Annotated in this window: 51 protein-coding genes, 2 tRNA genes and 1 pseudogene (2 of these 54 running past the window's edge); 17 read left to right on the top strand and 37 right to left on the bottom strand. The window is 69.9% G+C overall.

The annotated features are described in order from the left end of the window. From ACFQWG_RS11410 to ACFQWG_RS11400, 3 genes are all read right to left on the bottom strand, one after another. A protein-coding gene (locus tag ACFQWG_RS11410; protein WP_380975414.1) for an alpha/beta hydrolase-fold protein crosses the window boundary here: on the bottom strand, window positions 1–1548 show its 5' portion. It extends 813 nt beyond the left edge of the window; 1548 of the gene's 2361 nt are visible here — the first part of the coding sequence; the start codon lies at window positions 1546–1548; its stop codon lies off the left edge, out of view. A gap of 129 nt (window positions 1549–1677) precedes the next feature. Further along, window positions 1678–2496 carry a hypothetical protein gene (locus tag ACFQWG_RS11405; protein ID WP_380975412.1) on the bottom strand — a complete coding sequence of 273 codons (819 nt, stop codon included), beginning with the start codon at window positions 2494–2496 and terminating at the stop codon, window positions 1678–1680. 105 nt (window positions 2497–2601) lie between these two features. After that, on the bottom strand, window positions 2602–2931 hold the full coding sequence (locus ACFQWG_RS11400; RefSeq protein WP_291500442.1) for a DUF3024 domain-containing protein: 330 nt from the start codon (window positions 2929–2931) through the stop codon (window positions 2602–2604). A gap of 110 nt (window positions 2932–3041) precedes the next feature. Between ACFQWG_RS11400 and pknB the strand changes: the two genes are divergently transcribed. Continuing rightward, the gene (gene pknB / locus ACFQWG_RS11395) at window positions 3042–4577 is read left to right on the top strand and encodes a Stk1 family PASTA domain-containing Ser/Thr kinase (RefSeq protein WP_380975409.1); all 1536 of its coding nucleotides are present in this window, start codon (window positions 3042–3044) and stop codon (window positions 4575–4577) included. A 23-nt stretch (window positions 4578–4600) separates the two neighbouring features. On the opposite strand, the gene ACFQWG_RS11390 is transcribed toward pknB, so the two are convergent. The 7 genes from ACFQWG_RS11390 to ACFQWG_RS11360 form a co-directional block, all read right to left on the bottom strand. Next, window positions 4601–5473 (bottom strand): aminotransferase class IV, encoded by an 873-nt coding sequence (locus ACFQWG_RS11390; RefSeq protein ID WP_380975407.1) that lies wholly within the window; start codon window positions 5471–5473, stop codon window positions 4601–4603. Between the two features lie 146 nt (window positions 5474–5619). Further along, window positions 5620–6564: a carbamate kinase gene (arcC, locus tag ACFQWG_RS11385; protein WP_380975405.1), complete on the bottom strand. Its 945-nt coding sequence runs from the start codon at window positions 6562–6564 to the stop codon at window positions 5620–5622. Between the two features lie 129 nt (window positions 6565–6693). Then, on the bottom strand, window positions 6694–7677 hold the full coding sequence (locus tag ACFQWG_RS11380) for an NAD(P)-dependent oxidoreductase (RefSeq protein ID WP_380975403.1): 984 nt from the start codon (window positions 7675–7677) through the stop codon (window positions 6694–6696). Window positions 7678–7689: 12 nt separating this feature from the next. Beyond that, the gene (locus ACFQWG_RS11375) at window positions 7690–8556 is read right to left on the bottom strand and encodes a dimethylarginine dimethylaminohydrolase family protein (protein ID WP_380975401.1); all 867 of its coding nucleotides are present in this window, start codon (window positions 8554–8556) and stop codon (window positions 7690–7692) included. 98 nt (window positions 8557–8654) lie between these two features. Then, window positions 8655–10184: a YfcC family protein gene (locus tag ACFQWG_RS11370; protein WP_380975399.1), complete on the bottom strand. Its 1530-nt coding sequence runs from the start codon at window positions 10182–10184 to the stop codon at window positions 8655–8657. 90 nt (window positions 10185–10274) lie between these two features. Continuing rightward, a complete protein-coding gene (gene argF, locus ACFQWG_RS11365; RefSeq protein ID WP_380975397.1) occupies window positions 10275–11294 on the bottom strand; it encodes an ornithine carbamoyltransferase in 1020 nt (339 codons plus the stop codon). Window positions 11295–11580: 286 nt separating this feature from the next. Beyond that, window positions 11581–13170, bottom strand: a complete 1590-nt coding sequence (locus ACFQWG_RS11360; protein WP_380975395.1) for a sodium:solute symporter family transporter — start codon at window positions 13168–13170, stop codon at window positions 11581–11583. Between the two features lie 304 nt (window positions 13171–13474). Here ACFQWG_RS11360 and ACFQWG_RS11355 point away from each other — a divergent pair, with 304 nt between their 5' ends. Continuing rightward, window positions 13475–14335 carry an aldo/keto reductase gene (locus ACFQWG_RS11355; protein ID WP_380975393.1) on the top strand — a complete coding sequence of 287 codons (861 nt, stop codon included), beginning with the start codon at window positions 13475–13477 and terminating at the stop codon, window positions 14333–14335. Between the two features lie 14 nt (window positions 14336–14349). Here the strand turns inward: ACFQWG_RS11355 and ACFQWG_RS11350 are convergent, their stop codons facing one another. Both ACFQWG_RS11350 and ACFQWG_RS11345 read right to left on the bottom strand, forming a co-directional pair. Beyond that, window positions 14350–14706: an AzlD domain-containing protein gene (locus tag ACFQWG_RS11350; RefSeq protein ID WP_380975391.1), complete on the bottom strand. Its 357-nt coding sequence runs from the start codon at window positions 14704–14706 to the stop codon at window positions 14350–14352. Further along, on the bottom strand, window positions 14703–15467 hold the full coding sequence (locus tag ACFQWG_RS11345) for an AzlC family ABC transporter permease (protein WP_380975389.1): 765 nt from the start codon (window positions 15465–15467) through the stop codon (window positions 14703–14705). Before ACFQWG_RS11345 ends, ACFQWG_RS11350 begins: the two co-directional genes overlap by 4 nt. 142 nt (window positions 15468–15609) lie before the next feature. Between ACFQWG_RS11345 and ACFQWG_RS11340 the strand changes: the two genes are divergently transcribed. Continuing rightward, the gene (locus ACFQWG_RS11340; protein WP_380975387.1) at window positions 15610–16971 is read left to right on the top strand and encodes a ClC family H(+)/Cl(-) exchange transporter; all 1362 of its coding nucleotides are present in this window, start codon (window positions 15610–15612) and stop codon (window positions 16969–16971) included. A 56-nt stretch (window positions 16972–17027) separates the two neighbouring features. Then, a complete protein-coding gene (locus ACFQWG_RS11335) occupies window positions 17028–17699 on the top strand; it encodes a pentapeptide repeat-containing protein (RefSeq protein ID WP_380975385.1) in 672 nt (223 codons plus the stop codon). Window positions 17700–17721: 22 nt separating this feature from the next. Here ACFQWG_RS11335 and ACFQWG_RS11330 read toward each other — a convergent pair whose 3' ends face one another. Continuing rightward, window positions 17722–18357 (bottom strand): GNAT family N-acetyltransferase, encoded by a 636-nt coding sequence (locus tag ACFQWG_RS11330; RefSeq protein ID WP_380975383.1) that lies wholly within the window; start codon window positions 18355–18357, stop codon window positions 17722–17724. Window positions 18358–18616: 259 nt separating this feature from the next. Beyond that, window positions 18617–19669, bottom strand: coding sequence for a zinc-binding dehydrogenase (locus ACFQWG_RS11325; RefSeq protein WP_380975381.1), 1053 nt, complete (start codon window positions 19667–19669; stop codon window positions 18617–18619). A gap of 258 nt (window positions 19670–19927) precedes the next feature. Between ACFQWG_RS11325 and ACFQWG_RS11320 the strand changes: the two genes are divergently transcribed. Continuing rightward, a complete protein-coding gene (locus ACFQWG_RS11320; protein ID WP_380975379.1) occupies window positions 19928–20749 on the top strand; it encodes a siderophore-interacting protein in 822 nt (273 codons plus the stop codon). 41 nt (window positions 20750–20790) lie between these two features. After that, on the top strand, window positions 20791–21537 hold the full coding sequence (locus ACFQWG_RS11315; RefSeq protein WP_380975377.1) for an endonuclease III domain-containing protein: 747 nt from the start codon (window positions 20791–20793) through the stop codon (window positions 21535–21537). A gap of 13 nt (window positions 21538–21550) precedes the next feature. On the opposite strand, the gene ACFQWG_RS11310 is transcribed toward ACFQWG_RS11315, so the two are convergent. From ACFQWG_RS11310 to ACFQWG_RS11300, 3 genes are read right to left on the bottom strand one after another with little or no spacing between them, the layout of a single operon-like run. Beyond that, entirely contained in the window at window positions 21551–22300 is a 750-nt protein-coding gene (locus tag ACFQWG_RS11310) for a succinate dehydrogenase/fumarate reductase iron-sulfur subunit (RefSeq protein ID WP_380975375.1), read from the bottom strand. Window positions 22301–22316: 16 nt separating this feature from the next. After that, window positions 22317–24389 carry a fumarate reductase/succinate dehydrogenase flavoprotein subunit gene (locus ACFQWG_RS11305; RefSeq protein WP_380975373.1) on the bottom strand — a complete coding sequence of 691 codons (2073 nt, stop codon included), beginning with the start codon at window positions 24387–24389 and terminating at the stop codon, window positions 22317–22319. Further along, on the bottom strand, window positions 24389–25099 hold the full coding sequence (locus ACFQWG_RS11300; RefSeq protein WP_380975371.1) for a succinate dehydrogenase cytochrome b subunit: 711 nt from the start codon (window positions 25097–25099) through the stop codon (window positions 24389–24391). Before ACFQWG_RS11300 ends, ACFQWG_RS11305 begins: the two co-directional genes overlap by 1 nt. 236 nt (window positions 25100–25335) lie before the next feature. On the opposite strand from ACFQWG_RS11300, the gene ACFQWG_RS11295 reads away from it, so the two are divergent. Continuing rightward, entirely contained in the window at window positions 25336–26274 is a 939-nt protein-coding gene (locus tag ACFQWG_RS11295; RefSeq protein ID WP_380975369.1) for an alpha/beta fold hydrolase, read from the top strand. A 21-nt stretch (window positions 26275–26295) separates the two neighbouring features. On the opposite strand, the gene ACFQWG_RS11290 is transcribed toward ACFQWG_RS11295, so the two are convergent. Continuing rightward, a complete protein-coding gene (locus ACFQWG_RS11290; protein ID WP_380975367.1) occupies window positions 26296–26865 on the bottom strand; it encodes a CDP-alcohol phosphatidyltransferase family protein in 570 nt (189 codons plus the stop codon). A 49-nt stretch (window positions 26866–26914) separates the two neighbouring features. Then, the gene (locus ACFQWG_RS11285; protein WP_380975365.1) at window positions 26915–27244 is read right to left on the bottom strand and encodes a hypothetical protein; all 330 of its coding nucleotides are present in this window, start codon (window positions 27242–27244) and stop codon (window positions 26915–26917) included. 92 nt (window positions 27245–27336) lie between these two features. On the opposite strand from ACFQWG_RS11285, the gene ACFQWG_RS11280 reads away from it, so the two are divergent. Continuing rightward, the gene (locus ACFQWG_RS11280; RefSeq protein WP_380975363.1) at window positions 27337–27636 is read left to right on the top strand and encodes a hypothetical protein; all 300 of its coding nucleotides are present in this window, start codon (window positions 27337–27339) and stop codon (window positions 27634–27636) included. A gap of 364 nt (window positions 27637–28000) precedes the next feature. On the opposite strand, the gene ACFQWG_RS11275 is transcribed toward ACFQWG_RS11280, so the two are convergent. From ACFQWG_RS11275 to dnaA, 10 genes are all read right to left on the bottom strand, one after another. Then, a tRNA-Ala gene (locus ACFQWG_RS11275) sits at window positions 28001–28073 on the bottom strand. Window positions 28074–28083: 10 nt separating this feature from the next. Then, entirely contained in the window at window positions 28084–28221 is a 138-nt protein-coding gene (locus ACFQWG_RS11270; RefSeq protein ID WP_380975361.1) for a DLW-39 family protein, read from the bottom strand. 50 nt (window positions 28222–28271) lie between these two features. Then, window positions 28272–28348, bottom strand: a tRNA-Ile gene (locus ACFQWG_RS11265). A 108-nt stretch (window positions 28349–28456) separates the two neighbouring features. Next, entirely contained in the window at window positions 28457–28858 is a 402-nt protein-coding gene (locus ACFQWG_RS11260; protein WP_380975359.1) for a DUF3566 domain-containing protein, read from the bottom strand. Further along, on the bottom strand, window positions 28855–31407 hold the full coding sequence (gene gyrA / locus ACFQWG_RS11255) for a DNA gyrase subunit A (protein ID WP_380976325.1): 2553 nt from the start codon (window positions 31405–31407) through the stop codon (window positions 28855–28857). Before gyrA ends, ACFQWG_RS11260 begins: the two co-directional genes overlap by 4 nt. A 109-nt stretch (window positions 31408–31516) precedes the next feature. Then, window positions 31517–33553: a DNA topoisomerase (ATP-hydrolyzing) subunit B gene (gene gyrB / locus ACFQWG_RS11250; RefSeq protein WP_380975357.1), complete on the bottom strand. Its 2037-nt coding sequence runs from the start codon at window positions 33551–33553 to the stop codon at window positions 31517–31519. 240 nt (window positions 33554–33793) lie between these two features. After that, complete coding sequence (locus ACFQWG_RS11245) at window positions 33794–34438, bottom strand: DUF721 domain-containing protein (protein ID WP_380975355.1); 645 nt, start codon at window positions 34436–34438, stop codon at window positions 33794–33796. Beyond that, window positions 34428–35690, bottom strand: a complete 1263-nt coding sequence (recF, locus tag ACFQWG_RS11240) for a DNA replication/repair protein RecF (RefSeq protein ID WP_380975353.1) — start codon at window positions 35688–35690, stop codon at window positions 34428–34430. The genes ACFQWG_RS11245 and recF overlap by 11 nt, the downstream gene beginning before the upstream one ends. A gap of 12 nt (window positions 35691–35702) precedes the next feature. Then, the gene (gene dnaN, locus ACFQWG_RS11235) at window positions 35703–36839 is read right to left on the bottom strand and encodes a DNA polymerase III subunit beta (RefSeq protein WP_380975351.1); all 1137 of its coding nucleotides are present in this window, start codon (window positions 36837–36839) and stop codon (window positions 35703–35705) included. A gap of 422 nt (window positions 36840–37261) precedes the next feature. Further along, window positions 37262–38671 carry a chromosomal replication initiator protein DnaA gene (gene dnaA, locus ACFQWG_RS11230; RefSeq protein WP_380975349.1) on the bottom strand — a complete coding sequence of 470 codons (1410 nt, stop codon included), beginning with the start codon at window positions 38669–38671 and terminating at the stop codon, window positions 37262–37264. Between the two features lie 473 nt (window positions 38672–39144). Here dnaA and rpmH point away from each other — a divergent pair, with 473 nt between their 5' ends. The 9 genes from rpmH (at window position 39145) to ACFQWG_RS11185 (ending at window position 45879) form a co-directional block, all read left to right on the top strand. Then, window positions 39145–39282, top strand: a complete 138-nt coding sequence (rpmH, locus tag ACFQWG_RS11225) for a 50S ribosomal protein L34 (RefSeq protein ID WP_380975347.1) — start codon at window positions 39145–39147, stop codon at window positions 39280–39282. Between the two features lie 27 nt (window positions 39283–39309). Further along, complete coding sequence (gene rnpA / locus ACFQWG_RS11220; protein WP_380975345.1) at window positions 39310–39660, top strand: ribonuclease P protein component; 351 nt, start codon at window positions 39310–39312, stop codon at window positions 39658–39660. Beyond that, window positions 39657–40049, top strand: coding sequence for a membrane protein insertion efficiency factor YidD (yidD, locus tag ACFQWG_RS11215; protein ID WP_380975343.1), 393 nt, complete (start codon window positions 39657–39659; stop codon window positions 40047–40049). Before rnpA ends, yidD begins: the two co-directional genes overlap by 4 nt. A gap of 11 nt (window positions 40050–40060) precedes the next feature. Then, the gene (gene yidC, locus ACFQWG_RS11210; RefSeq protein ID WP_380975341.1) at window positions 40061–41446 is read left to right on the top strand and encodes a membrane protein insertase YidC; all 1386 of its coding nucleotides are present in this window, start codon (window positions 40061–40063) and stop codon (window positions 41444–41446) included. 32 nt (window positions 41447–41478) lie between these two features. Next, window positions 41479–42045, top strand: a complete 567-nt coding sequence (locus ACFQWG_RS11205) for a Jag family protein (RefSeq protein ID WP_380975339.1) — start codon at window positions 41479–41481, stop codon at window positions 42043–42045. After that, window positions 42042–42707 (top strand): 16S rRNA (guanine(527)-N(7))-methyltransferase RsmG, encoded by a 666-nt coding sequence (rsmG, locus tag ACFQWG_RS11200; RefSeq protein WP_380975337.1) that lies wholly within the window; start codon window positions 42042–42044, stop codon window positions 42705–42707. Before ACFQWG_RS11205 ends, rsmG begins: the two co-directional genes overlap by 4 nt. Before the next feature lie 150 nt (window positions 42708–42857). Continuing rightward, on the top strand, window positions 42858–43691 hold the full coding sequence (locus ACFQWG_RS11195) for a ParA family protein (protein WP_380976323.1): 834 nt from the start codon (window positions 42858–42860) through the stop codon (window positions 43689–43691). A 245-nt stretch (window positions 43692–43936) separates the two neighbouring features. Next, a complete protein-coding gene (locus ACFQWG_RS11190) occupies window positions 43937–45121 on the top strand; it encodes a ParB/RepB/Spo0J family partition protein (RefSeq protein ID WP_380976321.1) in 1185 nt (394 codons plus the stop codon). 110 nt (window positions 45122–45231) lie between these two features. After that, the gene (locus tag ACFQWG_RS11185) at window positions 45232–45879 is read left to right on the top strand and encodes an HAD family hydrolase (RefSeq protein WP_380975335.1); all 648 of its coding nucleotides are present in this window, start codon (window positions 45232–45234) and stop codon (window positions 45877–45879) included. A 2-nt stretch (window positions 45880–45881) separates the two neighbouring features. Here the strand turns inward: ACFQWG_RS11185 and ACFQWG_RS11180 are convergent, their stop codons facing one another. From ACFQWG_RS11180 to ACFQWG_RS11145, 8 genes and pseudogenes are all read right to left on the bottom strand, one after another. After that, entirely contained in the window at window positions 45882–46829 is a 948-nt protein-coding gene (locus tag ACFQWG_RS11180) for a D-alanine--D-alanine ligase family protein (protein ID WP_380975333.1), read from the bottom strand. A gap of 34 nt (window positions 46830–46863) precedes the next feature. Then, entirely contained in the window at window positions 46864–48219 is a 1356-nt protein-coding gene (locus ACFQWG_RS11175; RefSeq protein WP_380975331.1) for an aminotransferase-like domain-containing protein, read from the bottom strand. 46 nt (window positions 48220–48265) lie between these two features. After that, on the bottom strand, window positions 48266–48925 hold the full coding sequence (locus ACFQWG_RS11170; RefSeq protein ID WP_380975329.1) for an HAD family hydrolase: 660 nt from the start codon (window positions 48923–48925) through the stop codon (window positions 48266–48268). A gap of 52 nt (window positions 48926–48977) precedes the next feature. Further along, window positions 48978–49921, bottom strand: a pseudogene (gene trxB / locus ACFQWG_RS11165) (thioredoxin-disulfide reductase). A gap of 24 nt (window positions 49922–49945) precedes the next feature. After that, on the bottom strand, window positions 49946–53035 hold the full coding sequence (locus tag ACFQWG_RS11160; RefSeq protein ID WP_380975327.1) for a murein biosynthesis integral membrane protein MurJ: 3090 nt from the start codon (window positions 53033–53035) through the stop codon (window positions 49946–49948). Continuing rightward, window positions 53032–55260: a DUF6049 family protein gene (locus tag ACFQWG_RS11155; protein WP_380975325.1), complete on the bottom strand. Its 2229-nt coding sequence runs from the start codon at window positions 55258–55260 to the stop codon at window positions 53032–53034. Before ACFQWG_RS11155 ends, ACFQWG_RS11160 begins: the two co-directional genes overlap by 4 nt. Further along, entirely contained in the window at window positions 55260–55796 is a 537-nt protein-coding gene (locus ACFQWG_RS11150; protein WP_380975323.1) for an NUDIX hydrolase, read from the bottom strand. The genes ACFQWG_RS11155 and ACFQWG_RS11150 overlap by 1 nt, the downstream gene beginning before the upstream one ends. A gap of 40 nt (window positions 55797–55836) precedes the next feature. Further along, window positions 55837–56464: the final stretch of an L-serine ammonia-lyase, iron-sulfur-dependent, subunit alpha gene (locus ACFQWG_RS11145; RefSeq protein ID WP_380975321.1), read on the bottom strand. The gene runs 968 nt beyond the window's last position; only the last 628 of its 1596 coding nucleotides appear in the window; the start codon falls outside the window, past its right edge; the stop codon is at window positions 55837–55839.

Raw genomic sequence — 56464 nt, 5'->3', positions numbered from 1 at the left:
GCCCCCCAATTCCTCGACGGCCTGTTTGAACAGATTCACACCGCCGTCGAGATAGTAGTTGTCGTGGGATCCCACTGAGACATGGATGCGGCCCTCGAGCGCCTCGCCGAGACCGGAGGCCGAGTCCCAGTTCGTCTTCACGTAGTCCGTGAGGTCCATCGGCGCCCACAGCGCGGCCGTGTCGGTGTCGATCGTGCCGTCCTCCTTCTCCCAGGGATCCAGCGGGTAGCCGTTGGCCCCCTGGACGCCGTAGACGGCGTTCCAGATGTCCCATTGGTCGAAGGAGCGGGAGTTGGTGCCCAGGGCGAGTTCGAAGCGGTTCTCCTCCGGCATGGTCACAGTGACCCGCTCGGTGTCGCCGTCGAAGTCGCGCCATGAGCCCAGAGGCGTTCCGTCCTCCGCGAAGTAGGCGTTGCCTCCTCCGTAGAGGTCGATCTGCTGGTGGGCGTGGAAGTCCAGGGAGTCCGGGTAGTACGACCACGTCGACCCGAAGACGTCGGGCCGGAAGACCAGAGACGCCAGCGACACCCACCCGCCGGTGGATCCGCCGTCCACGACGCGCGCATAGGGCTCGGCGACGGTGTTGAAGTCCTCGTCGATCGCGGGGATCAGCTCGTCGGCGATCGCGTCCCCCCATGGCCCCACATTCGCCGAGTTCACCCCGTAGGCGTCGTCGTAGAAGGGGGACTCCTGACGGATCGTCACGGTGATGAAGCCGTCGACCTGCTGGCCTCGGTAGGCGCCCCGGCCGCCCGGCCAGTGCCCCTGGTTGTAGATCACCGGGTAGCGGGTCTGCTCGTCGTCGGGATCGTAGCCGGCAGGCAGGGTGATGTTCGCGCCGATGTACATGTCACGGCCCCAGAAGTCGCTGAGCGCCTCGCTGCGGATCTTGACATGCTTGACGGTGTCCGTGTCGGCGTAGTTGCCCTGCTGGCATCCGCCGGTCTCGGCGGAGGTGTCCGGCATCGGAACCGTGTCGTCCAGCACCAGGTCGATGGTCTGATCGCCCCCGGTCACGACGATGTCGGTCGCCTGCCCCAGCAGGTTGCCCGGAGTGTCCCAGAACCAGCCGCCGTCGCCGCACGGGAAGTGGAGCTTGACCGTCGAGCCGTCGCCGCGCGTGACGGTCTCGTAGATGTTGAAGAACGGCCGGACCGTGTACGTGCCCGCGGGGAGATCGTCGAGGGACTCGTACGGCCAGCCGTACACGCCCGTGTCCGACTCGTCGGCTCCGCCCCCCGAAAGGGTGACCTCGCTCCCCGCGGTCGCACCGTCCAGGTTCTCGCCGAAGACCATCGTGTCTCCCGTGACGTCGCCCGCCGAATCCAGCGGGTCCTCGCCCACGGGAGCGACCAGGACGTAGACCCGGCCGTCGAGGCCATCGGCCGGGATCGCCCCGGAGTCCTCCCCGGGAAAGGCGACGGTGACGCCCAGGCCTCCTGTCCCGCCATCCGTTCCATCGGCGGACGAGGCCGCAGGGCCCCCCGCCATCGCGAGCGCGCACGCGATCGCCGCCGCGCACACCGACCTGCCTGCGCCGTAGCCCATGGGGAGTCCTCTCCGACCTGCTGTGTTGATGGGCCACAGACTATGTGTATACCTGCATTTGACATAGGGTGGCTCGAAGCGTGGACACGGCGTCCCACCCCGTGCCGCCCGACGCGAGGCGATTCCCGCTCACCCCTGCCCCTCGCCCGGCGACTCCCTCGCGCGGACGACGGGCGCCCCGTCCGGACCGACGACCTCGCGGTCCCCCACCGGCGAGCTCAGATCGATGCCGACCAGGGCGATCTGCCCGTCGTCGGCGTCGGCGCAGCGCGCGGGGACGGGCTCGCCGATCCCGTACCGGTCCAGGTGGACCCAGCGCCCGAAGCCGACGACGATGAGGTCGGCCTCCTCCCGAACGGCCAGTTCGACCGCGGGGCAGTCCGCACTCACCCGGCCCGGATAGCGCACGACCAGATCGACTCCTTCCGGCGGCGCCGAGCGCAGGGCGACGCCGTCCGGGTACCGCCCGCCCACCCCGTCCGCCAGGTGCCACATGTAGGCCGGGAGGCGCTCCTCGTCATCCACGGGCATCCACAGATCTGGCGCCGTGGTGACCGAGACGGCGTCCTCCTCCGGCGGGGGCTCCTCCTCGCCCGACTGCGCGGCCAGACCGAGCCCATCGGGCACCAACGACACCCGGTCGCTCCCGAGATATCCGACGGGCCTGTACCCCCAGGTCAGCCGCACGTCACGCCCGCGTTCATCCGCCTCCCGGCGCTGGACGGCCCCACGGGCGAGCACAGTCCCCGCCGCCAGGATCGCGATCAGCGCGAACGCGGCCCCCACGCGCCATCCCCGAAGCTGCGGCGCGCCTGGGACAGGGTCCGCCGGGCGGCGGAACCGCCACGCCATCGTGCGCCTCCACGCGGAACGCGGCGCGATCAGCACCCACAGCGCGTAAGCGCCGGTCACCGCCAGGATGATGACCACCCATGTCGTCACACTCACGTCGTCACCCCCGTTGGGACGAGTCGCACCGGATTCCGCCCAGCATAGAGGGGCGATGGACCCCTCGGCCGGGTTCGCGGATCGGGCAGCGCCCTCGGGGAGGGCCTATCCCCAGAAGACCGGATCCTTCGTCGTCGTCAGGAAGTCGAGCAGCGACCGGACGTCACGGGCCGGCAGCTTCTCGTAGTGGTGGAACCTCCCGGACCGGTCGACCCAGTGCAGGCGCCACAGCCCCGTCTTCTTCGAGTAGCGCAGGCGCGCGACCGGCTCCGCCGTCGCCTTCTGGCCCTCCCGCCAGGGGGCGTGCCGCTTGATGATGACGACATGCTTGTCGTCGACCTCCATGTCCAGCCGCACCCGCTCGGGCGATTCGTCGGACACCCACGCCTCGCACCATCGGCGGATATGGACGAGGTCTTCTTCGGGCACTGCCATAGCCCCATTGTGCCCACAAATCGCCGACCCGGCGCACACCACGGTGCCGGGCGGGCCCGATCCCGGCATCTCCCGTTCGCGCCGGCCTTGAGCGCTGGGACAATGGCTGTGTGGAGACGGATCATCTGCTGGCAGGACGCTACGAGGTGCGCGAACTCATCGGGCGAGGAGGAATGGCCCAGGTGCGCCGGGGCTTCGACACCCGGCTCAACCGCGATGTGGCGATCAAGGTGCTGCGCACCGAGCTGGCACGGGACTCCGTCTTCCAGGAGAGGTTTCGCCGCGAGGCCCACGCCGCGGCCTCGCTCAACCACCCGAACATCGTCGCGGTCTACGACACCGGCGCGGACCCGATGGGGGACGAGGGCGGAGCGGGCAGCCGGTCCGTGTCCCTCCCCTACATCGTCATGGAGTACGTCCGGGGCCGCACCGTCAAGCAGGCGCTGACCGAGGACGGCGCCCCGCGCCCCGCGGAGGCCGTGCGGATCATCGCCGGTGTGCTCGCCGCCCTGGAGTGCGCCCACGCCGCCGGGGTGATCCACCGCGACATCAAGCCGGGCAACATCATGGTGGGGGCGGACGGCTCCGTGAAGGTGATGGACTTCGGCATCGCGCGCGTCCTGGACACCACCGACGACGCGCTCACCCAGACGAACGCCGTGGTGGGAACCGCGCAGTACTTGTCCCCCGAGCAGGCGCGCGGGGAGCAGGTCGATGCCCGCTCCGACCTGTACGCGACCGGCGTGGTGCTCTTCGAGCTCCTCACGGGCCGTCCCCCCTTCACCGGGGAGTCCCCCCTGGACGTCGCCTACCAGCACGTGTCCGCCCAGCCGCCCGTCCCGTCCTCGATCGATCCGGGCATCCCTCCGGCGCTGGACCAGGTCGTCCTGCGGGCGCTGACCAAGGACCGCGAATCGCGCTACCAGACGGCTCGGGAGATGCGCGCGGACCTTCTGCGCGCCGCCAGCGGACAGCCGGTCAGCACCCGGACCGCCGAGATCGCGGCCGTGGCGGCGACGACCGCGGGCATGGCCGCGGCGACGTCCCCGCTCCCGGACCCCGGCGAGTCCGGGGGCACAGGCGTCATGACGGCGCCGGCCCGTCCGGACCGCCGACGCCTGGCGCTCATCATTCTCGCGGCGGTGCTGGCCGTGACGGTGGTCGGCGGGCTCATCGCGTGGGCCCTCAGCCGCTCCGACGCGGAACTGGTGGCCGTGCCCGATGTGATCGGACAGACGCAGTCGCAGGCCGAGGCCGCTCTGAAGGCGCAGGGCCTGACGGTGGGGGATGTCGCGACCGTCGACGGGTCCTCCCAGGAGGAGGGCCGCGTCGACTCGACCGATCCCTCCGCCGGGATCAGCGTCGAGAAGGGCACGCCGGTGGCTCTCAGGATCTCCTCGGGCGAGGAGCCGTCAGCCCCGTCCTCGTCCACGCCGGTCCCGACGAGGACGGGGACCCCCGAACCCGACGAGACGGCGACGCCGGGCTCCACCCCCACGCCGACGACCCGCCCGACCACCACCCCGACACCGACGCCCACGCCGACCACCACCCCGACGCCGACCGCCACCCCGACGCCGAACGACGGCGGTACCGGGGGAGACGGCGCCGGCGGCGGAGGCACGCAGAGCGGGGAGGGGGAATAGGCGCGGATCGCCGTCCCCTCGCCTCACTCGGTGCGGGCCAGCAGGGCCTCATTCATCGCGTCGGTCAGGCCGTGGTCGACGGAGAGCGCGCGGCCGTCCAGGGTACGGATCGGCGCGATCAGCCTGCTCGACGACGCCAGCCACAGGGCGTCGGCCTGTTCGAGGGCCTCCGCCCGCAGCAGCGCCTCGCCTGTGGCGAAACCGCGGCGGCCGAGGTATTCGAAGGCGGACCCCTGCGTCGTCCCGCGCAGGACGCCCTGCGCGGTCGCCGGCGTCCACATGCGGGTCCCGAACCTCGCCAGGAGCGAGGAGCTCGGCCCTTCCAGCACATAGCCGTCCGAGCTGGTGAACAGGACGTCGTCGGCGCCGCGGCGCGCCGCCTCACGCAGCGCGGCCTTGTTGACCGCATAGGACAGCGTCTTCGCGCCGGCCAGCAGCCATGGCGCCCGCGCGGCGATGTCATGGGGGAACCCGCGGTCCAGCGTCACCACGTCGATGCCCTCGCGGCGTTCGCGCGAGTGGTCGGGATTGGGGAAGGCGACCACCCAGCAGGTGCACGAGGGCGGCGCCGCGTCCTCGATGCCGCGCGTGACGACGACCTTGACCAGCAGCTCATGAGCCTGGCCCGCCCGGTACTCGGCGTCCGCGACCCGACGTGCGGCCTGTCCGATCAGCTCGAGGTCCACGGGCGGCAGGTCCATCATCGCGGCGGAATTCGCCAGCCGGCGCAGATGGGGGCCGACGGCCTGGGGGCGCCCGTCGACGACGGTGAGGACCTCGAACACGCCGTCGCCGCGCGTCACGCCCAGATCGAGCACGGAGACCTGAGGGATGTCCGCATCGACGGCCACCAGTTGGGGATCACGATCGGGATACACGCGCAGGCACACAGTCATACCGCCACGTTACCGGCCTGCGGCCACCGCGGCACCGGAGTCCATCCGCTCCCGCCGCCGATGGCAGCGGCCACGCGGAGCCGATGCCGGGAGCATGGCGGAGCCCCGTCGATCGGGACGGCCGCGACGGGCCCGGCATCGGCTCGTCAGCGGTGGATCCGCGTCCCGGACTCGCCGCGGAGCGCCGCGCCGGCCTTGTCCAGTGAGCCGATGATCGCCGTCTTGCCCTCTCCCGACTCCGCGAAGCGGATCGCGGCGAGGACCTTCGGGAGCATGCTGCCGGGAGCGAACTCCCCGGCGTCGCAGAGCTCACGCGCCTCGGCCACGCTGAGCTCGGCCAGGTCCTCCTGCTGCGGCGTCCCGAACCGGATGGCCACCCGGTCGACGGCCGTGAGCAGGCAGAGAGTCTCCGCACCGACGTCCTCCGCGAGGACCGCGGCCGCGAGATCCTTGTCGATGACCGCCGGGACGCCCTCGAGGATCCCCTCCTTGCGGACCACCGGGACGCCGCCACCTCCGGAGCAGATGACGATGAACTCCGAGTTCAGCAGGTTGAGGATCGAACGCTTCTCCGCGATGCGGATCGGAGTGGGTGAGGCGACGACCTGGCGGTAGCCTCGACCCGAGTCCTCGACGAAGGCGAGAGAAGGGTCCTCCCGGCGCGCCCGGAGCATCTGATCCTCGGAGAGGAACGCCCCGACCGGCTTCGTCGGATTCCCGAAAGCCGGGTCAGCCGGATCGACCTCGGTCTGGGTGATGATGGAGGCCACCTGCCAGCGCCGTCCGCACCGCTCGATCTCGTTCTGGATCGCCTGCTGCAGGTGGTACCCGATGTACCCCTGGCTCATCGCTCCGCACTCCGGAAGCGGCATGGCGGGAACACCCGCGTCGGCCTCCGAGGCGACGGAGAACGCCTTCTGGATCATGCCGACCTGGGGGCCGTTCCCGTGGGTCACGATGATCTCATTGTCATTGAGGATCATATCGATCAGCGCGTGCGCGGTCTTGCGGACACGTTCGCGCTGCTCCTGAGGGGTGTTGCCCAAGGCGTTGCCGCCCAGGGCGACGACGCTCCGTGGATCATGGGACATGACGTGCGCCCTTCTCCTCGCGCACGGGGCGCAAGACATACGAGATGAATATTATGAAACACATTTTTTCAGAACATGCCGGGGGCCCGTCCCGGTGCTCCAGCCGCCGGGGCGGGCCCCGTGCGGAGATCAGTTGACCAGCTTGAACACCCGGTCCTTCTCTCCTCTCAGGAAATGGACGATGTTCTCACACGAGATCCGTTCGAGCGACTCCATGGCCGTCGAGGAGTAGAACGCCGAATGCGGTGTGAGCAGCACGTCCTCACGGCCGATCAGGGGGTGCCGCGCGAGATCCGGTGTCTCGTCCGCCAGCACGTCTGCGGCGTAGCCGCGGATCCGGCCCGACTCGAGCGCACCGAGGAGCGCGTCCTCGTCCACGACCATTCCTCGCGACATGTTGACGAAGTCGGGACGTCGGGCCATGGCCGCGAAGGCCTCCTCATCGAAGTACCGCTGGGTGCCGGCGGTGAGCAGCATGCTGTTCACGATCACGTCGCTGGAGGCGAGCAGCTCATCCTTCTCGACGAGACGCGCCCCGCCCGCCGAGGCCGCCTCCGCACCCACGTAGGGATCGCAGACGATGACCTCACCGACCAGGCCCGACAGCTTCCGCGCGATGCACCTGCCGATCTTGCCGAATCCGAAGATGCCCAGGGTCTGGTCCTGGAGCCGGGGCCGGGCCTCAAGCGCCGCGAAATCCCAGACGTGGTCGTTGTCGATGCGTCTGCCGTACGCCTTGAGCCGCTTGTGGAGGGCGAAGACGAACGCCACGGCGGCCTCGGCCACATCCGACGTGCAGTATTCGCCCACCGGGCACACCCCGATGCCCCGCCGGGTCGCGGCCTCAAGGTCCACGCAGTCGTACCCAGTCGAGTTCAGCGAGATGACCTTGAGATCCGGAGCCTGCGCCATCACCGCGTCGTCGATCGTGACGAACGCCGTGAGCAGCGCGTCGGCGCCCCTCAGCGCCTTGAGGAACGCCTCGTGCTCATCCCCCCTGTAGGGGAGGACGTCGACCGCCGTGTCAGGCCCGAGGCCTGCGCGCAGGGTCTCGATCTCGAGGGCGTGGTCGGGCATCATCGAGTCGGGGTGGTCGCTGATGAGGATTCGCACAGTCGACACCCCTCACGGACGCTCGACGGGCTGGGTCAGGCAATGCGGGCCGCCGCCGGCGTGCAGGATCTGGTCGAACGGGACATCGATGACCTCCAGGCCGAGCGCCCGCATCTTGTCGTTGATGTGCTTGTTCTTCTCGATGGCGATGACGCGGCCGTCGCCGATCGCCTGCACGTTGCAACCGTGTTTGAACACGTCCTCGGCGGACACCGGGATGATCTCGAAGCGGCGCCGATCAAGCGCCTTGAGGAACTGGTAGGGGAGCTGCTCGGGAACCGCCAACGCGACCTGGGGGGCCACGATGTTGAAGCACATGTCGAGGTGCAGGTTGTCCGGGTTCACCGGGACGCCGATCACCGTGTATCCGTACTTCCACAGCTGTTCGCGCAGGTTGGCGACGCCGGCCTCGTCCGTGCGATCAACGAGGCCCCAGGCCAGGGTGTGCTCGTCGAGCATCCAGAAGTCGCCGCCCTCCATGCAGCCGGCGTTGACGCGCGCGACGATCGGCACGCCCAACTCCTTCAGCTTGGCCTCGTAGAACGTGGTCTCGACCTGGCGGGCGGGGTGGCGGAAATGGCCGATGACAGCCCCTTCCTTGACCATGCAGCCGAAGTCGCGCGCGAACGTCATGACCTCGCACTCGGCGTGCGGCTCCACCTGGACGACCTCGACGCCGTTCTCGGCATAGGCGTCGACCAGGGTCTGCCATTCGCGGACCATCACCTCGTTCTTCTCGGTGTCGCCCTTCTTCATCCATTCCGCGGTGATGACGTTGATCGCATTGAACCGGTAGTGGACCGGGGAGCACATCAGCACCTTCTTCAGCACGTTCGTGGCGTTGGTGACGTACGTCTTCTCTGCGGGGACATCAGCCATGATGACCAGGCCTTTCTCTATGTGTCTTGATGTGTCCGGGTGATCCCGGGCAGTGGATCGGATCGGTGGAGTCTGTGCGGGAGATGGATCGGGTCGCGTCACAACGCCGCGGCGACGACCAGCACCAGGCAGCAGGCGGCGAAGATGACGAGAACATAGGGCAGGATGAACCGGATCCACCGGGCGTAGGACACGTTCGTCGCCTGCAGGCAGGTCATCAGGACGATCGACGTCGGTGTCACCATCTTGGCGAGGCCCAACGCCATGCAGTAGATCGTCACCATCAGCGGGACAGGAACGCCGGCGAACCGGCTGAGCGACGCCATGATCGCCATGGTCGCCGCCGCCAGTCCCGTCGAGCTGGGAATGAGGCAGGCGATCAGGAAGTAGAACACCAGGGAGACGATCATGAACACGACCGGCGGGAGCGCGGCCAGCGAGCCCTCGCCGAGATGGAGGATCGTCGGGGTGATCGCGCCGTCGTCCATGACGACCTGGATGCCTCGGGCCATCGCGACGATCATCGCGGTGGACACCAGTCCGGCGGCACCCTTGATGATCACGTCGACGATCTTGTTCGTCTCGAACCCCATGATCTTGCCGATGACGAACGACATGACGAGCAGCAGCATCGACAGTTCAGCGAAGTACCAGGTGCCGAAGGGCGCGATGTCGGCTCCGAGGACCGACCGGAGCACCGGGGTGCGGGCGATCCAGGTGGTGAGGTCGCCGAAGAACGTCCAGTTCGGGTTGAGGTCCGTCCAGGGAACGAGCGAGACGACCATGAGGGCGAAGGTCGCGATGAAAGCCCACAGCGCTCCCTTCTGCTTGTCGGAGAGGGCGAGGTTCTCGTCCTGCGCGACGGGGAAGGCCTTGAGGTCCTGCTCGCGCCGGGTGTACTGCATCGATCGCGCGGGATCGGCTTGGACGCGTTTCGCGTACATGTAGATCATCGCCGTCACAAGCGCCGTGAACACGACGAGCATGACCACGCGCAGCCCGAGTCCGTCGCCGGCGGAGACTCCGCCGATGCCGGAGGCGATGCCCACGGCGAACGGGTTGATCGTCGAGGCGAGGCAGCCTGTCTGGGTGCCGAGGACGACGATCATCAAACCAGTGACCGTGTCCAGTCCGAGCGCGAGCAGCAGCGGCAGGAACATCATCAGGTAGACGATGCCCTCCTCGTAGGCGCCCTCGATGGTCCCCATGACGGACATCAGGCTGACGAGCACCGCGATGAGCAGAAGCAGGTTCTTCTGGCTCTTGATCGCGACCCTTCGCAGCCCGATCTTGAGGGCCCCGCTCTCCTCCATCATCTCCAGGAACGAGCCGAAGAACATGATGAACAGCGAGATCGGGATGGCCGCGGAGATCGTGTCGGACCCGAGCATACCGGTGATCGGGGCCATGAAGATGTCCCAGATGCCCTGCGGGGAGGAGTCCGTGAGGTGATAGGTGCCGGATACGGCGTGTCCGGCATCGTCCAGGTCATAGGCGCCGCCGGGCACGAACCACGTGAGCACGGCGATGAACGCAATGATGAGGAACAGGATGACGTAGGTGTTGGGCATTGATTTGCGGCGCTTCACCCTCTGTGTTTCGGGCGCGACCGCAGGAGTTGCCGACATGGGGGTCTCCATTGACTTGTCCGGGCATGACGGATGGAGCCGGACGGGACGGAAGGGGGAAGGAAGGAGAAGGAAGGAGGAGGGAAGGGCTCAGACGCCCGGAACGTAGAGGTCGCCCAACGTCGCCGCCATGATGGCCTTGATGCTGTGCATCCGGTTCTCAGCCTGTTGGAACTGCCGTCCATGCTCCGAGTAGAACACCTCGTCCGTGATCTCCATCTCGCCGACGCCGAAGCGATCGAGGATGTCCGCCGCGTATTCCGTCTCGGCATTGTGGAAGGCGGGGAGGCAGTGCAGCACGATGTAGTCCGGGTTGCGTACGTTTTTCAGCAGATCCGCGTTGACCTGGTACGGCGCCATGAGGCGGACGCGCTCGGCGAACTGGGACTCCTCCCCCATCGCCGCCCACACGTTCGTGTAGATCACATCAGCGCCGGCCACGGCCCCCGGGGCGTCGTCCGTCACGGTGATCGTGGAGCCGGACTCCGCTGCGAGGCTCTGGGCGACCTCGACGATGGCCGGATCGGGTGCGAGCTCGTCCGGAGTGGCGTTGATGTAGTCAACGCCCAGGATCGCGCTCGTGATCATCAGCGAGTTCTGGACGTTGTTCCTTCCCTGGCCGCAGTAGGTCAGCGTGCGCCCCTCCAGCTGCCCGAACTCCTCGACGACCGTCATGAAGTCGGCGATCATCTGGGTCGGGTGCTCCTGATCGGTCAGGCCGTTCCATACCGGGACGCCGGCGTAACGCGCCAGCTCCTCGACATGGCGGTGCTTGAATCCCCGGAACTCGAGCCCGTCGAACATCGAGCCCAGCACGAGCGCCGTGTCGCGGACGGTCTCCTTCTTTCCGAGCTGGATGTCTCCCTTGCCCAGGAATTCGGGGTGCGCCCCGAGATCGGTCGACGCGACCGTGAACGCGGCGCGCGTCCTAGTGGAGGTCTTCTCGAACAGCAGCGCGATGTTCCTGCCCTCGAGGTAGCGGTGCGGGACGCCGCGACGCTTGAGATCCTTGAGATGCAACCCGAAGCCGATGAGCCACATCAACTCGTCACGGGTGAAGTCGCGGGTCGACAGCAGACTGCGCCCCTGGAAATGCGATGAATTCGCCATGGATGTCACCTTTGGTCCGTCAGTCTCCGATAAAGACAATTGCTCAATCCGAGCAAACCCGACGGACAACGACCCGAGATCAATCGAGGCCGAAAACAGACCCGAATCACTTCGGGACGTCCCCTCCTTGGCGTTTTTGATCCTATGGAGGCAGATCAGGGCTGTCAAACGACTCTGTTCATGGCCTGGATCACAGAGGAGGAGAATCCCCTCCCGTCGTCGCCGGAACCAGAACGGCCTCGATCTGCGGCGACATCGGTGCTGAGTGCTGCCGCCCGTCGGAGGGTCACAAGCGGAGCCGGTGACCGCCGTCCTGTCCGGACGGGACGTTCGACCCGGTCCCGACGGGCGACGGCCGCTCCGCCGAGGCCGAGCTCCCGGCCTCGAGCACGGCCGCCGGCTCGTCCTCGATCTCCACGTTGGGAACGATCCTGGTCCGGTCGACCGCCATGACGAGAAGATAGGCGACCAGACCGACGCCGATGCCGAAGGTGATGGGCCAGTTCCCCCCGACGGCGAAGTCCGGGCGGTTGGTCGCCTCGCCGAAGACCATGGTGCCCCCGACCGTGATCGCGCTGGCGACCAGGGAGACGAAGCCGGACTTTGGGGAGATCCGCTTGAGGACGAATGAGAAGATCACGGGCACGAACACACATCCCGAGAGGAACCCATAGGCCAGGTCGAGAGCCTTGAACAGGTCTCCGATGAGGAGCGACAGTCCGATGATGGCGAGTCCGACGACCAGAGCGATCCCGCGGTTGATCCAGGCGTCCCGCTGGCTGTCGGCGGCGTCTTGGACATCGTGGGGATCTGCCGAGGCGGTCCCGTGCCCGCGGATGAACCGGACGTACAGGTCGTTGTAGACGACCGTCGAGCAGGCGAGGATGGTTCCCGACGCCACCGACATCGAAGCCGCCAGCGCGGCGGCCAGCAGGAGGCCGGCGATCCCCGGCGGAAGGAACGCCGACACCCCCGCCTCGAAGGCCATCGACGGATCGTCGAGCTGGATCCCCGCCGCACGAACCGACATGCCGAGAACCACCGCGGCAAGCGAGTAGACGATCGTGTACGCGCCGGCGGAGAGCGTTCCCGCGCGCGCGATCGACGGGGTCCGAGCGGTGAACATCCGCTGCCAGATGTCCTGGCCGATCACCAGTCCCGGCACGTAGAGGAGGATCCAGTACACCGTCCCCGAGACGCCATAGGCGCCCAGGTTCCAGTGGCTCTCCGGCACCTTCTCGATGAAACCGGAGATCCCCCCGATGGAGGAGTCGTTGAGGACCACGATCGGCACGAAGATCAGGACGCCCAGCGTCTTGATGACGAACTGGACGATGTCGGTCATCGTCACCGACCACATGCCGCCGAGGAACGTGTAGAAGACCACCACCAGTCCCGAACCGAACATGGCCCAGCGGAGATTGATCCCGAAGAGCCCGGCTGTGATCGCCCCCATCGACACCACCTGCACGACCGTGAGCGCCACCGTGTAGATGATGGTGAGGACCGCGCCGAAGACCCGCGCCGCGGCCCCGTAGTTGCGCTCGATCACCTCGTTGATCGACAGCGCGCGGAGACGGCTCAGACGATTCGAGACGAGCATCCCGAGCAGGATGAGGCCCATTCCCAGGGAGCCGCCGACCCACATTCCGGCGATCCCGTCGGAGTACCCCTTGCCGGTGCCTCCGACGGTGACCGCGCCCCCGACGGCCATGGCGGACATACAGCCGAAGAACAAGGGGAAACCGAGCCTTCGGCCGGCCACCAGGTAGTCGTCCCGGCTCCTCGTCTTCCGGACGGACCAGAGCCCGATGCCCACCAGAGCCGCGAAATAGAGTCCGATGACGACATAGTCCACAACATGCAGAGCTTTCACCGGGAGGTCACCATCGATTCGTGTGTCGGTGTCGGAACGCCGTTCGGCATTGAACAAGCCCGACGGACAACGCCCCTGATCTCTCAGGACCGACAGCCCCGGGAAACCCGGAGCGCCCCCTCCTTGGCAGACTCGACAATAGACTCGGGCTCACACCGAGACAACCGCTGCGACCGCCGTTCCCGGGCCCACGCCGAGTCCTCGCCCAGCACGTCAGACCCGCACGGACGACAATGGGCGAGGGCGGCGGCGCGGCCGCGCCGAGGACGAGCAGACGGACAGCGGACGAACCGAGGAGCACGCGATGAGCATCCTGACTGAGACCTTCACCCTGGCCAACGGCGTGACCATCCCGAAGGTGGGATTCGGGACCTGGCAGATGCCCGAGGGGGCGCAGACACAGGGCGCGGTGGAGAAGGCGCTGGAACTCGGCTACCGCCACGTCGACACGGCCAATGCCTACGGGAACGAGGCCTCGGTGGGGCGCGCGGTGCGCGCCGCGATGAAGGACCTGGGTCTGGCGCGTGAAGACGTGTTCGTCACCTCGAAGCTGCCGGCGGCTGTCAAGGACCACGACGGCGCGGCCGCAACGGTCGACGAGAGCCTGACGAACCTGGGCCTGGACCACATGGACCTCTACCTCATCCACGCGCCGTGGCCGTGGAGCACGCCCGACCAATCCGACGACGCCGGGAACCTGGCGGCCTGGAGCGCCCTGGAGGAGGCTCTGGCGGCGGGGAAGATCCGGGCGATCGGGATCTCCAACTTCGCCGTCCACGACATGCAGAACATCCTCGACCACGCCGATGTCGCACCCGCGGTCAACCAGATCCTCTCCTACGTCGGCTTCACCCAGCCGGAGAACACCGCGTTCGCGCAGAAGCACGGGATGGTCGTGGAGGCGTACTCGCCACTGGCCACTGGCGGTTTGCTGCGCGATCCCGTCCTCGCAGGGGTGGCATCCGCGCACGGCGTCACGCCGGCGCAGGTCGCGATCCGTTTCTGCATCGATCGCGGCGTCCTGCCCCTGCCCAAAGCCACCTCCGAGGACCACATCCGAGCCAACGCCCAGCTGGACTTTCAGCTCACCGAGGACGAGGTCCGCACCCTGGCGGCCCTGCCCGACGCCGATCCGTCGCACTACCACGTCGACTCGCAGCGATAGGTCCGGCGGCGGGCTCAGGGGAGGTTGACGAACACCACGAAGGCGAGCGTCCCCAGGCCGACGCTCAGCAGGGTCCGCCGGCCTCCCAGCAGGTGGACCGCCACCGTGACCGCGGCGGCGATCGCTCCCTTCCACAGGAGGGCGGTGTCGGCGGCCCCGCCCGATCCCGCGCCCGACCAGCCCACCGTCGACAGGAACGTCGCGGCCGCCAGGATCGCGAGGATCCCGGCGGGCATCCACTGCGCCAGCGCCGAGACGAACCGGGACTCCCGCAGCGGTTCCAGGACCGCGAAGGGCGCGGCCCTCAGCGCGAAGGTGATGCCGAACCCGATGGCCAGCACGGCGAGCAGGTACCAGACGCCGGGCATCATCGCTCGTCCTCCCGGCCGGGAGGAATCGCTCTCGTCGATCCGGACGCCGGACGCCGACGGGTCCCACCCGGATTACCGGCGTCTCCGCGTCCGCGTGTGACCAGCGCGAACCGGACGACCAGCGTCCCCACGAACACCACCATCGCGGTGAACAGCGCGTTGGAGGGCGCCGCTGTCATCGCCACGAGGAACGCCGCAGCCGCCATCGCCAGGGAGGGGATTTGGGCGCGCGAGCGGCACGCGTCCAGGGTGAGTGTGACGAACAGGGCGACCAGCGCAAACTCCAGGCCCCGGATCGGCCGGGGCAAGGCAGAGGCCACCAGTGCGCCGATTACGCCGCCTCCGACCCAGTAGCTCTGGAACGCGGCCTGGACGGTCACGAGACGCGGCCCCGTCCAGCCCTCGGGGTGCGCCGCGGTCAGAGCGTAGGACTCGTCGGTGAGGGCATAGGTCGAGTACAGGCGCCCCACGCGGCTGCGCACGACGTCGCGAGGGAAGGAGAAGGCGTAGAACACGTGCCGGAAGTTCACCAGCAGCACAGTCAGCGCCACAGTGGCCAACGGCGTGGTGGCCGCGACCATGCTGGTCAGCAGCAGTTCCACGGAACCCGCATAGACGGCGATGGACAAGGCCGGCGCCACCCACCATTTCAGTCCCGACTGGACGACGAGCATCCCGTAGGCGATGCCCAGAGGCACCAGGCCCAGGCCGGCCGGAGCCGATAGGCGCAGGCCCTCAGCGATCTCCCGACGACGGCTCACGCCCTTGATGGTGCCACCGCCGGTGGAGGTCGCCTCCGCTGGGTCCGTAGCATGGATCGGGACTGGTGAGGACGGCGTCGGCCTCCGGAGCTGGCGGGACAGGGGATTCGGACGCGGCCCCGGCCCCGCGCACAATGGAGGCATGGCAAACGGATGGCGATCGCTGATGGAACGCATGGGCCACCTCTTCGCCTCCCGGCGCTGGCGCGTCGCCCGCAACGGCGTCCTGGCCGGTCTGTTGGCAGGTTCGGCGAGCGTCGCCTACCGCTGGATGATCGCCCACGGCACCGCTATCGCGCACCTCGCCTACCAGGCCATCGGACGCCGGCCCCTGTGGATGCTGGCCTGGACCGCCTCAGCCCTCCTCGTCGCCGTGGCCGTGCGGCAGGTCCTGCGATGGGAGCCGACGTCGTCGGGATCTGGGATTCCCCAGGTCAAAGGCATTTTGCAGCATCGGATGGCACTCCGCCCCCTGCATGTGCTGGCCGCCCGGTTCTGCGGGGGCGCCGGGGGCGCGCTGTTCGGTCTGTCGCTCGGACGCGAGGGACCCTCCATCCACATCGGCGCGGCCGCGGCCGACCTTCTGGCCCGGCCCATGGGGGCGACGCCTCAGGAACGCGACCAACTCATCACCTCGGGTGCCGCCGCCGGACTGTCGGCGGCTTTCAACGCACCGGTGTCCGGAATGGTCTTCGGCATCGAGGGACTGCACCGCAACTTCTCGCCGCTGGTCGTCGTCTCCGCGTCCACGGGAGCGCTGGCAGCCGACGTCGTGTCGACCTTGGCCTTCGGGACCCGGCCGATCCTGCGATTTTGGGCCTCCGCGGGGAGCCTGTCCGGTGCGGGAGCCGCGACGCCCGGCGAGATCCCCCTCTCCCAGCTGTGGGTGGTCCTGCCCCTCGGCATCCTCGCAGGACTGGTCGGGGCCTTGATGAACCGCGCTCTTCTGGGCGCGCAGGCCCTCTCCCGCCTGCCTGGGCCGCTCCCGGTCCTGGTGGCTCTGACCGCCGCGCTCCCGTGCGGGTTGTGGGCGCCCCGCGTGCTGGGCGGGGGCGAGGACCTCATCGAATGGGCCGAGGTCGGCTCGATCGGCCTGGGTGCGGTCCTGGTGGCGCTGGCGGCCAAGATCGCGCTGACGACCGTCAGCTTCGGGTCGGGCGTCCCCGGCGGGATCTTCATGCCGATCCTGGCGATCGGGACCCTCACGGGCGCGGGCTACGCCCTGGGCGCCCGGGCGCTGGGGCTGTCCGGAGATCTCCGGATGGCCCTGGCGGTGTGCGGCATGGCCGGGGTGCTCGCCGCCAGCGTGCGGACCCCGCTGACCTCCATCCTGCTCACCGCCGAGATGACGGGGACCCTGGGTCACCTGCTGCCCGTCGCCACCGTCGTCATCATGTCGATCTTCACGGCCGACGCCCTGCGCGTGCCCCCGATCTACGACGCCCTGCTGCAACGCTCGCTCAGCGGCGGGAGCCCGGCCCCCGTCCCCTCGTCCCGCGACTGACGAGGACGACGCCGGCCTGTCCCCGAGATGCACATGTCGTCTCGGACAATGGGTGCATGACGCCACGCCGCTCCCCGATCCGCCCGGTCCCGCCGAAGATGTCCCTTCCGGTCCTTGCGGCGCCCGTGGACGTGGACTGGCGCACGGTCCGAGCCCACGATCTCCACGAGGGCGCCCGCTACGCGGGTGCCGACGTGTCGGGACGGGACCTCAGCGGCGCGACCTTCTCCGAGTGCGAGCTGACCGGGTGGGCGGCGCACGAGACGCTTCTGCGGGGGGCGAGCTTCGCGGACGCGCGAATCGAACGGTGGGGCGCGTCGAGCCTGGCCGTCGATCGGTCGTCGTGGTTGAGCGTGTCCGTGACCGGGTCCCGACTGGGGTCGGTGGAGATGTACGACTCGACCCTGCGCAACGTGAGCGTCGAGGGGTCGAAGATCGACTGGTGGAACCTGCGCGGCGCGGAGCTGCGCGACGTCGTGGTGCGCGGATCCCTGTTCGGCGAGATGGACCTCAGCGGGGCCCGGGCGCAGCGCGTGGCCTTCGAGGACTGCCGGATCGACACGCTGACCCTCGATCGGGCGCACCTCGCCGACGTCGATCTGCGCGGTGCGGAGATCGGGGCGGTCAACGGCGTGGAGGGCCTGCGCGGGGCGACGCTCACCTCGGCGCAGATCAGCCTGATGGCCCCCGTGTTCGCCGCCCGCCTCGGCATCGACGTGCGCGGTTGAGGAGAGGGCGACGCCGCCCTCGTCACTCCCCCAGCGAGACCGTCATGACGACCCGCGAGGCGGTGGGACGGCCGGCCTCGTGGAAACCCACCGAGGCGAGCATCGATGCCGTGCCGACGAACAGATCGTTGGCGCGCGCCCCGGGTCGCGTCTGCGCGTCCACGGGATAGGCCTCCACGATCCGCGCGCCGTGGTCGCGCGCGAAGTCCACGGCCGACCGGGCGAGCTCCCGGGCCACCCCCCGCCTGCGGAACTCGCGGCGGACCACGAAACAGCTGAGGGCCCACACCCCGGGATCGTCGAGCGGAGACGCGCCCGCCGCCCGCACGACCCGCGAGCGCCCAAGCCGCGGCTGAGCGTTGCGAGGCCCGATGCGGCACCATCCCGCGGCCTCCCCATCGACCCGGGCGATGAGGCCCGGCGGGAGCCCGGAGGCGCCGCCGTCCCCATCCTCGACCTCGACGCGCAGGCGGTCGCGGAGCTCGCTGCGTGAGGCCGACCCGAACTCGCGCCCGGTCAGGAGCGGCCATTGGCACCAGCAAGTCGGGCCGTCCCCGCCTCCGCTGAGCGCGTGCTCGACCTCGGGCCACGTCCCGGAACCGGCCGGGAGCACGGAGACGCCGGACGTGGGGGCGGCGACGGCTGCGTCCTGGGTCATGGCGTCGAGGTTACCCCGACCGCGTCCCGCCGACCAGGGTCGGCAGTTCTCCACAGGTCGATGCACAGATGGGGACAACTTACACGGCTGTGGTTCCACAGCGGGTGGACGACAGGGATATGGGGCATGACGCGGAGGAATTCCCCGAGCTGCCGCACCGTGTCCGCGATGTTGTCCACAGGTGGTTCCACACCTGGGGACAGAGTCACAATCCTGTCGTTCCACAGCTGTGCACGGCTGTGGACGCCCGGGCGCCTGGTCAGGACACGACGAGCAGGGACTTGATCACCTCGCGCCGGTCCATCGCGGCGTAGGCGTCGGCGGCCCGCTCCAGGGGGAACGAGGCGGTGAAGACCCGGCCGGGGTGGATCCGGCCGGACAGCACCAGCGGCAGGAGAAGGGGGAGATCGGTGAGGACCGGGGCCATCCCCCCGCCGATGGTCACGTTCGTGTCGAACAGACGACGGACGGGGATGACGCTGCCACCGGCCGGGACACCGACGAATCCGACCCTCCCGCCTCCTCGCACCAGGCCGATGGCCTCGTCCATGGACTCCTGCGTGCCCACGCACTCCAGGGCGGCCTCCGCGCGTTCCCCGTCGAGCAGGGCGCGCAGCGCGGGGACCGCCTCCTCCCCGCGCTGGGGCAGGACATCGGTGGCCCCGAACTCACGGGCCAGGTCGGCGCGGTCACGGTGGCGGCTCATCGCCACGATGCGCGGCGCCCCGAGGATCCGAGCAGAGAGCACGGCCGACAGGCCGACGGCTCCGTCCCCCACGACGACGACGCGGGTGCCCGGCCCGACCCCGGCGCTGACGGCCGCGTGGTATCCCGTGCACAGCACGTCCGACAGGGTGAGCAGGTCCGGCAGGAGCGCGTCGTCGGCATCCTCGGGGACGGCGACCAGGTTGCGGTCGGCCAACGGCACGCGCACGTACTCCCCCTGGGCGCCGTCGAGCAGTTCCCCGTCCGAGTCCTCCGAGGCCCAGAACGACCCGTCCTCGCACGACGACGGGAACCCCGCCCGGCACTCCTGGCATGTGCCGTCGCTCAGGCAGAACGGGGCGATGACCGTCTGACCGGGCCTCACCGAGGAGACCCCCGTTCCGACGCGCTCGACGACGCCGACCAGCTCGTGCCCGATCGGCCGCCCTGGGGGGACGGAGCGGATCCCGCGGTACGTCCACAGGTCCGAGCCGCACACGCAGGCCACCCGGACGCGGACAATGGCGTCTCCGGGTGCCCTCAGCTCAGGATCGGGCCGGTCCTCGACACGGACATCGCGCGGACCGTGGATGGTGACAGCGCGCATGGCGACCTCCTCCTGCTCGGGCAACCGGCCGTTCCCATGCTACGGGCACCGGCCTTGGCCTGCGGGCCAACGGCGGGCCGCAACCATTGTCCACAGGTTCTCCACACAGCGGTCCCCAAGTTGTCCACAGGGTCGTCCACATGCTGGGGAGAACCACGCGGATGTCTTTCCGCAGGTCTGTGATCGCCGGCTGTTTGCCCCGCGGACACCCTTCTCCGCGCCCGCGCCAGGCGCCGACAATGAGGTTAGGCTCCCCTCATGACACGATCCCCCTCCCTGGTCCGCACGAAGGTCCGCCACGAGCTGAGACGCCGTTCCGTCACGGTCACCGCGACCCGCCGCCTCACCCCCGGCATGGTCCGGGTCACCGTCGCGGGGCGCGACCTGGCCGACTTCCAGGCACCGGGACCCGCTGACCATCTCAAGCTGATCCTCCCGGGCGCCGACGGCGAGCCGGTTCTCCGCGACTACACGCCGTCAACCTTCCGGCCCGTCCCCGACGGAACCGCCTCGCCGGCCGAGCCCGGCTCCCCGGCGGTCCAGGGCCTTCCCGAGCTCGACATCGACCTCGTCCTCCATGGGGACGAGGGCCCCGCCTCGGCGTGGGCGCGCCGAGCCGCGCCCGGCGACCGCGTGGAACTGGGCGGCCCGCGCGGATCGTTCCTCCTCGAGCAGGCCGGCGCTTCCGCCGTGCTCATCGCCGACGAGACCGGATTCCCCGCCGTGGCCCGGATGGTCGCCGCCCTTCCCCCCGATGTCGCGGTCACCGTGTTGCTGGCGCCCCTCGATCCCGCCAATGCCGCTTACTTCGACGGCGCCGACGTCCGCGGAGCGGACCTGCGCTGGTTCACCGGCGCGTCGCGCGCCGAGGACCTCGGCATCGCCGTGCGCGCGGTGCCCCAGCGGCCCGGAACATGGTTCTTCCTGGCGGGGGAGACCGGTCTGCTCATCCCCCTGCGCCGCCACCTGCGCCACGAGCGCGGCCTGCCGGCGAGCCAGGTCGTCGCCCAGGGGTACTGGAAGCACGGCGTCGCGGCTCTGGACCACCACGCGCCGCTGGACCCGCAGGATCCGGACTGACCGGATGCGGCCGCCGCACCGCAGTGACGGACAATGGAAGGGTGACCACGCTCCCGCCGCTGTCCCTGGAGGATCTCCCCGGCGCTCTGCGCGGCATCCTGGGACCGCATGAGGACTGGTGGGACGTCGACACCCCCTTCGAGGTGCTCCTCGGCTCGGTCCTGGTGCAGAACACGAGCTGGCGCGGGGTCGAGCGCTCCCTCGCCCGCCTGCGCGAGGCCGGGGTCGCCGCGCCTCCGGACCTCCTGGCCGTGCCGACGACGGACCTCGTCGAGCTCATCCGCCCCACCGGATTCCCCGTCGCCAAGGAACGGGCGCTGCGCGGGCTGTGCGGCTGGTGGACGCGCGAGGTCGGGAGCCCGCCCGGTCCCGGGACCGCGGGGGAGGACGAGGACGGCGTCGGCGGGCGGCGCCTGTTCGCGGCCTCGCCGGTCCTGGCAGGCCGTCCGACGGAGCAGCTGCGCGCCGAGCTGCTGGCCCTGCGCGGCATCGGCCCGGAGACCGCCGATGTGCTCCTGCTCTACCTGCTGGGACGCGGCCGGTTCGTCGCCGACGCCTATGCGCGGCGTCTGTTCGCCCGGCTCGGCCGGGCCGTCCCGCGAGGCTATGACGCCTTCGCCGCGCAGATCCACGCCGAGCTGGAACTCCCACTGGCCGGATGGCAGGAGTTCCACGCGCTCATCGACGACTACGGCAAGCTCCACTGCCGCACCAACGCCGCCTGGGAGGCCGGGCCTCTCTCCCGGTGTCGGCTCAACCCCGGGTCCGCGACAGCCCTCCCGGCGTGAGGGCCGCGTCCGGTCAGGTCCGGGACCGGTGAAGCGCAGCGCCCCACCGTTCACGCCCCACCAGAGCGACCGCCGCCAGGGGCACCTCCTTCGGGCACACCCGCGCGCACTCGCCGTACCCGGAGCAGGGCCCGAACTCCTCGTCGACCACGCGGGCGATCGCCCTCGCCCTCCGGCCCCGCTCCAGCGCCGGGACCGGCATCAGGGCCAGGTGTCCGATGCGCGCCCCCGCGTAGAGAGCGGCCGACCCGTTCGGGCAGGCCGCCACGCATGCGCCGCACCCGATGCACGCGCCCAGGTCGAGCGCCTCTTCCGCGATGCGGTGCCCCACGGGCGTCGCGTCCGCGTCGGGGGCGAGTCCCGTGTCGACGGAGGCGAATCCGCCCGCCAGCGTGATGTCGTCCAGGACGCCGCGGTCGACCACGAGGTCGCGCAGCACGGGGTACAGGCGCGAGCGCAGGGGCTCCAGCCTGATGACGGTCCCGTCGGGGCGCTCGCCGACGCGCTGCTCGCAGGCGGGCAGATGGTCGTGCCACCCGTGGGCCCGTCCGTCCACCGTCAGACCGCAGGCACCGCAGATGCCCTCCCGGCAGTCCGACTCGAAGGCCACGGGCGCCTCGCCGTCGGCGGCGAGCTGCTCGTTGAGGTGGTCGAGCATCTCCAGGACCGACATGTGCGGATCGCAGCCATCGACGTCATAGGCCTCGAACGCCCCCCTGGCCTCCGGTCCCGCCTGGCGCCAGACCTCCAGCCGCAGTCTCATCGACCGTCCCCTCCCCTCACTTGTAGTTCCGCTGGGCGACGCGCACGCTGCGGAAGGTCAGGGGGTCCGCATGATGCGTGCAGGTGATGGTCGCGGGCTCCGCTCCCGGAGCCTCCCATCCCGAGGTCGTCCACGCGGACACCAGCATCCAGCGCTCGTCATCGCGCGCGGCCTCGCCGTCGACCTGGTGCTCAGCGCGGAAGTGGGCGCCGCAGGACTCCTCCCGGTGCCAAGCGTCCACGCAGGCGAGCTCCGCCAGCTCCAGGTAGTCCCCCACCCGGGCCGCCTCGACGAGATCCTGGTTGTACTCGGACTCCGCGCCGCTGACCCGCACGTCCGCGTGGAACGCGGCGCGCAGCTCGGCGATCCGACGGATGCCCGACTCCAGCCCCTCCCGGGTCCTCACGACGCCGCAGGTCTCATAGAGGATCTGCCCGAGACTGCGGTGGAACACCCTGGCGGGGGTCGAGCCGCGCACCGCCAGCAGGGCGCCCATTCGCTCTTCGACGCGGGACAGCGCGTCTCGCACAGCAGGGTCGCCCTCGTCGACGAGGGGGGTCCCCAGCAGTCCCGCCAGATAGTCGGGGACCACGCGAGGGATGGTGAAGGAGCCGTCGACGCAGGCCGCGAGCAGGGAGTTCGCCCCCAGCCGGTTCGCCCCGTGGTAGGCGGCGTTGGCCTCGCCCGCGACGAACAGCCCGGGGATCGTCGACATCAGCCGGTAGTCCACCCACAGGCCGCCCATCGTGAAGTGCGCGCCCGGGGCGATCCTCATCGGCACCTGGTAGGGGTCCTCCCCCGTGGAGTCCCGGTACATCGTGAAGAGGTTGCCGTATCGCTCGGCAAGCGCGTCGCGCCCGAGCCTCTCCAGCGCGTCGCGGAAGTCCAGGTAGACCGAGTTGCGCAGCGGGCCCACGCCGTGGCCGCCGGCGATCTGGGCGGCGGCCGCCCGCGAGGCGATGTCGCGCGGCGTGAGGTTGCCGAAGGCCGGGTAGGCGCGCTCGAGGTAGTAGTCGCGGTCCTCCTCCGGGATCTCGCCCGGCGGGCGGGGATCGTCCGGACTCCTCGGCACCCAGATGCGTCCGTCGTTGCGCAGGGACTCCGACATCAGCGTCGTCTTCGACTGCCACGCGGAGGACACCGGCAGCGCCGTCGGGTGGAACTGGATGAACGAGGGCGAGGCGAAGGCGGCCCCGAGGCGGTGCGCCCGCCATGTCGCCGTGGCGTTCGAGTTCTTCGCGAGCGTCGAGTGGAAGTACAGGTTGCCGAACCCGCCCGTGGCCAGGACGACGGCGTGGGCCCGGTGGACGCGGATCTCGCCGGTCCTCAAGTCCCGGGTCACCACGCCCTGCATGCGCCCGTCGGCCACGACGAAATCGAGGACCTCGTGGCGCACCCACAGCGCGACGTTCCCGGCCGCCACCTGCCGCATGAGGGCGGACGCCGCGGCGACCTCCAGCTGCTGGCCCGTCTGGCCGCGCGAGTAGTAGGTGCGCGACACCTGGACGCCGCCGAAGGAGCGGGTGGACAGGGACCCGCCGTACTCGCGCGCGAAGGGCACGCCCAGCGCGTTCATGTGGTCGATGACGCGGGAGGACTCCTGCCCGAGCCGCCACGCCTCGGACTCCCGCGCGCGGAAGTCCCCGCCCTTGACGGTGTCGCGGACGAAACGGGCGAGCTGGTCGCCGTCCACGCGACGGGCGCGGGCGGCGTTGATCCCTCCCTGGGCCGCCACCGAGTGGGCGCGGCGCGGGGTGTCGTGGGCGGTGATCGCCTCGACGTGGAACCCCAGTTCCGCCAGGGACGAGGCCGCCCCCGCGCCCGCCAGCCCGGTTCCGACGACGACCACCGTGAACCGGCGCCGGTTCGAGGGCGAGACCAGTCGCGCGCCGGCGATGAACTCGTCCCACATCCGCGCGGGCGGCGCGTCAGGCTCATGGGCGGACAGCGCCCCGCCTTCGAGCAGGTCGACGCCCGGGGGCGAGGGGCGGGGGGTCGGCCGCCCCTCGGCGCCCGTGGAACCGGTCGCCGCCCTCCGACGTCCCCCACCGCGCCCGAGAGCCCGCAGGACCCTGTCAAGACCGTCCATCACAGGCCTCCCGTCCATGAGACGATGACGACCGCCGCGTCGCCCACCAGGATCATCACGGCGACGAGGAGACCGACGACGCGGGCGACGGCGCGGCTCCTCGGCCCCGACCCGCCCACGTCCTGCCAGGCCAGGGGCAGCCCATGGGCGAGGTGGACGGCCAGTCCGAACAGCACGATCAGGTAGAACAACGCCATGACCGGCCGTCCGAGGGAGGCCGCGACGTTCGCCGAGGCGTGGAAACCGGGGTCGGGATGCCGGAACGCCGGGGAGGCGACGAGCCTCCCGATCGTGAGATCGAGCAGGTGCACGGCGACGAAGACGAGCAGCAGGATGCCGGTGGGCAGCATGAGCCTGGCCCCCCAGCCGCGCAGACCCATCGCGCGCCTCGACCCGGGGGTCCCGGTCCTGCGTCCCCTCCAGGCGAGCACGAGTGCGCACCATACGTGCGCCACCAGGCAGGCGGCCATGACGATGCGGACGATCCATAGGAGTCCGCCGTGGGGCAGCAGCGGGACGCCGACTTCCCGGAGCCAGGCGGCATAGGTGTCCATCTCGCCCGGATCGATGAGGATCTTGAGATTGCCGAGCATATGGACGAGGACGAACAGGGCCATGACGGTCCCCGTGACCGCCATCGTCGTCTTCATCACCCAGTTGGGCACTCCCACGTGGCGCGCCGGCACGCGGGTCCGGCCGTGGACCTCCATGTCCCACCCCCTTGGCTCCCACCCTAGTGACCGCCCCTCGGAGGCGGGCCCCCTCGGACGCAGGGCCGGGGAGGCGGAACCCGCGCCGAGGACGTCTCCCCGCCGGCGACGGGCCTTGGTCCCATGCGCTCGAGGCCCTCTTCCCCGCCCGCACGGGGCGGGAGCGGCCTATCGTGGGGGACGGCGCCGGACGGCTCCCGCACCGGGGCGGGGCGCGGCGCCGACAGGAGGGCACCATGGCGATCCGAGACATCCAATTCCCCTCGGCCAACGGCCGCGACCAGATCCAGGGATGGATCTACGAGCCGGTCCGCCCCGCGCGGGCCGTCGTCCAGGTGGTCCACGGCCTCGGGGAGCACTCGCGCCGCTATCTGCACATGATCACGCGGCTCCTCGACGCGGGTTTCGTGGTGGCCGCGGACGACCACGCCGGCCACGGCCGCACGGCGGTGGTGTCCGGCGAGTGGGGCGACACGGGGCCCCACGGCGCCGTCGCCGTCGTCGAGGACGAGGCCGCCCTGAGCCGCATGGTCCAGGAGACCCATCCCGACCTCCCGTTCTTCATGTTCGGGCATTCCTGGGGATCGATGATCGCCCGCGGATTCGCCTCCGCCCACGGCGAGGTCCTGTCCGGCCTGGCCCTGTGCGGCGTGGCCTCCCAGATCCGCGGCATCGACGAGGGCGTCGACCGCGCCGCGCTGGACCGCCGCATCGCGGACGAGGGCGGCATGGCGCGCGACGACGGCTTCGTCGACCAGATGTTCGAGGGCTTCACCTCGCGCTACGACCACGTCAACGGCCCGACCGACTGGATCGCGGTCGATCCCGCCGTGGTGCTCGACCATTCGCGCGACCCGTTCAACAACCTCCAGGCGCCGATGACCCTGCGCTTCGTCCGCGACTTCATCGAGCTCTACGATCACGTCACCGCGCCGGAGTGGTACCACGGGGTCGCCTCCGACCTGCCCGTGCTCATCATGAGCGGGGACATGGACCCGGTCGCGAACTACGGCGAGGGCGCGTACCACGTGGCCAACGAGCTCCAGCTGTCGGGGCACCGCGACGTGCGCACCCGGATCTGGACCGGCTACCGCCACGAGATCCACAACGACCCCGACACCCGGGAGGAGGTCGAGCGGGAACTCGTCGATTTCATCGCGCGCCATCTGGCATAGACGCCCGGAGCCGCGCTTCCCTCAGGCGGAGCGCACCATCGCCCGGAAGTACCCGAGACCGGCCACCGCATGGGCGACGGCTCCGGTGGCGCACAGGATGCGGCCGATGACCGCCGCCGCCCGCCAGCCGGGGACGAGCCCGAGACCCGTGGCGACAAAACCCGCCATGAGCAGCGCTGTGCGGACCTTGCCGAGGGGAGTGACCGGTGGGTGCTGGGCCGGACGGACGATGAGGAAGGTGACCGCCAGGCACAGGTCGACCGCCACGATGACGACGACGATCCATGCGGCGAGGCGACCGCCGAGGACGAGCGCCATCGCGACCACCCCGGCTCCCAGGCGGTCGGCGATCGGGTCGATGAGCGCTCCGATCGCGCTCTCCTGGCCCATCCGGCGCGCGAGGAAGCCGTCAACCCAATCGGTGAGCCCGAAGACGGTGAGGAGGATCAGCGCCGTCGTGGCGTGGTCGCCGGAGATCAGCAGCCAGGCGACCGGGATGATGAGGAGGAATCGGGCCAGTGTGACGATGTTGGGGATCGTCAGCCAGTCACGCCAGGTCAGGCTGGACAGCGACAATCCATCGATCCTCACCTGGCGTCTCCTCCCGTTGCTGGGACCCATTATGGCGGCGCGGTGCCGATCACCGCCACGGCCACCTCGAGGCGGCCAGGCTGACGGTCTTCAAGACCGGGCAGGTCGTGGCCGAGGACACCGGCACACAGTCTGATGATCGAGTGCTGGTGCCCGCGACCACGGCCACCCGGCCCGCGCTCCGGTAACCGTCGGTGGAGGAGAAGCGCTCGCGCAAGTCCGGCGATAGATCGTGTTTCTTCAAGATCCTGTGCTCTAGATTGAGGAACCACCATGCCTCATGCGTTGAGCGGTTTTCGATGACGACGAAGGTCTCGACCTTCCCGCAGTTGATGGTGATCAGTCGTTGCTCATCCCGCGTCCTGTTCGTTGCTGGCATGGCGGACACCGTCCAGAAGCGGCCGTCAGTGGTCGGGGGCCAGGGGATGACGCGGTCGAGGTCGGTACAGACGCCGGCGAAGACGTCTTCGCATGAGGGACCTCTTTGAGTTTCCGGTACTTGGCGGCGGTGCTGCGGCGGCGCTTGGCCATGAGCATCCGAAGGTCGTCGGGATGGGTCTGCGGTTCTCCGTTGGCCCAGCTGGCCTGGACCTCCTGGTCGATGACCGCGTCGAGCACGGAGTCGCCCCCGGTTCGGGAGACCAAATCGATCTTGCGCAAGTGATGTCCGGCGTCGCGCTGGTTCTGGATCATCTGCCGCTCGGCCTCGTCGAGGCGTGCAACGGGGACGGCATGGAACTGGATGGCGACGATGTCGGGATGGTGGCGTGAGTGATCGGCGAAGCGGCGCACGACATCGCGGCTCTGTCCGACGTGCCGCTCTTCGTTGGAGAACTCGAGGATGCAGATCCCGCATCTGGGTTCGCCGGGTTTGAAATCGACGCTGAGGCTGGTTCCCGTGGCGTCCTCCCAGTATGGCGGACCCGGTGAGGACGCTGAAGGCGTGATTCGCGCGCGTCGAGGGCGCCCGTCGCGAGGTTCGGCGCCGGAATAGACCCGTCAGGGCCCTCATATTGCACTGAACCTCGCTCTCGGCGCTGCCGGTCGCGTCGAACCCGCGTCAGACCAGACCCCCAGACCCACCGTTTAACGGACAGACCCAACCCCGTCAGGAGTTCGACTACGTCTGAAATTGTGGAGCCGACGGGACTCGAACCCGCAACCCCCTGCTTGCAAAGCAGGTGCGCTACCAATTGCGCCACGGCCCCGTGAGTGGCGTCAGTCGGACTCCGGGTCGTCGGTGACGGACCGCCACAGCTGGGCATTGTCGGACAGATCGGCGGCCGCCTGGCGGACGAGCAACCCGGCGAGCACCGCGGCGCCGACCGTCGCAAGGGCCGTGACCCACTTGTTCACTGGTGACCTCCGCTCCCCCACCGCAGCCGACGGTCGTGGCCTCGGGCAGATGGTGGGCCTAGGTGGGCTCGAACCACCGACCTCAGTCTTATCAGGACTGCGCTCTAACCTACTGAGCTATAGGCCCAACCGGCGTCCCAACGGGGCACCGAGCAATGGTACCTGAGCGGCGCTCCGACCGACAAACCGCGACCGGTGACGTGGCGCACGTCGGGAACCACTGTGACCATGGGACTCACTCGTCCATCAGCGAGACCCGGACGCCGCCCACCAGGGCAGCCACCACGTTGTACAGCAATGCCCCCAGCGTCGAGATCGCGGTGAGCAGCACGACGTTGACCACTGCGACGATCGTCGCGTAGGACATCATCTTCGGCAGGCGGACATAGTCGAGCAGCGCGATGAAGCGGTCCGCGGACAGGGTCTCCAGGAACTCCTGCAGGTCCGAGAAGACGTGCATCCCGTCCAGCATCGTCCACACGACGAAAGCCGCGATGACGGTGGCGATGCCCAGCGCCACCGACAGCAGGAAGCTGACCTTCATGACGGTCCAAGCATCGACGCGCGCGACCGCCAGATCGACGCGCCTCAGCGCCCCGGCGTCGGCGCCTGTCCCCACCTCGGTGCGCTCGCTCATTGGTCACCTTCCTGTGCGCTGTCCTCCTCAGACGCTACCGTGTCCGCCCCGGCCGCGTCTGGTTCTCCGGCGGCGTCGGCCCCCTCCTCCGCCAGCTCGCGCTCGGGGTTCGGCGTGACCGCGATGATGCGGTCGTCCTGGTCGGGCCGGGCGAAGATGACGCCCATCGTGTTGCGCCCCGTCTCCCGGACATCGGAGGCGCTGACGCGAACCAGCTTGCCCGACTCCGTGATGACCATGACGTCCTCCTCGGGATCGACCACCAGGGCGCCGGCCAGCGCGCCCCGCTCTTCCACGAGCTTGCCCGCGCGCACGCCCAGGGTCGCGCGCCCCTTGGTGGGGTACTCCTCGATCGGCGTGCGCTTCGCGTAGCCGCCCTCGGTGACGATGAGCAGGTCCGTGCCCGGACGGACGACCTCCATGCCCAGCAGCTCGTCGCCGGGACGGAACCTCATGCCCTTGACGCCCGAGGTGCCCCGGCCCATGGGGCGCAACTGCTCGTCGGAGGCGGTGAAACGCACGGCCTGGCCCTCCCGGGAGACCAGCAGCAGGTCGTCCTCGGCATTGACGATCTGGGCGGAGACCAACCGGTCCGGTTCGCCGGCCTCGTCCTCGCGCAGGTTGATCGCGATGATGCCGCCGGTGCGTGCCGTGTCGTACTCCGCCAGGCGCGTCTTCTTCACCAGCCCGGAGCGGGTGGCCAGCACCAGGTAATCACCCTGCTGGAAGTCCTCGATCGCCAGCACCTGGGCGATCGTCTCCTCCGGCTGGAAGGCGAGCAGGTTCGCGACGTGCTGGCCCTTCGCGTCGCGCCCGCCCTCGGGGATCTCGTAGGCGCGGGCCCGGTAGACGCGGCCCAGGTTCGTGAAGAACAGCAGCGTGTGGTGGGTCGTGGTGACGAAGAAATGGGCGACCACGTCGTCCCCGCGCAGCTGCGTGCCGCGCACCCCCTTGCCGCCGCGCCGCTGGGAGCGGTACAGGTCGGTGCGGGTCCGCTTGGCGAAGCCGTCGCGGGTGATGGTGACGACGACGTCCTCCTGCGGGATGAGATCCTCGATCGCCATCTCGCCGCCGTAGGGCAGGATGCGCGTGCGGCGCTCGTCGCCGTACTTGTCCACCAGCTCCGACAGCTCTTGGGAGACGATCGAACGCTGGCGGGCCGGAGTGGCCAGGATGTCCTCGAGGTCCGCGACCCGTGTGCGCAGCGCGGCGTCCTCGTCCAGGATCTTCTGCCGTTCCAGTGCGGCGAGGCGACGCAACTGCAGGGCCAGGATCGCGTCAGCCTGGACTTCGTCGATGCGCAGCAGCCCCATCAGCCCTGTGCGCGCGTCGTCGGCCGTCGGGGAGCGGCGGATGAGGGCGATGACGGCGTCGAGGTTCTCCAGGGCCCGGAGGTAGCCGTCCAGGATGTGCAGGCGTTCGCGCGCCTTGGCCAGGCGGAACTCCGTGCGCCGGCGGATGACCTCGATCTGATGGCGGATCCAGTAGCGGACGAATCCGTCCAGGCTCAGCGTGCGCGGCACCCCGTCGACGAGGGCGAGCATGTTCGCCGGGAACGAGTCCTGCAACTGCGTGCGCTTGTAGAGGTTGTTGAGGACGACCTTGGGCACCGCGTCGCGCTTGAGGACGATGACGAGGCGCTGGCCGTGGCGGCCCGAGGACTCGTCGCGCATGTCCGCGATGCCCTGGACCTGGCCCGACTTCACCAGGTCCGCGATCTTCGCGACCAGATTGTCGGGGTTGACCTGGTAGGGGAGCTCCTTGACCACCAGGCACTGGCGCCCGTGGATCTCCTCCACGTCGACGACGGCGCGCTGGATGATGGATCCGCGGCCCGTCCGGTAGGCGTCCTCGATCCCGCGGCGCCCCATGATCGTGGCGCCCGTGGGGAAGTCCGGCCCCTTGATGCGCTGCATGAGGGCTTCGAGGAGCTCCTCCCGGGTCGCCTCCGGGTGGTCCAGGGCCCATTGGACGCCGTCGGCGACCTCGCGGAGGTTGTGCGGCGGGATGCGGGTCGCCATCCCGACCGCGATCCCCTCCGACCCGTTGACCAGCAGGTTCGGGAAACGAGCGGGAAGAACCGTCGGTTCCTGGGCGCGGCCGTCGTAGTTGTCCTGGAAATCGACAGTGTCCTCGTCGATATCACGGACCATCTCCATGGCCAGGGGCGCCATCTTGCACTCGGTGTACCGCGGCGCCGCGGGCCCGAGGTTGCCCGGGGACCCGAAGTTCCCCTGCCCCGCCACCAGCGGATAGCGCATCGACCACGACTGCACCAGCCGCGCCAGGGCGTCGTACACCGAGGCGTCGCCATGGGGGTGGTAGTGGGCCAGCACGTCGCCGACGACGCGCATGCACTTGTAGAAACCCGAGTTGGGCCGGTACCCGCCGTCATACATCGCGTAGAGGATGCGCCGGTGCACGGGCTTGAGGCCGTCGCGCACATCAGGGAGTGCGCGGCTGACGATGACCGACATCGCGTAGTCCAGGTAGGACCGCTGCATCTCCAGTTCGAGGTCGACCTGGTCGATGCGCCCCTGCGCGGGCATCGCCGAGGGCGCCTCCCCTGGCTGGGTCACGGCATCGGCTGACGTCGCGTCATCGGTGGGTTCGGTGGGCTGGTCGCTCACAGGCTGTTCTCCTCTGTGTCCCTGACGCTCACGCGTCGATGAAGCGGGCGTCCTGCGCGTTGCGCTGGATGAAAGCCCGCCGCGACTCCACGTCGTCGCCCATCAGCATGCTGAAGACCTCGTCGGCCGCCGCCGCCTCGCCGAGCTCGACCTGCTTGAGGATGCGGTGGTCGGGATCCATCGTGGTCTCCCACAGCTCCTGGTCGTTCATCTCACCGAGGCCCTTGTACCGCTGGATGGGGCCCTCCTTGGGCAGCCGCCAGCCGGTCTGCGATCCCGTCGCGAGCAGCCTGTTGCGCTCGTTGTCGGAATACGCGAACTGGTGGGGGGCGTTCGACCACTTCAGCCGGTACAGCGGCGGGGTGGCCAGGTAGACGTGGCCCTGCTCGACCAGGGGCGTCATGTACCGGTAGAGGAACGTCAGCAGCAGGGTCGCGATGTGCTGTCCGTCGACGTCCGCATCGGCCATGAGGATGATCTTGTTGTAGCGCAGCTTCCCGATGTCGAACTCCTCGCCGATGCCGGTGCCCAGCGCCGAGATCAGGGCCATGATCGTGTCGGAGTTCAGCGCGCGGTCCAGGCGCGCCTTCTCGACGTTGAGGATCTTCCCGCGCAGCGGCAGGATCGCCTGATGCTCCGGGTCGCGGCCCTGGACCGCCGAGCCGCCGGCGGAGTCGCCCTCGACGATGAAGATCTCGCACACCGAGGCGTCGCGGGAGCTGCAGTCGCGCAGCTTCGTGGGCATCGACACGGTGTCGAGCGCGGTCTTGCGCCGGGTGGCCTCACGCGCCTTGCGGGCCGCCACACGCGCCATCTGCGCCTGCTGGCCCTTCTGGATGATCGCGCGCGCATCGGCGGGATGGGCATCGAACCAGTCGCTGAGCTGTTGGTAGACGGTGGACTGGACGAAGGTCTTCGCCTCGGTGTTGCCCAGCTTCGTCTTCGTCTGCCCCTCGAACTGCGGTTCCGTCAGCTTGATCGAGATGACGGCCGTGAGCCCCTCTCGGACGTCGTCGCCCGAGAGGTTATCGTCCTTGTCCTTGAGCAGGCCCTTGTCGCGGGCGTACCGGTTGAGCACCGTCGTCAGCGCCGTCCGGAAGCCCTCCTCGTGGGTGCCGCCCTCCGTCGTGTTGATCGTGTTCGCGAAGGCGTGGACGGAGGAGGTGTAGGCCGTCGTCCACTGCATCGCGATCTCGACCGACATCGTGCCCTCGTCGTTCTCGGTCTCGAAGTCGATGATCTCGGAGTTGATGACCTCCGTCTTCTTCGTGGAGTCCAGGAAGGCCACGTAGTCGCGCAGGCCGTGCTCGTACATGTAGGACACGCGCCGGAACCCGGGAACCGGGTCGTCGCTGGTGCCCTCCGCGTCGCCGGTGATCTCGTCGCCGTCATCCTGGACGCCGGGTCGCTCATCGGTCAGCGTGATCCGCAGCCCCTTGTTGAGGAAGGCGTACTGCTGGAGACGCTGGCGCAGGGTCTCGAAGTTGAACTCGACCGTCTCGAAGATCTCGGGATCCGGGTAGAAGGTCTGGGTCGTGCCCGTCTCCTCCGTCTCCTCCCCCATGATCAGGGGCGTGATGGGGTTCCCCCCGTTCGCGAAGGACATCCGCCACACGTGGCCCTGTCGGCGCACCTCGGTGTCCACGCGCGTGGACAGGGCGTTGACCACCGAGATCCCGACGCCGTGCAGGCCGCCGGAGACCGCGTACCCGCCGCCTCCGAACTTGCCGCCGGCGTGGAGGATCGTCATGACGACCTCGACGGTGGGCCGGTGCTCGGTGGGGTGCTCGTCCACGGGGATGCCGCGGCCGTCGTCGACGACCCGCAGCCCTCCGTCGGCCTGGATGGTCACCTCGATATGCGTCGCGCATCCGGCCAGGGCCTCGTCCACCGAGTTGTCGACGACCTCGTAGACCAGGTGGTGCAGCCCCCTCTCCCCCGTCGACCCGATGTACATGCCGGGCCGTTTGCGCACGGCCTCAAGCCCCTCGAGGACCGTGATGTCGGAGGCGCCGTAGGTCCCCTCGCCGTCCCCATCCTGGTATGGCTCAGTTGTCTCAGCCACTCATCGGCTCCCCTCGTCAAGCGCGCGCGTCAGGTGCACAGACGCCCTGACCATGTATCAGCGCAGTGCCCTCGAACGGGGCGGTGAACCCGCATCCCGCCTGTGAAAACTCTGGCTCCCATCCTACCAAGAACGGGTCTGGGACCCCGCCTTCCAGAGCCCGGCGGGCATCCGGGGGAATCGGTCCTGACCTGCATCCACTCGGCTGTGACCAGATGCACGCCCCGACCGGGGCGATATTTACCCGTAGGTGTCGCGCGGCCCCCTGCCCGGCACCGAGTACCGGCCCCTCCTCCACGAGGGCGCCGCCGGGCCGCGGACCACCACCTGGGTGACCACTCCGGGGCCGACCTCCTCGTCGATGCGCCGCTCGATATGGGGCAGCAGGAGCTGCAGCTGCTTCGCCCAAGCCGTCGAGGAGCACCTCACGATGAGCCGGTGGTCTTCGAATGTCTCGACGCGGCAATGCTCCGACAGGTTCGTCCCCACGATGACCGGCCACCTGGCCATCACCGATCCCATAGCGGCCGGACCCTCCCAGCCCCGTTGACGGCTGACGTGGCCGATCACCGCTCCCAGGGGGGCAGGCTCCTCCCACTGGGTGCGCGCGGCAGCCATGCCCGGCGCCCTCGTCCATCGCGCCGCCATCCTCGACAGGCGCGCGCCCACGGCTCCGCGGGCCGCCCGCCGGGATGCCCACCCGGACGCCCTCGGCACGCCCAGGCGCGCCTCCCGCATGCGTTGCAGGGCCGCGTCGGCCACGGCACGCAGGTCCGCCTCCGTGGGGCCCTCCCCCGCCGACGAGGCCGTCCCCGCCCGGCCGGCGGCCCCGGCCGGATCCTCCTCCCGGTTCCCGGAGGGCTTCCCGTCATTCTCAGCTCTCATCTCCGACCTCCCCCTCGACATCGGCTCGCACGTCCCGCTGCGATGAAACCACGGATCCGTTGCCCGCCTCCCAGCTCACGTCCAGACGATGCCCCCGCAGCGCCTCGGGCACATCCTCTGCCACGGCGGCCGTCACCAGGACCTGGTCGGCCCCCGCAACCATCTCCGCCAGACCGCGCCGTCGGGCGGTGTCGAGCTCGGAGAAGACATCGTCGAGGATGAGGATCGGCTCCTCCCCCTGGTCTTCCAGCACGGAGAAGGCGGCCAGACGGGCGGCCAACGCCACCGACCAGGTCTCCCCGTGGCTGGCGTACCCCTTGACGGGCATGCCGCCGAGCCCCAGGTCCAGGTCGTCGCGGTGCGCCCCCACCAGGTTGACGCCGCGTTCGGCCTCACGGCCGCGCTGGTCCTCCAGCACCTGGAGCAGACGCGCGGCCTGGCCGTCGACGTCCTGGGGGTCCCCTCCCGCTCCGGAGCCGTCGACCCGGTCCACGGAGGCGTCGAGCCGCATCGTCAGGGCCTTCGGCGAATCGGAGACGCGCAGATACGCCCGGGCCGCGGGCCCTGCGATGAGATCGACGACCTCTGCCCGGGCCGCCGTCATCCGGGAGGACAGTTGGGCGAACTGCTCGTCCCACACGTCCAAGGTCGACAGGTCGGGCGCGCGGCCCCTCCGGATCTGGTGCGAGGCCTGCCGCATGAGCGCCCCGCGCTGACGCGCCACACGGTCGAAGTCGGCGCGGACCACGGACAACGTGGGATGCAGCTGCGTGGCCAGATCGTCGAGGAACTGGCGGCGCGCCGCCGGGTCGCCGCGCACCAGCTGGATGTCCTCCGGGGCGAACACGACGGTACGGACCATTCCGACGATGTCGCGCGGGCGCACGGTCGTGCGGTTCAGGCGCGCGCGGTTGGCACGCCCGCGGACGATCTCAAGCTCGAGGACCTGCTCCCGCGCGGGCGCACCCGGAGGGCCCTCCCCCACCCGGGCACGCTCCCGGGTGACCAGCTTGACCCGGATGACGGCCCCGCCGGGGGCCTGGTCGGGGGGGACGTCGGGGTCGGCGCGCACCATTGCGCCCTCGGCGGCCACCCGATGGGAGGTGAAGGCGGAGAGATAGGCGATCGCCTCGACCAGGTTCGTCTTCCCCTGGCCGTTGGGTCCCACGAGGACCGTCGTCCCGGCAGGCAGCTCGATGACCGCGTGACGGTAGGAGCGGAAGTCATCGAGCGCCACGTGTGAGACACGCACGCGATGGCCTCCTCAGATGCCGAATCGGATTGGCATCAGCAGGTAGCGGAAGTAGTCGACCGGCCCCTCGTCCGCGCCGGTCTGACCCGTGAGCACCGCCGGCTTGGTCGGATGCGTGAAACCGAAGCGCACGTAGTCGGTGTCGACGACAGACAGGCCGTCCATGAGGAACTGCGGGTTGAACGCCGTCGAGATGGCCTCGCCATCGAGACGGGCTTCGATGGCCTCTGACGCCTGGGCGTTGTCTCCCTGCCCGGCCTCGAGGACCACCTGCCCCTCGGAGAAGGCCATGCGCACCGAGGTCTTGCGTTCGGCGACCAGCGACACGCGCCGCACCGCCTCCAGCAGCACGTGGCGCTCGCACACGGCCTGGATCGACGTGGACTCGGGGAAGAGGCGCCGCACAGGAGGGTAGTCGCCGTCCATGAGCGTCGAGGTCGTCCGCCGCCCCCCTGCCGTGAACCCGATCAACGAGGACGCTCCGGGCTGGGACTCGCGGGACAATCCCAGTTCGACGGAGGCGCCCCCCGTCATCGATTTCGCGACGTCTGTGAGGATGCGCGCCTTGACGAGCGCCGCCTCGGAGTATTGGGGGTCGGCGGGATCCCAGGAGAGTTCGCGCATCGCCAGCCGGTAGCGGTCGGTGGCGAGGAGGGTCATATGCTCCCCCTCGATCTCCATGCGCACACCGGTGAGAAGCGGCAGGGTGTCGTCGCGGGAGGCCGCGACCGAGACCTGGCCGATGGCCTGGGCAAGGACCTGGGAGTCGACGGAACCTCGCCGGTCGGGATGGGCCGGCAGCAATGGGTACTCGTCGAGCGGCATGACCGCTAGAGCGAAATGCGAGGACCCGCAGGTCAGATTGACTTTCTGCCCCTCCAGCTCCAGACGGACGGGCTTCGCCGGCAGGGACTTCGAGATCTCGGCTAGGAGCTTGCCGGAGACCAGGACCTCACCGGAGTCGTCGACCGCGGCCGGGATCTCGACCGTCGCGGAGACCTCGTAGTCGAAGGAGGACAGCGTGAGCGCCTGGTCGTGAGCCTGGATGCGCACGCCCGCCAGGATCGGACTGGCCGGACGGACCGGGAGCGTGCGGGCGGTCCATGACACGGCCTCAGAGAGAACGTCACGGTCGACGGTGAACAGCATGCCGATCCTTCCAGGAGCCACAGACGGGTAGTGCCTCCCTACTCTACGCGACCGACCTCGGCAGGGAGCAGGCAGCCGGCGTCTCCGTGTTGAAGGGAATTCACAAGATTGATGAATTCCATGAATTGTCATCGTCATCGGGGATGTGGACACGGTGAATTCACGCGATCCGCGCAGGTCGTGAGCGGGATCGGGAGGTGGACGATGAGGAGGTGTCTCCTGTGGACGAAGGCGGCCAGACTGTGGACGGATTCGAGGGGGGACGGCGGCGTCCACAATGAGGGCGTCTGGATCCACAACCGCACCGTCGGAGTCCACCGTCGCCCACATCGGTGTCCACAGGTGCGCGGGGCGAGAGCGGGGGACGCCCTCGTGAATTCGAGCGAGGCGGCGTGCGGACGGGCGCGACGGTGGGGACCGTCCTAGGACTCGCGGGCCTTCTGCTTGATGCGGTTGGTCAGCTCGGTGACGTGGTTGAAGGTCTCCCGCTTCGCGTTCATCTGCTGGCCGATCTTCTTGTTCGCGTGCATGACCGTCGTGTGGTCGCGGCCGCCGAACGCGGCCCCGATCTTCGGCAGGGAGAGGTCGGTGAGCTCGCGGCACAGGTACATGGCGATCTGGCGGGCCTCCACGAGGGTGCGCGAACGGTCCGAACTGCACAGCTGGTCGATGGTCACGCCGAAGTAGTGGGCCGTCTGCCCCATGATGAGGGCCGCGGTGATCTCGGTGTCCTGGGGGTCGGAGATGATGTCCTTGAGGACCATCTCCGCCAGAGGCAGGTCGATGCGCTGCTGGGTGAGGTTCGCGAAGGCGGTGACCCGCAGCAGGCATCCCTCCAGCTCGCGGATGTTCGAGGAGATCCGGGAGGCGATGTACTCCAGCACGGCGGGATCGACCTCAAGGTTCTCGGCCGCCGCCTTCTTCTGAAGGATAGCGATCCGGGTCTCGAGGTCCGGGGGCTGGACATCGGCGAGCAGTCCGGCCTCGAAACGGGAACGCAGCCTGTCCTCGAACCCGTCGAGCTGCTTGGGCGGCAGGTCGGAGGTGAGGACGACCTGTTTGTTCGCGTTGTGCAGCGTGTTGAAGGTGTGGAAGAACTCATCCATGGTCTGTTCCTTGCCCTGGATGAATTGGATGTCGTCGATGAGGAGGATGTCGACCTCGCGGTAGCGCCGCTGGAAGGCGTTGATCCGTCCCTCCTGGAGGGCGTTGATGAAGTCGTTGGTGAACTCCTCGGAATTCACGTAGCGCACGCGCAGGTGGGGGTACAGGGACAGCGCGTAATGGCCGATGGCGTGCATGAGGTGCGTCTTGCCCAGACCGGAGTCCCCGTAGATGAACAAGGGGTTGTAGGCCTTGGCGGGAGCCTCGGCGACGGCGATGGCGGCAGCGTGGGTGAAGCGGTTGGAGGGACCTGTGACGAAGGTGTCGAAGGTGTACTTCGGGTTGAGGTGGGTCTCGGTGGAGTCGATGTTCACCGCGTCGAGGGTTCGCGAGACGTCCGGATCGCGCGGGGTCTGGAGGGGCGGGGGCGCCGGCTCCGCGGCGTCCTCGTCCTCCTCCTCATCGGGGGCGAGAGAGGCGTCGATCGTCACCGCGATGCGCACATCGCGGCCCAGGGCGTCGGAGAGCGCATGGGTGAGGCCCTCGGAGGCACGGTTCTCGATGTATCCCTTCGTGAACTCATTGGGGACGGCCACGAGGATCGTGCCCTCGATGTCGCCCAGAGGCTTCGCCATGGCCAGGAAGGAAGCCGCCGCAGGACCCAGGCCCATCGAGTCCAACGAGGTCAGAGCCGTTGACCAGGCATCGGACAGGATGTTCGCAGCCACGGGGACCTCCACGAGTCGGGGCGGCAGCGGACGTGAGATTGGGCACGATGCGGCCACCCAGGAGGCACCGTGCCGAGCCCCCACACTAGCGCGTCGGGCCGCTATCCACAGCGTGGGGAAAGACCTGTGGATATGTCGGCCGCGAATGACAATAATGTGAGTCATCGGGCGAGCGGCTTCCGTCCGCGGAATTGTGGCGCCGACCGATCTCTGTCGGCCAGAGGCGGAATTCACCGATGTGGATCCCGCTGTCCACTGGCCGCTCCACAGATGTGGATGGATCCCGCTGTCGGGGAACCGCTCACACTTGGGCCTGTTCCATTGACGGTGCCCCGGCGCGGAATCTACGCTAGTCCGTTGTCTGTGCCCGGGAGACCGGGCAACCGGTTTCCCGCTGCGAGGTCATCTCGGTGTGGGGAGCGCATCGACCGAGGAACGGGCAGTCGTCCCCGTTCGCGTGGAGGAGAACTGTCGTGACCAAGCGGACTTTCCAGCCGAACAACCGTCACCGTGCCAAGACGCACGGTTTCCGTCTGCGGATGCGCACCCGGGCCGGTCGCGCGATCCTCGCGAACCGCCGTCATAAGGGTCGCGCCCGTCTGTCCGCCTGACAGCCGGTCCCAGGTCCGGGGCCCGACGTGTTGCCGCGCGCGCACCGCATGACCGATCCGGGGGACTTCCGCGGCACGATCCGGCGAGGGTCGCGCGCGGGGAACCGCCAGGTGGTCGTGCACTGTCGAACCGACGAGGAGTCCACGGGGAGCCTCGTCGGTTTCGTCGTGCCCAAGCGTGAGATCCCGCTGGCCACCGACCGCAACCGTGTCAAGCGTCAGCTCCGCCATCTCATGCGGGCGCGCGTGGACGCGCTGCCGGACGGGGCCCGCGTGGTCATCCGCGTCCAGCGTGAGGCGCGGGACCGGACCTCGTCAGAACTCGATCGTTCGCTGGAGAGCGCCCTGGACCGCGCCTGGGCGCGGTGGGCGCGATGACAGGCCCGCTCACCCGCGCGATCATCGCGCCCATCCGGCTGTATCGGCGGCTCATCTCCCCAGGACTGCCGCCGAGGTGCCGGTATGCGCCGACATGTTCCGCCTACGCCGTGGAGGCGCTCGAGGTCCACGGTCCGGTCAAAGGCCTGGTCCTGGCGGCCTGGCGCCTGCTGCGGTGCAATCCGTGGAGCGCGGGCGGCGTCGACCGCGTTCCGGCGCGGGGGCGCTGGCGCCCCGACCCGTGGGTCCCGCCGGAGGACTGGGCGGGCCTGGACGAGGACCTGGAGCGTCCCGTGCCGATGGGCCTGGACGGCGCCGCCCTCGGTCCCGCTGAACTCCCGGCTTCGGCCGGACGACCCGCGGACGCGACCCGCGTCCACAACTGCTAAGGAGATCCCATGTGGAGAAGATCCTCCACCCCTTCGTGCTGGCGATCGCATGGGTGTGGGCGAAGATCCACGACCTGCTGACCGTCGTCGGCTTCGGCGAGGGGGCGGGCATCGCATGGGTGCTCTCCATCGTGCTGCTCACGCTGCTGGTGCGCGCGCTGATCCTCCCGCTCTTCCTCCGCCAGATCCGCTCGACGCGGGGGATGGCGGCGATCCAGCCGGAGATGCAGAAGATCCAGGCGAAGTACAAGGGCAAGACGGACACCCTCTCACGTCAGCGCATGGCCGAGGAGACGCAGGCGCTGTACAAGAAGCACGGCACGACCCCCTACGCCTCGTGTCTGCCGCTGCTCGTCCAGATGCCGATCCTCTTCGCGTTGTACCGCGCGATCTACGCGGTCAAGCCCCTGATGGAGGGGACGTACACGGTCGGCGGCGATGCTTATGAGTCGCTGGGACCCATCACCCGGGCGGTCGCCCAGGAGATCGACGCCTCCACGGTGCTCGGCGTTCCGCTGTCGCACACCATCAGCACCGGCGGGGACGGGACGACGGGCACGGTGGCCTTCGTCGTCATGATCGTCATCATGGTGGTCGTCCAGTTCCTGTCGATCCGCCTGTCGATGACGAAGAACATGGCGGCGCAGCAGGACCCGAACAACCCGATGGTCCGCTCCCAGAAGACGATGATGTACATGATGCCGCTGATGTACATCTTCACCGGCGCCGTCTTCCAGATGGGTCTGCTGGTCTACATGGTGACGACGACCTTCTGGTCGTGGGGGCAGCAGATCTGGACCGTCCGCTTCATGCCGACGCCGGGATCTCCGGCCTATGCGGAGCTTCTGGAGAAGCGCGAGCGCGGATACAAGGAGTGGGCGAAGCCGTTCTTCGCGGACTACGACCGCCAGCGCGCGGAGGCCGAGGCCCAGGCCTCGACGTCCGATGATCGCGAGGCCGAGGTGGCCGGGCTGGACGAGCGCACGCTCGCCGAGGCGCGGGCGAAGGCGAAGGCCCAGCATGTCAACGGCGACTTCCCGGAGGAGATGACGACCTCGGCCCGGGTGTCGGTGTACCGCAACCTCTCGCTCCAGGAGTGGACGACGCTGCCGGACGAGCAGTGGATGCGCGGCGTGAAGCGGGCGACGGAGAAGGTCGAGGATCGCCGCGCCCAACAGCAGGTCCGCCGCCAGCAGCCGCGCAGGCAGTCCCACGAGGAGCGCCGCCAGGCGAGCGAGCGGGCGGAAGAGGAACGGCGCCTCCAGGAGGCTCGTGCGGCCCGCAAGGCCGCGGCGAAGCCCCAGAAGAAGCTCAGCGAGGAGGAGATCCAGAGGCGCCGCGAGGAGCGCCGCCGGCAGAGGCGCCAAGGGCGGCAGGGGAGGACATCGGGCAAGTGAGCAGATCGGACACGGACGCGAGGACACGGACGATGAGTGAGACGGCTTCGAAGGATCGGATCTCCGAGTTGGAGGACGAGGGCGAGCTGGCGGCGGACTACCTGGAGGAACTCCTGGACATCGCCGACCTGGACGGCGACATCGAGATCGACGTCGAGAACGGGCGGGCGCTGGTGGAGATCGTCGCGGAGGATCCGCGCGCGCTGGAGCCTCTGGTGGGCGAGGATGGGGAGGTCCTCGACGCCCTGCAGGAACTGACCCGTCTGGCCGTCCAGTCGGAGACGGGCGAGCGGTCGCGGCTGATGCTGGACGTCGCGGGCTACAGGCGGGCGCGCAAGGCGGAGCTGCGGGCGATCACCGAGGAGGCGATCGCGCGCCTGCGGGCGACGGGCGAGAGCCAGCGCCTGGAGCCGATGAATCCTTTCGAACGGAAGGTGTGCCACGACGTGGTCGCGGCGGCCGGCCTGGTCTCGGAGTCGGAGGGGACGGAGCCGCATCGCTGCGTCGTCATCCACCCGGCGCCGGCGCTGCCCTCCGACGGGGAGGGCGAGGAACCGGACGAGCCTCGGGGCGGCGCCGACGACGAGGGGGGCCGGTGACCTCGGACCCCGCGGCGTCGGCGGACCCGGGGGCCGGTTCCGGAGAGGAGCACCCGGGAGAGGAGGCGCGGCGCGTCTTCGGGTTGGGATTTCCGGCGGTCGAGGAGTTCGCGCGGATGCTACGCGAGGAGGGCGAGCTCCGCGGGGTGATCGGCCCGCACGAGGTCCCTCGGCTGTGGTCGCGGCACCTCGTGAACTCCGCCGCGGTCCTGGATTTCGTCCCCCGCAAGGGCCAGGTGCTCGACATCGGCTCAGGAGCAGGTTTTCCAGGAATCGTTGTTGCCGCATGCCGCCCCTCGGTCGAGGTCACCTTGGCGGAACCGATGGAACGGCGTTGCGAGTGGCTGATCGACGCGGTCGAGGCGGTGGGACTGGACAACGTCCGGATCGTGCGCGCCCGGGCGGAGGAGCTGCGCGGCAAGATGAAGGCGGATGTCGTGACGGCCAGAGCCGTCGCGAACATGTCGAAGCTCGTGCGCATGACGACGCGGCTGATCGCCCCCGGCGGGGCGCTGGTGGCGTTGAAGGGCCGACGTGCGGCGCTCGAGGTCGAGGACGCCGCGGTGGAGCTGCGGCGCCACCACTTGGTCGCGCGGATCCACGAGGTGGCGAGCCCGATGGAGGAGGAGTCGACCTACGTCGTCGTCTGCCGGAGGGCCTGAGCGGGTGCCGGAGGAGTGAGGCGACGGGGAGGGTTCGGCCCGCTCCACGTACACTGATCGGGGTTCGAGAGAGGTGGGCACGTGGTGGATCCCCGGTGGAGCGACGCCCCGTTGTCGGCGGAGCTGGAGCGCAGCGCAGCTGAACGGCGGATGCTGGAAGAGGCGCGCTTCGGGCGTCCGGCGTCGCCGGTGGTTGTCACCGTGGCGAACCAGAAGGGCGGAGTGGGGAAGACGACCTCGGTCGTGAACCTGGCGGCGGCGCTCGTGATGGGCGGCCTGAGGGTGGTCGTGGTCGACGCGGACGCGCAGGGCAACGCGTCGAGCGCACTCGGGATCGCTCATCCGGCGGGGACGCCGTCGTCCTATGACGTGATGGTCGGTCAGGCCGATCTGGCGGAGGTGCTCCAGGACTGTCCGGATGTGCCGGGCCTGCGTGTCTGCCCCTCGACGATCGACCTGTCGGGGGCGGAGATCGAGATGGTCGACATGCCCCGGCGCGCGCAGATGCTCTTCGACGCGCTGGAGTCGTTCCTGGAAGGCGATCCGGGCGTCGATGTCGTGCTCGTCGACTGCCCGCCGTCGCTGGGCCTCGTGACGCTCAACGCCCTGGTGGCGGCGGACAAGGTGCTGATCCCCATCCAGACGGAGTACTACGCCCTGGAGGGCCTGACACAGCTGTGGACGACGATCGATCGCATCCGGCAGCAGCTGAACCCGCGCCTGGAGGTGGCCGGAATCCTGTTGACGATGGCGGACCGGCGGACGAAGCTGAGCGAGGAGGTCGAGGCGGAGGTGCGGAGGCATTTCCCGGACCTCACGCTCAGGAGCGTCATCCCCAGATCGGTGAGGGTCTCGGAGGCTCCGAGCTATGGGCAGACGGTGGTGACCTACGAGCCCCGCAGCGCGGGCGCGCTGGCTTACCGGAAGGCAGCGCTGGAACTCAGCCTGCGGCTGGAACGGGAGTCCGGGTCTGGGCGGGCATGAAGGCTCGGCCCATGTTGGCTTGAGGCGATGTTTCACGTGGAACAATTCGGGATGAGGGGCCGGGGGGCCCGAGAGAGGCGGGCGGCATGACGGGCGGGACATCGGGAGACGCGAAGCGCCGCGCCGGCTCGGCATCGGAGGGCGGGCGCCGGCAGACGGAGCCGTCCCAGGCTGCCCGTCCGTCCGGCGCGGCCAGGGAGGGCGCGGCGACGGCGCGGAGTGCGCGCGGCGGGCACCGCCCCGGTCTGGGAAGGGGCCTGGCCGCGCTGATCCCCGTGGCCGAAAACGTCGCAGTTGACGAGGGCGCCCGCCCGCTCGACATCTTGTTCCCCGATCGGCGGGGCGACGGGGAGGATCGCCCGACGACGGGAGCCGCGCGCCGGACCCCGCGGGGAGGCTCGGCTCGGGACCTGCTCAACCCGCCGTCGCGCCCGCAGGCCGGCCGCGGATCGGGGCGACGGAGTCGCGACGCTGCGGGGAGCGGGACGTCCTCGACGGCGCCTCGCGATGTTTCACGTGAAACATCGTCACAGAGCGAGCCGCCGGACACGGCGGCGGACCTCGTGTCGGTGCCGGGCGCCACCTTCGGCGAGATCCCCGTCGGGCAGATCATCGCGAACACCCGGCAGCCGCGCCAGGTCTTCGACGAGGACGAGTTGAATGAGCTCGCGGCGTCGATCGCCGAGGTCGGGGTGCTGGAACCGGTCGTGGTGCGCCCGATCGAGGCCGGGGACGAGCCGACCGAGCGGCTTCGACGCGCCCTGGAGGAGAAGCCGGACGCTCGTTACGAGCTGGTCATGGGCGAACGCCGGCTGCGGGCCTCGGAGCTGGCCGGAAGCGCGACGATCCCGGCGATCGTCCGGCGGACGGCGGACGAGGAGCTATTGCGGGACGCCCTGCTGGAGAACCTTCACCGCTCCAACCTCAATCCCCTTGAGGAGGCGGCGGCCTACCAGCAGCTGATGGAGGATTTCGGCGCGACGCAGGAGGAGCTCTCCAGAAAGATCGCTCGATCGCGACCGCAGATAGCGAACACGCTCCGGCTTCTGCGTCTCCCGGCCTCGGTTCAGCGGAAGGTGGCCGCCGGCGTGCTCTCGGCCGGCCATGCCCGCGCATTGCTCGCCATCGACGCTCCCGAGGAGATCGAGGCCATGGCCGACCGCGTGATCGCCGAGGGGCTCTCCGTGCGCAGCACCGAGGAGCTCGCCCGGCTGCGCAGCCGGCGGCCCGGAAATCGGGTCCCGCGCCGTCGGAGGAGGTCCGCGACGACCTCGGTCCTCGGGGAGAAGCTCGCAGCGACACTGTCGGACCGCTACGACACCAGGGTGACGGTGACCGAGGGAACCTCCAAGGGGAGGATCGTCATCGAGTTCGCAGGCGGGGAGGATCTCGCTCGGCTCGCGGAGATCCTTCTCGACGAGGATCGCTGAGCACGCCAGCGGGCGGGCGGGTGCGAATGGTCACAGGGCCCACCACCGGGGCCGCCGAACGGTCAGAATGGGACCGTCAAGGCACGCGTGGTCGACGGGTGGTGGAGAGCATGGCGAGGATTCGAGCGGTCCTGTTCGACGTCGGAGGGGTGCTGGTGACGAACCGGCCCGATCCGGCGAACATCGCGCGGATTCTGGGACTGGACGTTTCCGAGGACGACACGGTGAGCCTGGTTGACCATGCGATGTGGTTCAACCGCCCCGCTTACGACGAGGGGACGCTCAGTGATCGCGAGTTCTGGGACACGGTCGCCGGCGACTGCGGTCTCCCCGAGGTTCGGGACGCCGCCCTCGCGGCCCTGGTCGAGGAGGACGTCTCTCGGACGCGGGAGCCCGAGCCCGCCGCGCTGGACGTCGCCCACCAGCTCCGCGCGGCGGGGCTTCGCCTCGGGATCCTCTCGAATGCCCCGGTGTGCATCGCGCGGGCGATCGAGTCCAGTCCCTGGGCGGCGCACCTCTTCGACGCCTTCACCTTCTCCGGTCCGCTGCACCTCGTGAAGCCGGCGCAGGGGATCTACCGGCATGCCGCCGAGTCCGTGGGAGCGTCTCCGGAGGAGATCCTGTTCATCGACGACCGTAGGCCGAACCTCCGGGGAGCGGAACTGGCGGGCATGTCGGCCCTGCGGTGGGAGTCCCCGGACCAGGCCCGGGCCGAGCTCGTCGAACGCGGGATCCTGAGCTCCGCCGTCGTGGCCTGATCTCAGCGCCCGGAGGCGGCGAACGCCACGATCCGTCGGCAGGTGTCGGCGAAGGACCCGGCGGCCTCAGCCGCCTGGGGGAACAGCGACGTGTCGGTCATGCCCGGTGCCACATTGGCGTCGATGAACCACACGCTCCCCTCCGAGTCCACGATGAAGTCGATCCGCGAGAGGTGGCGCAGGCCGAGGACCTGATGGACCTGGACCGCGGCCTGCGTCACCGCAGAGGTGAGCGCCGCGTCCAACCTCGCCGGCACGAAGTACTGAGTCGTGTCCGTGGTGTAGCGGGCGTCGTAGTTGTAAGAGCCGTCGTCGGTGACGATCTCGATGGGCGGCAGGGGAGCGGGCCCGTCCTCCAGGTCGAGGATGCTCACCGCGATCTCCGTCCCCCCGACGAACTGCTCGATCATCACGCGCTCGCCGTAGGCGAAGGCGTCGACCATCGCCGAGCGCAGCGCCTCCGTGCCATCCGCCCGGGAGATGCCCAGCGCCGACCCGCCATCGGTGGGCTTGACGACGACGGGGAAGGTGAGGCGCGGATCCAGGGCCTGGAGGACCGCAGTCGCGCCCAGCTGGCGGAAAAGGGATTGCGGCAGGGAGAGCCACGCCGGCGTCGACACGCCGGCCGAGGCGAGGAGCCCCTTCGCCGTCGGCTTGTTGGAGGCCATCATCGCCTGCACCGAATGGGATCCGACGAAGGGGACGCCGAGGCTCTCCAAGAGGGCCTGGAGCGACCCGTCCTCGCCGATGGAGCCGTGGACGAGCGGCCACACCACGTCCGGGGACCACTCCTCGAGCGTCGGGAGGAGCGAGGCGTCGAGGTCGCACACGCGCACCTCGTGGCCGGCCTGGTGCAGGACGTTCGCAACGCGCCGGCCTGAACGGACCGAGACGTCGCGCTCGTGGGTGAGCCCTCCGGCGATGATGAGGATTCGAGGTGTGGTGGTCATGTCCAGCTCCTGGGAAGTGGCGGTGCGAGGGGGGTCAGCGGGCATCCGGCGCGGGTCCCGGGTCCTCCGGCGGGGTCGGGGGGAGCGGGGATGAGGCCGACGGCGCGTCGGCGGGGACGAATCCCGCGCCGAACATCTCGACCAGCTCCTTCTCGGCGTTGACCACGGAGGCGAGCCGGCGGACGCCCTCGCGGATCTCCTCGGGGGTCGGATAGCAGAAGGACAGGCGCATGTGGTCGGTGCCGCGGCCGTCGTAGTAGAAGGCGGTGCCGGAGACGTAGGCGACCTGGCCGCGCACGGCCCGGGGGAGCATCGACTTCGCGTCGAGGCCCTCAGGAAGGGTCACCCAGGTATAGAAGCCCCCGTCGGGGATGGTCCACCGGCAGTCGGGCATGTACTCGCCCAAGGCGTCGAGCATCGCCTCGCAACGTTCCTGGTACATCCCTCGGAACTGCTTGACCTGGCCATACCAGTCATATTCAGACAGATACTGCGCAATTGCCATCTGACCGACCATCGAGGGCGACAGGATGGCAGACTCGGAGGCCAGCACCAGCTTGTCGCGGATCGCGTGAGGAGCGTACGCCCACCCGATCCGGAAGCCCGGCGCGAACATCTTCGAGAACGACCCGAGGTAGACGACGCCCTCCGGGCAGTAGGAGGCCAGGGCGGGCAACGGGTCGGAGTGGAAGCCGAGCAGGCCATAGGGGTTGTCCTCGACGATCAGCACGCCCTCGCGCAGGCAGATCCGCGTGATGAGGGCGCGGCGCGACTCCGACAGCGTGACGCCAGCCGGATTGTGGAAGTTCGGGATCGTGTAAAGGAACTTGACGCGCCGGCCCCGCGACTTCAGGCCCCGGATCGTCGCCTCGAGGGCCTCGGGGATCAGGCCGTCCTGGTCCATGTCGACGTGGACGACGTCCGCTTGACGGGCGCGGAACACCCCGAGCGCCCCCACGTAAGAGGGCGACTCCGCCAGGACCACATCACCCGGGTCGATGAAGAGCTCGGCGACGTAATCGAGGGCCTGCTGCGACCCTGTGGTGACGACGACATCGTCGGGGTCGGCGCCGACGATCCCGTCATAGGCCATGACCTCCGTGATGCGCTCGCGCAGGACCTCCCAGCCCTGCCCCGACCCGTACTGCATCGCGACGGCGCCGTGGTGGAGGATCAGCTGCTTGGCGGACTCGGCCAGCTCGGCGATGGGCAGATCCTTGAGATTCGGCATCCCGCCGGCCAGCGACACCACCTCGGGGCGCGAGACGACGGAGAACAGAGCTCGGATCTCAGAAGCTCGCAGGTTGCGAGCTCGTGCGGCGTAGGAGCCGAACCATGGATCGAGCCTGTTTCCCTCTGTGTCGCCCGGACGGCGAATCGTCTCGCTCACGGGACCTTCCTCTGGATCGTGTGGGTCCGGGCCTGCCAGCCCGGTGTCACCAGTCTGCCACGGTCGCCAGAAGCCCCCGCACGGAGGGGATCGCGGTGGACGGGTCCTCCCCCGTCTCGGTCGGTGCCGGGAGCCCCGGCGTGACGAGGAAGAAGGGCCGTACTCCGGCGGCCCAGGCGGCCTGGACGTCGATCGGGCGGTCGCCGACGGCCACCGCGTCGCCGGGCGCGACGCCGTTGCGGGCCAGGACGGCGAGGATCATCGAGGGGTCGGGTTTGCGCGGATACCCGTCCCCGGGGCAGATGACGTCATCGACGCGCAGCCGGTGGCCCGCCAGCAAGGCCAGCGCGCCGTCGCGATCCCGGTGGGTGACCACCAGGTTGAGGCCGCCCGCGCGCCGCACGGCGTCGACCACGTCCGGCACGCCGTCGATGAGGGGCGCCGGACGGGTCTTCCATCGGTCCCGGACCCCTGCATAGGCGTCATCGAGGATCCCGCGGTCCAGACCATGGCGCGAGGCGAGCTCCCGGATCGCGCTCTCGATCGAGCGGTGGGTCAGCACGGAGACCTCCCGCAGGTCGTCCGCCCCCACCCGGCCGTCGTGGACGGCGGCGCACAGTGCGCGATCGACCTCCGGATAAGTGTCGAGGAGGGTCCCGCCCATATCCCACACGACGGCGTGGGTGCGCGGGGGCGTGGTGCTCATGTCCCCATTGTGCCCAATGCGGGGCCGTCATCCCCGTGCGGGGCCCGGGCGGTCACCGTCCCCGGGCGGCCAGCCAGCGCTCGGCGTCCAGGGCGGCGCGGCACCCGGACCCGGCGGCGGTCACGGCCTGCCGGTACGTGTGGTCGACCGCGTCGCCGCAGGCGAAGACCCCCTCCAGGTTGGTGCGCGTGGACGGTTCCTCGACGACGATGTACCCGGCGCCATCCAGGTCAACCTGTCCGCGGAGCAGCTCCGTGCGCGGCTCGTGCCCGATGGCGACGAACACGCCGTCCACCGGCAGGGTCGAGGTCGCCCCGTCCGTCGTGCAACGCAGCTCGACGCCCTCCACGGAGGAGTCGCCCAGGACCCGCTGGACCGTCTCGTTCCAGGCGAAACGGATCTTCGGGTCGGCCTTCGCCCGGTCGACCATCGCCTTGGAGGCCCGCAGCTGGTCGCGGCGGTGCACGACCGTCACGGACTTCGCGAAGCGGGTGAGGAACGTGGCCTCCTCCATCGCGGAGTCCCCCCGCCGACGACCGCAAGATCCTTGTCGCGGAAGAAGAAGCCGTCGCAGGTCGCGCAGAAGCTCACGCCCCGCCCGGACAGGCGGTCCTCGCCGTCCACCCCCATGTGCCGATAGTCCGACCCGGTCGCGAGGATGACCGCGCGGGCGGACACGACCTCGTCCTCGTCGACGGTCACGGACTTCACCGGGCCGGCCAGGTCGACGGCGGTGGCGTCCTCGAGACGGATCTCCGCGCCGAAACGCTCGGCCTGGGCGCGCATCCGGTCCATGAGGTCGGGCCCCAGGAGCCCCTCGGGGAAGCCGGGGAAGTTCTCGACCTCGGTCGTGTTCATCAGCGCGCCGCCCGCCGTCACCGACCCGGCGAGCACGAGGGGGCGCAGACCCGCCCGCGCGGCGTAGATGGCGGCCGTGTACCCCGCAGGTCCGGATCCGATGATGACGAGGTCGCGGACCTGGGTGTCCTCAGACATGGGTGTCAATCTCCTTCGCGGTGCTCACTGGACGGTGATCTCGCTGATCCATGCCCTGTTGAGGCCCTCCGAGTCGACGGGCATGGTGCGGAACGACAGGGAGACGTACTGCAGGTCGACGGCTGGATCCAGCGTGATCTGAGTCGTCGGACTCAACGCCGTGGTGGCCAGTTCTGTTCCCGCCCGGGGGTTCGCCGGGTCGTCCACCGAGCGGACGACCAGCTCCCCGCCGGACGTGCCCGGGTCCATCGACAGGGTGATCCCCGACAGCGTGGAGGTCTGCTCCAGCGTGAGGAGGATCGTCACCGTGTTGTCATCCGAGAACTGGTTGAGGTCGTAGTAGCGGGAGTACCACTGCGTCGAGGGGTCCCCGTCGATGAGGTTGATGTACAGGTCGTCGTGGTCGCCGCGATCCCCGCTCGCGGAGTTCCAGGAGAAGACCTTGGCGGCCTGGATCACCGGGGGCACCGTCTCGTGCGGGCTGGGTTGCGCCCCCTCGCCGCCACTCGGGGCGGCACCGGACTCCGACTGCCCCGAGGTGACGCCGGCGGCGAGTGACTGCGCGAGGTCCTCCACCGCGGAGACGGGGGCGAACGCCTGGTGGAAGCCCCAGATCCCGCCGCCGATGACCAGCACCAGGGCCATCACCATGGCGGGCACGGTCGGGTCCACTCGCGTCCTGCCATCTCCCGGGTCGTCGCCGTCCCCGGTCGTGTCCTCCGGCGGCGAGGGGGGCTCCGGTGGCGGAGTCAGGCCGTCCTGCGGGGTTCCGGGGGCGTCGTCTCCGCCGCGCTGGCGGGCCCGGATCCAGGAGGCCACCGAGCGCCGAGCCGTTGCGGCTGCGGCGCCGATCGCCGCGGCGGCCGCTCCGGCCGAACCGGTCGCGGTCCCTCCGGAGGCGGCGGCGTCCCCCTGTGCGACAGCGGGCGCCGGCTGGTCGGCCGTGGCGAGCGCGCCCGCCGATCCGCCGTCCCCGGTCGTCTCCCGGTCCGGCTGGTCGTCGGGCTCGGGCTGGTCGCCGGGTTGGGGCCGGGCGCCCGGCTCGTCCGGGCCGGGATCGCCCTCGTGGACGGGGGGGATGAAGGGATGGCCGGGCGCGGGGGGCGGCGCGACGGCTCCGTCGTCCGCGGGATGGAGGATGTCATCGAAGGAGGGGATGCTCATGAGCGGATCTTCCGGACGGGCGGAGGGGCGGATGATGGGGAACTCGCCCGTGTGGGTCGGATCGGAGGCCGCCCACTGCCTCCCGATCATCGACCACCCGGTGCGCGATGCCGCGACCGACTCCGCCATCTCGTCGGGCGTGGGCGGGGGCGGAGGGGCCGAGAGGTCCGTCGAGGGCGCTGCGGCCGGCGCAGCGGCCGGCCGGGAGGCGCGGCCCGCCATGAAGGCGGACAGACGGGCGGGGACACGGAGCCGCCGGGCGGCGTGGGACAGGGCGGCCGAGGCGTTCGCGGGATCGACGACGCGGAGGACCGCGACGTAGCAGGCCGCGGCGACGAGGGCGACGAGCGCCAGCTTGAGAACGGACACGAGGAAGCGCGCGGGGCCGTTGTCGACCAGAGTCATCGGGCCGATGAGGCGCACGACCAGGTAGGCGACGGCCCAGGCGGCGGCGGCGGCGGTGAGGTACTTGAGGTACGTCGCGATGATGCGGCCCGGGTTGACGAAGGAGTTCTTGCGGGCCACCCAGAACACGGCGATGAAGCCCTGGGTGAGGCGGCAGACGGTCTCCGCCAGAGCGGCGCCGAAGGTCCACCACTGGGCGCCGGCCAGGGCGTAGATCGACCAGCCGACGATGATCTGGATCAGCGTGGGCACGATGCCCATGAGGAAGACGGGCCGGGCATCCTCGTAGGCGAAGAACACGCGCTGGCTCATCAGCACCATGCCCGTGGACGCCACCCCCGGCATCAGCGCGGTGAGGACCAGCGCGTAGGCGTGGATGACGCCGGGGTCCGTGGTGCCCGGGATGATGAGCTGGACCATCGGGGTGGCGCCCGCGATCAGGACGGCGGCTGAGAGCAGGGACAGCAGGGTGATGAGATTGAGGCCCGTCGTGTACTGCTCGGCCACGGTGCGGTGGTCGCGGTCGGCGGCGGCGTCCGCCAGCCGTGTGAAGATGGCGGTGGCCAGGGACACGGAGATCAGGGACTGGGGCACCATGTAGATCATGAACATGGTGGTGTAGGCCGTGTACCCCGCCATCGTCGCGATGCTGTTCGCGTCGGCGAAGGCGTCGGCCCGGGTGGCCAGCTGCGTCGTGGAGATGACGCCCAGCTGGCTGATGCCCAGGGTCGCGAAGGTCCAGCCCGCCACCTTCGAGGCCGTGCCGAAGGACGTGCCGCGGAAGCGGAAGTCGGGGCGCACGGAGACGCCCGAGCGCCGGATCGGGATGACGAGCACCACCGCCTGGCAGATGACGCCCAGCGTGGCCGTCCCCCCGAGGATCCAGAATTGCGAGCTCGTGAAGTCGGAGACGGCAAAGGTCCCTTGCGAGCCGGTGGAGCCGAACATCGCGATGAAGACGACCAGCCCGGCGATGGCGACGACGTTGTTGACGACGGGCGCCCACATGTAGGGCCCGAACACGCCCCGGGCGTTGAGCAGCTCGCCCAGGAGGTTGTACAGGCCGTAGAAGAAGATCTGAGGCAGGCAGATCAGCGAGAAGGCGATCGTCAGGGTGCGCATCTGGCCGGTGAAGCTGCCGGCCAGGATCGTCACCAGCAAGGGGGCTGCGACCATGGCGACCAAGGTGACGCCGAAGAGGATCACGCCGGCCAGCGTGAGCAGGCGGTTGACGTAGACATCGCCTGACCTGCGCTTGAGCGCGCGGACGATCTGGGGGACCAGGACCGCGTCGAAGACGCCCGCGGCCAGCAGGTTGTAGACGGTGTTGGGCAGCGTGTTGGCCACCTGGAACGAGGTCGACACAGCGCCCGCGGCGGATCCGATGGCGGCCACCAGCAGGGCGGCGCGCACGAACCCGAGGATGCGGGAGACCAGGGTGCCGGACGCCATGATGGCCGAGGACCTCAGGAGGGAGGCCTGCCGGGGGGCGCCGACGGCGCCGGGAGCCTCGCCCGGGTCCGTCGCACGTGTGTCCTCGCTCATCGTCCCTCCTCCGTCGCGGCGATCGTGCCGGGAGTGTCCGCGTCGGGCGCGGTCCGGCGGGCGCGCATCCTCTTGCCCAGCGTGCGGGCGACGCCGGCGACGAGGGCGACGACCAGCAGCCCGGCGATCACCGCCGTCCCGGTATCCTCCCACCCCGCGCGCATCCGCACCGTGACCGACTGCGTGTCATCCAGCACGTGTCCGTCCGGTGTGGTCACCTTGTAGCCGACTTCGATGTCGCCCGATCCGATGGCCGAGACCGGCACCTCGACCGTCGAGGTGGTCCCCGCGGGGATCGTGACCTCTTGGGTGTCGGTGACGCGCAGCCGCGGGTCCGAGGGCAGGAGCGTCACCTTGACGGTCACGTCCCAGGCCAGGTCGTTGGCGATGGGCACGGGGAAGTTGGCGGTCTTGTTGATGAGGTTGACGGTCGAGGTCGGTTCCGCGTGGACGGAGGTGAGGAGCCGGGCGGTCTCCAGGCGCAGGCGCGTGATCCCGTCCGAGCGCTCCTCGGCGGAGGTGCCGGCGGCCAGCATGCGCAGCGCGGCCTCCTCGATGGTGGAGGTGAGGACCTCGGGCTCCTTCAGGGCTGAGGCGAGGGCCGCAGTCTGGGTGAGGGCGTCGGACACCGCCTGGAAGGCGTCGGTCGTCGACTGGTCGAGCGCCGCGGCCCCGCCGATCGCCTCGCGCCCCTGATCGGTGGGGGAGGAGGCGGCGATCGCGGAGAAGGTCGTGCCGTTCACCCACCGCTGGTCCAGGAGGGCGTGGACGCGGCCCACCAGGTCGGCGTCCACCGCGGTGCCGCGCGGCACGACGGCCAGAAGCGTGCGCGACTCGTTGGGCTTCTCGCGCGTGATGATCGCGGTGAGGGCGGTGAGGGTCTGTTCCGCGTCCAGCTGGTCGGCCTCCGAGCTCGCGTCCCACCCCAGGACGTCGGAGATCGCCTGCTGGGAGGTGAGGACCGTGACCGTGCCGTCGGCCTCCCCAGAGGTGGAGGTCTCCCCGCTCCCGGTATCGATCTCGACACGGGACACGGAGGTGAACGAGAGGTCTTCGGCGGGGGCGACCGTCCCGGGTGGGGCGATGATCGTCTGGTCCTGGAAGCGCTGGAGCACCTGCAGGCCGAAGGCCGCGGTGGTCGGCCACACGACGTCGCCGATGACGGTGGCGCCCCCGCCGGGCCTGCGCGAGGACTCCTGGCGCAGGGCCGCCGTGAACGTGGTGCGCGAGTCCAGTGCCAGATCCATGAGGTCCGAAGAGCCCCCCACCGTCAGCGCCCCGAGGTCGGCGTCCCAGCGGGGAAGCGCGATCAGCTCCTGAGCGGTGGACAGGAGCTCGTCGACGAGCCGCTTGTCCGCGGTCCGGCTCCCATCCCCGGACGACGAGGACGACGAGGACGGCGCCGGCGATGCGGATGCGGACGGCGACGAGGACGCGGACGGGGAGGCGGGCTGGGACTGTGGGGCGTCCCCGGACTGCCCCCCTTCGCCGGAGGAAGCGGTCTCCTCGCCGGCCTCCTCGGGGAAGAGCTCCGGGTCGACGGCCAGCGTGACGCCGTCGGTGGCCGCCAGGGAGAGCGCCGCCCGCTGCTCGGTCGCGGCGCCCGTCGCCGTGTCCGCGGTCCAGGGGACCACGGCGTCCATGAGCGTCGGGGAGACGTCGTATCCGGAGTCCCATACCAGCAGGGTGCGGTCCTGCCCCCGGGCGTCGCCGGAGGCCGCGGTCACGGTGAGCCCGCGGGGGCCCCATTCGAAGCTGTCGTCCAGCGGCAGGTCCGCGCGCGCCAGTGTCACAGAGAACTCGGCGGACGCGCCCGCCGCCAGGTCGTGGCCCAGCTGGGTGGTGCCGGCCTGCTGGCCGGCCCACCGCTCGCCCGACAGGAAGGCGGTGAGCTCCTCGTCGGTGACGGGGGTGCTGGGGCGCATGAACACGTCGAACGCGGGGTCGGAGAGGTCCGCGCCGGAGGTGTTCGTCACCGTCCCCGACACGACGACCGTGTCCTGGGTGGTGAGCACCCGCGGGTTGAGGTCGTCGATGCTGACGGCGATCCCCGCGTCGTCCTCCTCCGAGGCGGCGCCCAGGACCGAGGGGCGCACCGCCGACCGCGAGGCCGCGTCCGCGGCGGCGCCCTGGTCGTCCTCGGCGGAGGCCGGCCCCGCCATGGCCACCGTCGCGGCGACGAGGGCGGCGAGTGACGCCGCCACGCCCAGCACCCGGCGTCGCATCAGCCCTCCCGGTACAGCAGGTCCAGGGCGATCCCGACGATCCGCCGCTCGTTCGGGTAGGCCAGGATGTGGGTGAGCTCGCGCAGCGGCCACCACTGGGCGTCCTCCGCCTCATGGTCCGGGTCGCCCTCGACCGTCACCTCCCCGGACACGTATCCCATGAGGTAATGGTGGACCACCTTGTGGACGCGCCGCTCAGGGCCGGAGAACCAGAAGTCGATCGTGGCCAGGTGGCGGATGATCCGCCCGCTGATTCCGGTCTCCTCCGCGACCTCGCGCAAGGCGGCCTCCTCGGCGGTCTCCACGCCCTCCAGGTGCCCCTTGGGCAGGCACCACTCGATGCGGCCGGCCCGGTTGCGCCGAGCGATGATCGCGGCGTAGGGGACGCCCTCGACGACGTCGACGACGACCCCGCCCGCCGACGTCTCCCCCACCACCGGCAGGTGCGACATCTGGGTGTGGATCACCCGCAGCGACGTGTGGCGCTTGGGGGGACGGGGCACCCCGGGGCGTCGGTCGGTCGGGCGGGCAGGCATGGTCCCACTTTAGATGAGTGGCCCGCGGCGGCCCGTCGGCTCAGCACTCGACGACGTTGACGGCGAGGCCCCCCGCCGAGGTCTCCTTGTACTTCGAGAGCATGTCGTTGCCGGTCTGGCGCATCGTCTCGATGGCGGCGTCCAGGCTGACCATGTGCCGTCCGTCGCCCCACAGCGCCATGCGCGCGGCGTTGATGGCCTTGACGGCGGCGATCGCGTTGCGCTCGATGCAGGGGATCTGGACCAGCCCGCCCACCGGATCGCAGGTGAGCCCGAGGGAATGCTCCATGGCGATCTCCGCCGCGTTCTCGACCTGCCGGGGCGTGCCTCCCAGGACCTGGGCCAGTCCCGCGGCCGCCATCGCCGAGGCCGATCCCACCTCGCCCTGGCAGCCGACCTCCGCGCCCGCGATCGACGCGTTCGTCTTGATCAGCGCGCCCACCGCGGTCGCGGTCAGCAGGAAGTCGCGCGTCGCCCGCCTGCGGGAGGCCGCGAGCCCGGGCAGGTCGTCGGGGTCGCGCAGCCCGCGTCCGACGGCGCCGCCCTCGTCCCCGGAGGGGCAGAACGCGAGGAGGTGGGCCAGGACCGCCGGGACGACGCCCGCGGCGCCGTTCGTCGGGGCGGTGACGACGCGGTGGCCGGAGGCGTTCTCCTCGTTGACGGCCAGG

It is taken from the genome of Schaalia naturae, from assembly GCF_042665795.1.
GTDB classification, from domain to species: Bacteria; Actinomycetota; Actinomycetes; order Actinomycetales; family Actinomycetaceae; genus Pauljensenia; species Pauljensenia naturae.
This window is presented reverse-complemented; position numbering and strand designations above follow the sequence as displayed.

What these genes read in the sequence shown, in the direction of transcription:
- arcC (WP_380975405.1), bottom strand. Translation starts at nt 6,564, where the DNA reads ATGTCCCATGATCCACGGAGCGTCGTCGCCCTGGGCGGCAACGCCTTG.
- ACFQWG_RS11390 (WP_380975407.1), bottom strand. Translation starts at nt 5,473, where the DNA reads ATGACTGTGTGCCTGCGCGTGTATCCCGATCGTGATCCCCAACTGGTG.
- ACFQWG_RS11285 (WP_380975365.1), bottom strand. Translation starts at nt 27,244, where the DNA reads ATGCCAGCAACGAACAGGACGCGGGATGAGCAACGACTGATCACCATC.
- ACFQWG_RS11260 (WP_380975359.1), bottom strand. Translation starts at nt 28,858, where the DNA reads ATGAGCGAGCGCACCGAGGTGGGGACAGGCGCCGACGCCGGGGCGCTG.
- ACFQWG_RS11375 (WP_380975401.1), bottom strand. Translation starts at nt 8,556, where the DNA reads ATGGCTGATGTCCCCGCAGAGAAGACGTACGTCACCAACGCCACGAAC.
- ACFQWG_RS11245 (WP_380975355.1), bottom strand. Translation starts at nt 34,438, where the DNA reads ATGAGAGCTGAGAATGACGGGAAGCCCTCCGGGAACCGGGAGGAGGAT.
- ACFQWG_RS11185 (WP_380975335.1), top strand. Translation starts at nt 45,232, where the DNA reads ATGGCGAGGATTCGAGCGGTCCTGTTCGACGTCGGAGGGGTGCTGGTG.
- ACFQWG_RS11320 (WP_380975379.1), top strand. Translation starts at nt 19,928, where the DNA reads ATGACACGATCCCCCTCCCTGGTCCGCACGAAGGTCCGCCACGAGCTG.
- ACFQWG_RS11160 (WP_380975327.1), bottom strand. Translation starts at nt 53,035, where the DNA reads ATGAGCGAGGACACACGTGCGACGGACCCGGGCGAGGCTCCCGGCGCC.
- ACFQWG_RS11205 (WP_380975339.1), top strand. Translation starts at nt 41,479, where the DNA reads ATGAGTGAGACGGCTTCGAAGGATCGGATCTCCGAGTTGGAGGACGAG.
- ACFQWG_RS11155 (WP_380975325.1), bottom strand. Translation starts at nt 55,260, where the DNA reads ATGCGACGCCGGGTGCTGGGCGTGGCGGCGTCACTCGCCGCCCTCGTC.
- ACFQWG_RS11330 (WP_380975383.1), bottom strand. Translation starts at nt 18,357, where the DNA reads ATGACCCAGGACGCAGCCGTCGCCGCCCCCACGTCCGGCGTCTCCGTG.
- ACFQWG_RS11340 (WP_380975387.1), top strand. Translation starts at nt 15,610, where the DNA reads ATGGCAAACGGATGGCGATCGCTGATGGAACGCATGGGCCACCTCTTC.
- yidD (WP_380975343.1), top strand. Translation starts at nt 39,657, where the DNA reads ATGACAGGCCCGCTCACCCGCGCGATCATCGCGCCCATCCGGCTGTAT.
- ACFQWG_RS11295 (WP_380975369.1), top strand. Translation starts at nt 25,336, where the DNA reads ATGGCGATCCGAGACATCCAATTCCCCTCGGCCAACGGCCGCGACCAG.
- ACFQWG_RS11180 (WP_380975333.1), bottom strand. Translation starts at nt 46,829, where the DNA reads ATGACCACCACACCTCGAATCCTCATCATCGCCGGAGGGCTCACCCAC.
- ACFQWG_RS11280 (WP_380975363.1), top strand. Translation starts at nt 27,337, where the DNA reads ATGAGGGACCTCTTTGAGTTTCCGGTACTTGGCGGCGGTGCTGCGGCG.
- ACFQWG_RS11150 (WP_380975323.1), bottom strand. Translation starts at nt 55,796, where the DNA reads ATGCCTGCCCGCCCGACCGACCGACGCCCCGGGGTGCCCCGTCCCCCC.
- gyrA (WP_380976325.1), bottom strand. Translation starts at nt 31,407, where the DNA reads ATGCCCGCGCAGGGGCGCATCGACCAGGTCGACCTCGAACTGGAGATG.
- ACFQWG_RS11310 (WP_380975375.1), bottom strand. Translation starts at nt 22,300, where the DNA reads ATGAGACTGCGGCTGGAGGTCTGGCGCCAGGCGGGACCGGAGGCCAGG.
- ACFQWG_RS11170 (WP_380975329.1), bottom strand. Translation starts at nt 48,925, where the DNA reads ATGAGCACCACGCCCCCGCGCACCCACGCCGTCGTGTGGGATATGGGC.
- ACFQWG_RS11335 (WP_380975385.1), top strand. Translation starts at nt 17,028, where the DNA reads ATGACGCCACGCCGCTCCCCGATCCGCCCGGTCCCGCCGAAGATGTCC.
- ACFQWG_RS11400 (WP_291500442.1), bottom strand. Translation starts at nt 2,931, where the DNA reads ATGGCAGTGCCCGAAGAAGACCTCGTCCATATCCGCCGATGGTGCGAG.
- ACFQWG_RS11350 (WP_380975391.1), bottom strand. Translation starts at nt 14,706, where the DNA reads ATGATGCCCGGCGTCTGGTACCTGCTCGCCGTGCTGGCCATCGGGTTC.
- ACFQWG_RS11300 (WP_380975371.1), bottom strand. Translation starts at nt 25,099, where the DNA reads ATGGAGGTCCACGGCCGGACCCGCGTGCCGGCGCGCCACGTGGGAGTG.
- ACFQWG_RS11355 (WP_380975393.1), top strand. Translation starts at nt 13,475, where the DNA reads ATGAGCATCCTGACTGAGACCTTCACCCTGGCCAACGGCGTGACCATC.
- ACFQWG_RS11325 (WP_380975381.1), bottom strand. Translation starts at nt 19,669, where the DNA reads ATGCGCGCTGTCACCATCCACGGTCCGCGCGATGTCCGTGTCGAGGAC.
- argF (WP_380975397.1), bottom strand. Translation starts at nt 11,294, where the DNA reads ATGGCGAATTCATCGCATTTCCAGGGGCGCAGTCTGCTGTCGACCCGC.
- ACFQWG_RS11305 (WP_380975373.1), bottom strand. Translation starts at nt 24,389, where the DNA reads ATGGACGGTCTTGACAGGGTCCTGCGGGCTCTCGGGCGCGGTGGGGGA.
- ACFQWG_RS11195 (WP_380976323.1), top strand. Translation starts at nt 42,858, where the DNA reads ATGCTGGAAGAGGCGCGCTTCGGGCGTCCGGCGTCGCCGGTGGTTGTC.
- ACFQWG_RS11370 (WP_380975399.1), bottom strand. Translation starts at nt 10,184, where the DNA reads ATGTCGGCAACTCCTGCGGTCGCGCCCGAAACACAGAGGGTGAAGCGC.
- dnaN (WP_380975351.1), bottom strand. Translation starts at nt 36,839, where the DNA reads ATGCTGTTCACCGTCGACCGTGACGTTCTCTCTGAGGCCGTGTCATGG.